The organism is Oscillibacter sp. ER4 (assembly GCF_000765235.1).
GTDB classification, from domain to species: Bacteria; Bacillota; Clostridia; order Oscillospirales; family Oscillospiraceae; genus Hominicoprocola; species Hominicoprocola fusiformis.
Genome location: NZ_JPJG01000061.1, coordinates 1 through 41,414, shown reverse-complemented (window position 1 = coordinate 41,414; position 41,414 = coordinate 1). Strand labels below are relative to the sequence as shown.

General features: G+C 58.5%; 34 protein-coding genes and 1 pseudogene. 7 read left to right on the top strand and 28 right to left on the bottom strand.

What is annotated here, in order from left to right; translation table 11 throughout:
* The 3 genes from NI20_RS0110260 to mnmA form a co-directional block, all read left to right on the top strand.
* Positions 1–549 (top strand): S-layer homology domain-containing protein (locus NI20_RS0110260; RefSeq protein WP_033121304.1); only part of this gene is annotated, 549 nt, incomplete at its 5' end.
* Positions 550–701: 152 nt separating this feature from the next.
* Complete coding sequence (locus NI20_RS0110255; RefSeq protein ID WP_033121303.1) at positions 702–1,892, top strand: cysteine desulfurase family protein; 1,191 nt, start codon at positions 702–704, stop codon at positions 1,890–1,892.
* A gap of 93 nt (positions 1,893–1,985) precedes the next feature.
* Positions 1,986–3,050 carry a tRNA 2-thiouridine(34) synthase MnmA gene (gene mnmA, locus NI20_RS0110250; protein ID WP_033121302.1) on the top strand — a complete coding sequence of 355 codons (1,065 nt, stop codon included), beginning with the start codon at positions 1,986–1,988 and terminating at the stop codon, positions 3,048–3,050.
* Between the two features lie 215 nt (positions 3,051–3,265).
* On the opposite strand, the gene NI20_RS0110245 is transcribed toward mnmA, so the two are convergent.
* The 25 genes from NI20_RS0110245 to NI20_RS15425 all read right to left on the bottom strand — a co-directional run bounded on the left by NI20_RS0110245 (position 3,266) and on the right by NI20_RS15425 (position 33,722).
* Positions 3,266–4,843 carry a recombinase family protein gene (locus NI20_RS0110245; RefSeq protein ID WP_033121301.1) on the bottom strand — a complete coding sequence of 526 codons (1,578 nt, stop codon included), beginning with the start codon at positions 4,841–4,843 and terminating at the stop codon, positions 3,266–3,268.
* A gap of 40 nt (positions 4,844–4,883) precedes the next feature.
* Positions 4,884–5,024: a hypothetical protein gene (locus NI20_RS15160; protein WP_156108624.1), complete on the bottom strand. Its 141-nt coding sequence runs from the start codon at positions 5,022–5,024 to the stop codon at positions 4,884–4,886.
* Positions 5,025–5,224: 200 nt separating this feature from the next.
* Positions 5,225–5,632 carry a hypothetical protein gene (locus tag NI20_RS0110240; RefSeq protein ID WP_033121300.1) on the bottom strand — a complete coding sequence of 136 codons (408 nt, stop codon included), beginning with the start codon at positions 5,630–5,632 and terminating at the stop codon, positions 5,225–5,227.
* A gap of 513 nt (positions 5,633–6,145) precedes the next feature.
* Positions 6,146–6,400, bottom strand: coding sequence for a helix-turn-helix domain-containing protein (locus tag NI20_RS0110235; protein WP_033121299.1), 255 nt, complete (start codon positions 6,398–6,400; stop codon positions 6,146–6,148).
* Positions 6,381–6,821 (bottom strand): sigma-70 family RNA polymerase sigma factor, encoded by a 441-nt coding sequence (locus NI20_RS14650; protein ID WP_033121298.1) that lies wholly within the window; start codon positions 6,819–6,821, stop codon positions 6,381–6,383. The genes NI20_RS0110235 and NI20_RS14650 overlap by 20 nt, the downstream gene beginning before the upstream one ends.
* Positions 6,822–6,838: 17 nt before the next feature.
* Positions 6,839–7,027 (bottom strand): hypothetical protein, encoded by a 189-nt coding sequence (locus NI20_RS14645; RefSeq protein WP_081958467.1) that lies wholly within the window; start codon positions 7,025–7,027, stop codon positions 6,839–6,841.
* 631 nt (positions 7,028–7,658) lie between these two features.
* A complete protein-coding gene (locus NI20_RS0110225) occupies positions 7,659–8,771 on the bottom strand; it encodes a hypothetical protein (protein ID WP_033121297.1) in 1,113 nt (370 codons plus the stop codon).
* Between the two features lie 14 nt (positions 8,772–8,785).
* Positions 8,786–10,099: a TPM domain-containing protein gene (locus tag NI20_RS0110220; protein ID WP_033121296.1), complete on the bottom strand. Its 1,314-nt coding sequence runs from the start codon at positions 10,097–10,099 to the stop codon at positions 8,786–8,788.
* A gap of 15 nt (positions 10,100–10,114) precedes the next feature.
* On the bottom strand, positions 10,115–11,254 hold the full coding sequence (locus tag NI20_RS0110215; RefSeq protein ID WP_033121295.1) for a zinc finger domain, LSD1 subclass: 1,140 nt from the start codon (positions 11,252–11,254) through the stop codon (positions 10,115–10,117).
* 103 nt (positions 11,255–11,357) lie between these two features.
* A complete protein-coding gene (locus NI20_RS0110210) occupies positions 11,358–13,103 on the bottom strand; it encodes a hypothetical protein (RefSeq protein WP_033121294.1) in 1,746 nt (581 codons plus the stop codon).
* A gap of 57 nt (positions 13,104–13,160) precedes the next feature.
* Positions 13,161–13,817 carry a TM2 domain-containing protein gene (locus NI20_RS0110205; RefSeq protein WP_033121293.1) on the bottom strand — a complete coding sequence of 219 codons (657 nt, stop codon included), beginning with the start codon at positions 13,815–13,817 and terminating at the stop codon, positions 13,161–13,163.
* Positions 13,818–13,931: 114 nt separating this feature from the next.
* A complete protein-coding gene (locus NI20_RS14280; RefSeq protein ID WP_052084590.1) occupies positions 13,932–14,780 on the bottom strand; it encodes a DUF4428 domain-containing protein in 849 nt (282 codons plus the stop codon).
* A gap of 3 nt (positions 14,781–14,783) precedes the next feature.
* A complete protein-coding gene (locus NI20_RS0110195) occupies positions 14,784–15,299 on the bottom strand; it encodes a hypothetical protein (protein ID WP_033121292.1) in 516 nt (171 codons plus the stop codon).
* Complete coding sequence (locus tag NI20_RS0110190; RefSeq protein WP_033121291.1) at positions 15,296–16,729, bottom strand: SPFH domain-containing protein; 1,434 nt, start codon at positions 16,727–16,729, stop codon at positions 15,296–15,298. The genes NI20_RS0110195 and NI20_RS0110190 overlap by 4 nt, the downstream gene beginning before the upstream one ends.
* 84 nt (positions 16,730–16,813) lie before the next feature.
* The gene (locus NI20_RS0110185) at positions 16,814–18,145 is read right to left on the bottom strand and encodes a hypothetical protein (RefSeq protein WP_156108623.1); all 1,332 of its coding nucleotides are present in this window, start codon (positions 18,143–18,145) and stop codon (positions 16,814–16,816) included.
* Between the two features lie 4 nt (positions 18,146–18,149).
* Positions 18,150–18,635, bottom strand: a complete 486-nt coding sequence (locus NI20_RS0110180; RefSeq protein ID WP_052084589.1) for a hypothetical protein — start codon at positions 18,633–18,635, stop codon at positions 18,150–18,152.
* Positions 18,636–18,722: 87 nt separating this feature from the next.
* Positions 18,723–20,807: an S-layer homology domain-containing protein gene (locus NI20_RS0110175; protein WP_033121288.1), complete on the bottom strand. Its 2,085-nt coding sequence runs from the start codon at positions 20,805–20,807 to the stop codon at positions 18,723–18,725.
* A complete protein-coding gene (locus NI20_RS0110170; RefSeq protein ID WP_197055383.1) occupies positions 20,804–21,229 on the bottom strand; it encodes a hypothetical protein in 426 nt (141 codons plus the stop codon). Before NI20_RS0110170 ends, NI20_RS0110175 begins: the two co-directional genes overlap by 4 nt.
* Positions 21,230–21,457: 228 nt before the next feature.
* Positions 21,458–26,932 carry an S-layer homology domain-containing protein gene (locus NI20_RS0110165; protein ID WP_081958465.1) on the bottom strand — a complete coding sequence of 1,825 codons (5,475 nt, stop codon included), beginning with the start codon at positions 26,930–26,932 and terminating at the stop codon, positions 21,458–21,460.
* A 386-nt stretch (positions 26,933–27,318) separates the two neighbouring features.
* Positions 27,319–28,902 carry a LuxR C-terminal-related transcriptional regulator gene (locus NI20_RS0110160; RefSeq protein WP_033121286.1) on the bottom strand — a complete coding sequence of 528 codons (1,584 nt, stop codon included), beginning with the start codon at positions 28,900–28,902 and terminating at the stop codon, positions 27,319–27,321.
* Between the two features lie 25 nt (positions 28,903–28,927).
* Positions 28,928–30,262: an extracellular solute-binding protein gene (locus NI20_RS0110155; protein WP_033121285.1), complete on the bottom strand. Its 1,335-nt coding sequence runs from the start codon at positions 30,260–30,262 to the stop codon at positions 28,928–28,930.
* 146 nt (positions 30,263–30,408) lie between these two features.
* Positions 30,409–32,496 carry an S-layer homology domain-containing protein gene (locus NI20_RS14275; RefSeq protein ID WP_052084588.1) on the bottom strand — a complete coding sequence of 696 codons (2,088 nt, stop codon included), beginning with the start codon at positions 32,494–32,496 and terminating at the stop codon, positions 30,409–30,411.
* A 76-nt stretch (positions 32,497–32,572) separates the two neighbouring features.
* A complete protein-coding gene (locus tag NI20_RS0110145) occupies positions 32,573–33,028 on the bottom strand; it encodes a hypothetical protein (RefSeq protein WP_033121284.1) in 456 nt (151 codons plus the stop codon).
* Positions 33,025–33,333: a zinc ribbon domain-containing protein gene (locus NI20_RS15430; protein ID WP_052084587.1), complete on the bottom strand. Its 309-nt coding sequence runs from the start codon at positions 33,331–33,333 to the stop codon at positions 33,025–33,027. The genes NI20_RS0110145 and NI20_RS15430 overlap by 4 nt, the downstream gene beginning before the upstream one ends.
* On the bottom strand, positions 33,330–33,722 hold the full coding sequence (locus NI20_RS15425; protein WP_033121283.1) for a hypothetical protein: 393 nt from the start codon (positions 33,720–33,722) through the stop codon (positions 33,330–33,332). The genes NI20_RS15430 and NI20_RS15425 overlap by 4 nt, the downstream gene beginning before the upstream one ends.
* A gap of 341 nt (positions 33,723–34,063) precedes the next feature.
* On the opposite strand from NI20_RS15425, the gene NI20_RS0110130 reads away from it, so the two are divergent.
* The 4 genes from NI20_RS0110130 to NI20_RS0110115 all read left to right on the top strand — a co-directional run bounded on the left by NI20_RS0110130 (position 34,064) and on the right by NI20_RS0110115 (position 38,014).
* A complete protein-coding gene (locus NI20_RS0110130) occupies positions 34,064–35,392 on the top strand; it encodes an ABC transporter substrate-binding protein (RefSeq protein WP_033121282.1) in 1,329 nt (442 codons plus the stop codon).
* Positions 35,393–35,432: 40 nt separating this feature from the next.
* Positions 35,433–37,091 carry a helix-turn-helix transcriptional regulator gene (locus NI20_RS0110125; protein WP_033121281.1) on the top strand — a complete coding sequence of 553 codons (1,659 nt, stop codon included), beginning with the start codon at positions 35,433–35,435 and terminating at the stop codon, positions 37,089–37,091.
* A 185-nt stretch (positions 37,092–37,276) separates the two neighbouring features.
* Positions 37,277–37,591: a helix-turn-helix domain-containing protein gene (locus NI20_RS0110120; RefSeq protein ID WP_052084586.1), complete on the top strand. Its 315-nt coding sequence runs from the start codon at positions 37,277–37,279 to the stop codon at positions 37,589–37,591.
* A gap of 171 nt (positions 37,592–37,762) precedes the next feature.
* Positions 37,763–38,014: a hypothetical protein gene (locus tag NI20_RS0110115; RefSeq protein ID WP_033121280.1), complete on the top strand. Its 252-nt coding sequence runs from the start codon at positions 37,763–37,765 to the stop codon at positions 38,012–38,014.
* Positions 38,015–38,022: 8 nt separating this feature from the next.
* Here NI20_RS0110115 and NI20_RS14265 read toward each other — a convergent pair whose 3' ends face one another.
* The 3 genes and pseudogenes from NI20_RS14265 to NI20_RS0110100 all read right to left on the bottom strand — a co-directional run.
* Complete coding sequence (locus NI20_RS14265) at positions 38,023–39,084, bottom strand: S-layer homology domain-containing protein (RefSeq protein WP_197055382.1); 1,062 nt, start codon at positions 39,082–39,084, stop codon at positions 38,023–38,025.
* 55 nt (positions 39,085–39,139) lie between these two features.
* Positions 39,140–40,348 carry a C40 family peptidase gene (locus NI20_RS14635; protein WP_242842980.1) on the bottom strand — a complete coding sequence of 403 codons (1,209 nt, stop codon included), beginning with the start codon at positions 40,346–40,348 and terminating at the stop codon, positions 39,140–39,142.
* Positions 40,349–41,066: 718 nt separating this feature from the next.
* Positions 41,067–41,360, bottom strand: a pseudogene (locus NI20_RS0110100) (VirB4-like conjugal transfer ATPase); the annotation flags it as partial.
* Positions 41,361–41,414: the final 54 nt, after the last annotated feature.

The window sequence follows — 41,414 nt, the reverse complement described above, 5'->3', positions numbered from 1 at the left end:
GACGAGAACCTGACCAAGACCAACCGCTACTCCGACGTGGCCGCCACCTCCTGGTACAACACCGCGGTCTCGACCCTCAGCTCCATGGGCATCATCACGGGTTACCCCGACGGCACGTTCCGCCCGAACGCCGCCATCACCCGCGCTGAGTTCGCCGACATCGCCGCCCGCTTCGATCACGACGGTGACAAGACCGCTGCGAAGTTCAGCGACATTGCGAACCACTGGGCCAAGGACGAGATCAGCATCGCCTACAACAACGGCTGGATCACCGGCTATCCCGACGGCACGTTTGGTCCCCAGCGCGACATCACCCGTGCCGAGACCGTGACGCTCGTCAACCGCGTCCTCAACCGCCAGCCCGAGACCGAGGACGATCTCCTCCCGAACATGACGGTCTGGACGGACAACGCGAACCCGAAGGCCTGGTACTACCTCGCCGTTCAGGAAGCGACGAACAGCCACTACTACAAGTTCAAGACGAACTCCAAGTATGAGAAGTGGACCGAGCTGCGCGAGACCCGCGACTGGACGCAGCTGGAAAAGTAAGTCAAAAATCCTCCACCCCCCTATTGTAAAAGGAAGAACCGCTCTTGCGAGCGGTTCTTCCTTTTTTGCCCCGCGCAGAGCGCAAAATCCATTGACAAAGCGGGCGTTCCTGTGTATCATATCAACATACTTATAAGATAGGATTTATCTCAATGACCACTATTTACGCGGACAACGCCGCGACGACCCAGACGAGCCGCGCCGCGATCGACGCCATGCTCCCCTATCTGGAGACGATCTATGGCAACCCCTCAAGCCTGCATTCCGTCGGCCAGCAGGCGGCCGAGGCGCTGCTCAGCGCGCGTGACCGCATCGCCAAGTGCCTGAACGCCTCCCCGCGCGAAATTTACTTCACCTCCGGGGGCAGCGAGGCCGACAATCAGGCCATCCTCTCCGCCGCGCGTCTCGGCGAACGCAAGGGCAAAAAGCACATCATTTCGACCGCATTCGAGCACCACGCCATGCTGCACACGCTCCAAAAGCTCGAAAAAGAGGGCTTCACCGTCGAGCTGCTCCCCGTCGGCCCCATCGGCACCGTGACGGCGCAGCAGGTCAAGCGCGCCATCCGCGAGGATACGTGCCTGGTTTCCGTCATGTACGCCAACAACGAGATCGGCTCCATCCTGCCGATCAGCGAGATCGGCGCAGTCTGCCGCGAGGCGGGCGTGCTGTTCCACACCGACGCCGTGCAGGCCGCGGGGCATCTGCCCATTGACGTCAAGGCGCAGGACATCGACCTGCTGACGCTCTCCGCGCACAAGTTCCACGGGCCGAAGGGCACCGGCGTGCTGTACGCCCGTCAGGGCGTCTTCCTGACGAACCTCATCGAGGGCGGCGCGCAGGAGCGCGGCAAGCGCGCGGGTACGGAGAACATCCCCGCCATCATGGGCATGGCCGCAGCCCTCGAAGACGCCTGCGCACACCTCGACGAGAACGCGAAAAGGGTCAGCGCCCTGCGCGACCGCCTGATCGATGGCCTGTCCAAGATCCCGCACAGCGCGCTCAACGGCGATCCCGTGAACCGCTTGCCCGGCAACGTGAGCTTCTGCTTCGAGGGCGTCGAGGGCGAGAGCCTGCTGCTTCTGCTCGACGCAAAGGGCATCTGCGCGTCGTCCGGCAGCGCCTGCACGTCCGGCTCGCTCGACCCAAGCCATGTGCTGCTGGCCATCGGCCGCCTGCATGACGTGGCACGCAGCTCGCTGCGCCTGAGCCTGTGCGAATGGAACACCGACGAGGAAATCGACCGCATCCTCGATGCCGTGCCAGAGGTCGTGGAATACTTACGCGGCATGTCCCCGCTGTGGAAGGACCTCGTCAGCGGCAAAAAGCCGTTCACTTTATAAGCACGCGGCAAAATAAGGCAAAACGATAAGCGCGGCATCGCTTCTCACAGGGACATTCCCTGCGCCAAAGCGTGCCGCATGATGTGAGGAAATATGGATAAGGTACTCATTGCGATGAGCGGCGGTGTGGACTCGAGCGTCGCCGCATTTTTGATGAAGGAGCAGGGCTGCGAGTGCATCGGCGCGACGATGAAGCTCTTCCACAACGAGGACATCGGTGTCAGCCGCACCAAAACCTGCCGCTCGCTCGAGGACGTCGAGGACGCGCGGCTTGCCGCGCTGCACCTCGGCATCCCCTACTATGCCTTCAACTTTTCAGACGACTTCAAGGGGCAGGTCATCGACCGCTTCATCTCGTCCTACGAGCGCGGCGCGACGCCAAACCCCTGCATCGACTGCAACCGCTACTTGAAGTTCGAGCGGCTCTACGAGCGCGCCCGCATTTTAGGCTGCGATGCCATTGTGGCCGGCCACTACGCGCGCATCGAGCAGGAAAACGGGCGGTGGCTGCTCAAAAAATCGCTCGATGAGAGCAAGGACCAGAGCTACGTGCTCTACTCGCTCACGCAGGATCAGCTGGCGCACACGCGCCTGCCGCTCGGCGCGATGCACAAGAGCGAGACGCGCCGCATCGCGGAGGAACAGGGCTTCTACAACGCCGACAAGCCGGACAGTCAGGACATCTGCTTCGTGCCGGACGGCGACTACGCTGGCTTTATCGCGCGCTACACGGGCCGCGACTGCCCCGCGGGCGACTTTGTCGATGAAAGCGGCCGTGTGCTCGGCCGGCACAAGGGCATCGTGCACTACACCGTCGGCCAGCGCAAGGGCCTCGGCATCGCCGCGGACGCGCCGCTCTACGTCAAGCGCATCGATGCGGCAGAAAACCGCGTGGTGCTAAGCAGCAACGACGCGCTTTTTTCTCGTGAGCTGATGGCAAATGACTTCAACTGGATCGCCTACGACGTCCCACCGCGCGAGCTGCGCGCGACCGCGCGCGTGCGCTACCACCAGCGCGAGCAGGCGGCGACAGTCACGGTGCTTGAGGACGGGCACGTGCACCTCGTCTTCGACGAGCCGCAGCGCGCTATCACACCGGGTCAGGCCGTCGTGCTGTACGACGGCGACACCGTGCTCGGTGGCGGCACGATTCTCTGATGATATTCTTCTCTTTCTCTCTTCCGCTCATCCCCTGAGCGGGCGCGGGGCGCTAATGCGCCCCGCGTTTTTTATTGCCGTTCACCGAGGGCTTCCTCCAGCTTTTGCAGCGCGCGCTTTTCGATGCGCGATACATAGCGCATCCGTAATTGTAAGTGATTTCGTCTTGAAAATCGCGCCGCTCATAACGGCGCAAACCATTGATATGACTAGATTTATCCCGTCTGCTGAAGTTCTGCAAATCGAAACTTGACAATGACCTCTCTGGCCGCTGTCAGCTCGATCCGCTCGATCAGGCTCACCAGCAATTCCCGGTTGGCGTATGCCGTATCAAGGTATCTTTGTACCAAATCTTTTGCTCGCTCTGTTTGGCTGATAGGGTTCTTTTGCTGCTGTTGAAGCTCCTTGATTCGTTCCTCCAGTTGCGCCCGTTCGTCCTTGATACGGGTGAAGATACGCTGAAAGTCCTCCTCCGGCAGCAAACCGGAAAGACGGTCGGTGTACATTCGGTCAAGGTGCTCTGTAAGGTTGGCACTCTTATTTTGCAGAGCGCTGATCTCCGCCGCCGTCTTGCTCTCCTGCGACGCCTCCTTCACCGCCTTTTCCGCAGCGGGAAGCAATGCTTCCGCGGTCAAATAGTCTTCGCAGGCCTCTCGAACCTTGGCAATCACTGCATCCGTTACCGTTTTTTCCTTGATATAGTGTGTGGTGCAGGCACTGTTCTTGGTAAAACGCTGATAGGTACGGCAGACGAAATACAGTGTTTCTTCTCCCTTGGCGTTGGGGCGATTCAGCACGCCCAAGGGATGACCGCATTCGTGGCAGAAAATCAAGCCCTTCAACAGAAAATCATAGGTACGGCTTCGGGTGCGTTTGCGGCTGTTCACCAGCATCCGCACCTTGCGGAAACTCTCGGCGTCAATCAGCGGCTCATGGGTATTTTCAACCACAACCCAATTATTACGATCTTGATGCAAACACTTCTTAGACTTGTAGCTGATCTTCACTTGCCGCCCCTGCACCATATTGCCGATGTAGGTCTCATTTTGCAGCATATCGGAAATACGCTCGCTACTCCACAGCCCCGCATAGGGTCCTTTGCGACCCATGTTCCAGCCGCAGTAGGTGGCCGGTGTAGGGACGCCCTCCTCGTTCAGCGTAGCGGCAATTTGGCGGCAGCTAACGCCGTCCAGCGCCATGGCAAAGATCCGCCGAACCATGGGAGCCACTTCCTCGTCAATGACGATTTTGTTTTTCTCGGTGGGGTGCATTTTGTAGCCGTAAACCGGCTTGCCACCGATGAACTGCCCCTTCCGCTGCTTATCCCGCTTGACGCTCTTGATCTTCTTGGAGATGTCCTTGGCGTACATGTCGTTCATAATGGCGCGGAAGGGCGTAATATCATTGGCGCTGGACTCCACGCCGGTGTCAATACCGTCCAAGAGGGAAATGTAGCGCACCCGATGCTCCGGGAAGTACCGCTCCATGTAGTGACCGGTCATGATGTAGTCACGCCCCAGACGGGAGAGGTCTTTGGTGATAACCATATTGACCTTCTTGGCCTCAATATCGCCGATCATTCGCTGAAAATCCGGGCGGTCAAAGTTGGTTCCGCTCCAGCCATCGTCAATGTAGGTGTCATAAACTTGTAAACGGTGCTTTTGGACAAATTCATCTAAAAGGGATTTCTGATTGGTCACGCTCTGCGATGGCCCTTCGCTCTCATCCTCCTTTGACAGTCTGATGTATAATGCCACATGATAATCCATAGGGTTGCTTATCTCTTGATACATACTCTAACCTCCTGAGATAAGCGGCCATTCATCCCGTCAATCATACAGGATGATCCTGTGCGGGCGCAAATTTTCCAAGCTCCCGCTTGAGGAAGGCAGCGAAGGATGAATATAGCAAGTCCCGTATGGACTCCCCATCATTATCGTAAAAACAGCTGATTACCAGTTCCTGTGTTTTCATGGCACACCTCCTTCATCAAAAACTATGTAATTGCCTGATGAAAAAGCACAGCCACCTCGTTGAGTTTACGAGGTGGCTGTGCTTTTTCATGTCAATTTCGCTCTGAGCTGATTTAATGCAGCAGCGTGTCGGTATCCTAACCCTGCCGTCTGAGAAAGGTTTTTCTCAATCTCTTTTGATATATCAAAACTCATCAAATTTCAACGAGTTTTCTCTTTGCTGTATAGATATGGCTTTCCGGATAAATTTCTCTTTTCAGCAGGCAGCGGGTGCTGCCTGCTACCTACCTTCATTTGTTGAATATGTTCCCTCAAAAAGCACGCTTGTGTCGGAGGAATAAACCTCATTTGACTCTCTGGGAAGTAATCTCGTGTTTCTGCGATAACAATTCTCGATCTGCTACTTTGCAACCCACGCAAAAATCGCAAAAGCACATCATCGGGATGTTCATAATCCAATTGCCCAACATGGAAAAAGACCTGCTCCAGCTCAAAATTATGCTCATTAGCATATTGGCATAACTGCGCATATTGCCTACCCAATTCCTTTCCGACTACTTTATTAAGTTCCTGCTCGTCACTGTGGCAAAATAGTACTGCGGCTTTCATTCCACTTCACATTCCTCTCTATAACCACAGCATCATGTTTCAAGCGGCATCGTAGCATGGCGCTGTAATTGATGCAAAAATGAATATAAGAAAAATGGCAAAACCGGACGGCGGCTGGCAGCCGCCCACGGGAATCTCACCCCGACCCATGCTGATGGGTGCGCCGCGCAATGCTTTGAGGGCGTTCAACGCGGGAGTATCGTTAGCTGAACAGAGGTCATGGCCAACTGCGCCGCCACACGCAGGTGCAAACTGGCTGAATCGCTCGCCCAAGTCCTCCTCTCTGTGCGGATCATGGCGCGCCATTTGCCGGGCTTTGCTCCGTTCAGGTTTGTTATCCGGTTGCCTATAAAATTTTCAAGGTGCAGCACATCCACGCCTTGAGACGCGTGTGAAATTTCAGCCGGGAAAGGCTCCCATCAGGCGATAAGAACCTTTCCTCGCGGATGCACGAATGGCCCGTTGCAGAAGCGCAGAAAGGGGAATACGCTCCTGCTCGGGCTGCTTTTGGTTTTAGGCTGTTTTGTTTACCTTGAAGTCAAGAATCTTGATAATTAGCTTAGTTCGCATCTTGCACACCTTTTCTTCATCGAGGCAAAGGTGCGGAACACCATTTTCGTCATACAGCGTTCTGGTTGCCAGAGCTGCAATATAACGTTCATAGTGCTTCAGCACAGCATTGATCGCGTCCACATTGCCGGATGTTGCCGCTTCGATGGTCGAGTAAGGCAGCAGAGATGCAGCGGCATTACTCAGATTGCGCGCCATCTTCCGTAACCCCCATTTCTTTTTTCAATTCCTTGAGCGACTGAGCGCGTTTGTATTGCACGGTGCGGCGTACCATGTCCAGCTTGTCCGCAATTTCCTGATCAGTCATATCAAGGAAATACGCAAGCAGAACAATGTCACGCTTATCATCCGGCAGCACCGTCAGGGTGTTGGCGAGATCTTCGTTTTCGATTGCCACATCATAGCCCCGCACATGAAAATGCGTCTGCTCGGACGGATACTCGTCCAGCACATACATTTGGCGCTCCTGCTCCTCTGACAGCTCCGAAAGGGATACCTCATGGTCGGAACGCCACGCGATATGACGCTTATAATCGCGGGCTTCTTCACGCAAAACCTTCCTGCAAAAGCTGTCGAACTGATGTCTAACGGTTTTCTTTTGGGATGGTGTCAGCTCCAAGAGTTGTTCACCTCCTCTCATGCACCGAGAGGCCGGCTTTCTTCCCCTTTCACTTCTATCCCGAATGGAAGGTGCGGTTTTGCAAAGTTTTCGGAAATATTTTTGAAATTTTTCAAAAATATTTCCTCGCTGGGGAATTCTGGCGGATTTTCCGCCCCTGTAGAGTTCGTTTCAATGCTTGAACGATGATCTTGGGTGTACGGCATTTTGCCGTTTCCTCCATTTCTGAAAAATTGGAAACCAGATTTCAGAAGCTGGAGGAGGTCCCCGGCAGCGAGGAAAGAAGTCCCTTACAAGGCAAAAAGGCAAAAACACACAGCGCAGCTGTGTGTTTTTGCCTTTTTGATTTCTGTTGCGACATTGACAGCGAAAAAGGCTCCAATGCCATTGTGTCTTATGTAGAAAATCAACTCCGATTGACAGAAAAGATTCCCTGCCTCTTCGCGTGAATTTCTTTGTATCAGCGAAAATGCACCATGGAAATAATCAACGACACCCGTCTTTCACTCTCCAGCGGATAACCCGCATTTCCCTATACTATGAAACAAGGCGGTGATGAGCATGATTTCCGACGCTCATCGCCGCCTTACTTCTCGTTGAACTTGTTGGGAGGTGGTGAGTAGGGACCACATTTCAGCAGCAGGCGGCCAAGCCCGCGTTCGGTTCCTAAATGTCCAGGCGGCACAGTTTTCCTGCCGCCGCGCCTTTCGGTGCTTTGGTTGTGCGTTATGCCCGGAGGATCACTTCACACTGCCTTACGAGCATTTTTTGTTTCAGCGTCTCTCGATAGAATAGATGTGGGGCAAACTGCGAGTGTTTGGAAAAATGAAAGGGGATTCAGCCATAGCTCCGTGTCAGATCAATGGAGTCCATATCGTCCGGCAGGAAGGGGACCCCTTCGCCGCTGCGCGAACGCTGGAAATGCATCTCCTCGCCGGAGGGGGAGATGAGGGTCGGGAAACTGCCGCTGAGGGAGCTGCCGACGCCGGCGGAGAGATCCAGCCGCAGGCAGTCATCCTCCATGCGCCACACGCCGGAAAAGACCCGTGTCAGCTCTGTATTGTCTTCAAAGCGGTGGTAGAGCTCGGCGATCCCGGCATAGTCAGGGTCGCAATCGCCGTAGTGCAGGCTCATCAGCCAGTCATCACAGACCCAGGTGGTGTCTGCCAGGCCCATATCCGTAGGCGGCAGCCACCAGTCGTCGCCCGCCGGCTCCCAATCCTCGGGATAGTCAAGGCCCGTGATAGCGCCAAAGATCCCAAAATCCATCAGCATGGGGGCGTAGTTCACGCCGGTGGGCACGACGGGGCAGCCGGACTCATCGGTCAGCGGATACCATTTCACCTCCAGGCCGTTGTTGGTCACAAGGTTGACCTCCGTGTCCGGCTCATCCGGCCACTCCTCATAATTTACGAATACCAGCACAGGCTGCGCGTATTCTTCCCGATAGAGGACCTCGTCCGCCACCGGCCACACTCCGTTGCCCTGTGACTCCCAGGTCACATGATTTACAGCGAGACTGGTGCTCTCGTCCCGGGGGACGATGCAGTAGAGCTTGCCGCTCTCTCCGCCGAGCACACGCTCCGCCGGGATCTCCAGCAGGAACGGCAGCTCGGAAACAAGATCGCCGCTGTTTTCGAGCAGCCACTCCGTCATCGACGATCTGTCGTTTGGCTCGCGCTGACCAAGGTAGGCCACCGCGCCGGCCAACTGGTCATCCTCTGCCATACACGCCCGCAGCAGGACAAGTCCCGCCTCCGCTTTCTCTGGATCGTCTGGATCGTCCTTTGGTTCAGACACATTGCCCTTGCCGCCGGAAAGCGCCCCTGTCATGCCGCTGCCGCCTTCTGTCTCGGGCCGCTCGGTCTCTCCGCCGCAGGCAGTCAGGCTCAGCGCCAGCACCAGACAGAGAAGTGCCGAAAGGGCTCGGCGCAGGATACACTGCTTCATCGTCCGCCTCCTTCTCAGAACTTTCCGCTGCGGCCGCTGCCGCCTCCACCGCTGCAGCTGCTGGTACTGCCGCTGTCAGAATCGGAACTGATCTTGGTGCGAGTTTCGGTGGTGTGGGTGTAGCGGTCGTACTGCTTTGTCAGCGTCAGGCCGCCCGCGGCGACATACTCGTCGGCCTCTACCTTCTTATGGACGGTCTGCATCTTCCACTTGAGCATGATGCAGATGAAGCCGGATATCATGCAGGAGGCCGCCACAACAATGAGGTACATCGGAAGAGTATTCTTCCGCACGGGATCTCCCTCTTCCGCAAGGGTCAGATACTCATCGCAGGTATCCAGATAATGGGAAGCACCGCCGTACCAGTCGTTGTCGCCGAAGTAACCGAGGAAGGCATCCTCCAGCTGCTCCTGACCGTACTTATTGAACGCATATTCCGCGTTTTTGCCGTAGACGAACATGGCATAGTCGCGCTCGTCCATGCTCAGCAGGATGATAATGCCGTCCCGGTTCTCGCCCATGCCCAGCTCATTGGCGTGATAGAGCTGATAGGTGGTTTTGTAAACATCGTTCCCGCCGCCGTACTCCGTGAAGTCATTCACAAAAGCAACATAAACACCGCACCCGTGGCGCTGGGAAATGTCCGAAGCCCGTGCTTCCAGTTCCGCCCACTCCTCGAAGGAAAGCTGGTCGCTGAGATCGAAGATATAGTTCATATCGGCGCCGGTCTGCTCCGGCGTCTGCGCCTCAGCATCATCGCCGGTGACTTCCGGCGAGGCGCCTGCCTGGAGGTAGTTCTCCACGCTCTCCGCCATGGCGCCCACCGCCTGCGAGAGCGCCGTGGCGCTCATGGTCATGTCCTCGCCGTTCCATGCGCGCTGGACCATGTAGGGCGACACCGCGTCGCGTACAACGTCGGACAGTTCCTGTGCGCTGCCTCGCGCCGTATCAAGAAGGGCATACACGCACCAATCCGTCTCCGAGAGCGTGTAAGCGCCGTTCTCCGTGCCGCGCAGCAGCAGCGTCAGCGAGACACCGTCCCTTTTCTCGCCGCAGCCGTAGCCGGAATTCTCATAGACATACACCGCGATATCCGAGACGCTGCTATTTTCCACGCCCTCGTCGGTAAATACATCCACCCGCAGGTCAATGCCGAGCGCTTCCGTAAGCTGCGGGAGCGTCTGCTCCCCCTGATAGGTCAATTCCACGGAGCCGAGCACCTCGGTCTCATCGTAAATCGCGCCGTACTCCACCGCCGCCATGGCGGGGACGCACAAAGCCAGCGCCAGCAAAAGCGTGGTCAGCAAAGCTGTCATTCTTTTTTTCATGTCCGTCCCCCCTTGTTACAGCATCAGCAGCGTGGCTCCGATAGAGCCGACGATTGAAAGGAGTGCCGCAATGCCGGCAAACATGCCCCAGAATTTTCCCCAGCTGACCGGCAGGTCGCCGACCAGCTTTCCGGTCTGCCCGTTCATGGCAAAGAGAAAGTCCTTTCCCTGCCACTTGGTATTGAGCATCCACACGGGCATGAGGGCGTAATGTACCTTGCCCCGCGCCAGATCCGTGCTGCCGGTCAGACGGGTGCAGGTATCGTAGCCCTTCACGCTGCCGCGCAGCGCGGCGTCCAGCGTGCCCTCGCAGCGCTGATCCGCACGCTCGCGGCTCTCCTCCACGCTCACATCGTACTTGTCGGCAAGAAAGCCGGGAAGGTAGGCTGTGGAAAAGCTTTTCAAGCCCTCATAATCGTAGGGTTCGATGGAATCCATGTGATCGTCCGGCATTTTGCTGGAGGCATCCACCGGCACCTTCTCAAAGGTGACGGAGCCGGCGCGGTAGATGTCGAAGTGCTCCGTTTTCGTGATCTCGTAATCGCCGGAGGTATAGCTGTGGGATCGGGTGGCCTCATAACGGGCGTCGCCCATCGCCTTGCCGTCAAACATCCAGAAGGGGACGTAAACGCCGCGGATCTCCTGCACGTGGTTTTCGTTGGTAAAGGTCTTAGGCAGAAGAATCTTCCCCTTGTAGTGCTCTCTGAGCGCCTTGATGGCATCTTCCCTGCTGAGCTTGAAGGGGAGGATGAAGTCCGGCTTCAGCTCTCCGGAAAACTGCCCCGGCACCACCGTGGGGTTGCCGCAATAGGGGCAGGACGTTGCCGCCGTGCTCTCATCGCAGATGAGCTCCGCACCGCAGCTGGGGCAGCTGTACGCTTTCATGTGCGCACCCTCCTCGCCCCAGTCGTCGCTGAAGCCGGAGGTATCCCAATCGCCGCCGTCGGCGGACGCTTTCTTCTGCTCCGCGGCCTTTTCTTCAGCCGCCTGCTGCGCCGCCGCGGCCTTCTCTTCTTTCTCCGCGTAGAGCGCCTCGATCTCTGCAACGTCGTAACTCGCGCCGCAGTATTCGCACTCCAGCTTACCGGAAGCGCCTACGAAGTGCAGCGGACCGGTGCAGCCGGGGCATTGATAGTTGGTTACCTGTGTTGGCATAGATGGTTCCACCTCTTTCTTTTTTCTCACAAGGAAGCGCCCGCCCGCGCTGCGGGCGGGCGCCGTTTGATACGCTGTGGTCAGGCAAAATATACCGATGAACTTACTTGATCGTCATGCCGCTGAGGATGACGTCGGGCATCGTACCCGGAACGCAGTCAATATCTGTCAGTCCGATGGACAGCGCACGCCCATCGTCGATCTGCGCGACGTACTCGATCCAGTCGTAGCCGATGCGCTTGTAGGTGCGGCCCTTGAAGGTGATACCGCCGATCACGCGATCATCGATATCCTGATAGTTTTCAAAGCTGTCCTTGTAGTAGTCGAAGTCCTCCACATTGGCTCTTACCTCGAATCTGATGGCGCCCGCGCCGAAGGCTGTGGGATCGTCGTTTTCCACAAGGCATTTCTTTCCCTCGTCATACGACCAGCCGGACTCGGGGATCTTCGTCGTGATCTTGACCGCGACATCATCGTGCGCGAACTGCGTGACGGTTACGGAGAAGTCCTTCATCTTGGCGTTTGCGGTGGCTGCCTTATCCGCCTCAGCCGCCTCAGCCTTCACGGTGTCAAGATACTTTTCGATGGCTTCCTTGCCGGAGAAGCCGCTGGTGTTGAAGGCGCTGACCTTATAAACGCCCGGTTCCTCCTCGGCGAAGTTGACGTAGACGTAGTGGCTGGGATCGTCCTTCGAGACCCACTTGTAGTAGCGCTGGTTCCTCTTCATGTGGTCGCTGTACTCTTCCTTGACGAACTCGCCCTCCACGCCGAAGTAGTCGACGAGGCCTTCGTAGGTGGTGTCAAAAATATTGTTATTGACCTCGTTCATCCACACGTAGCCCTTCTGCACCGCTTCCTCGCTCACAAGGCCGGTACCGCTGGGAGCATTTGAATCGGTACCCGGCGTTGTGGGCTTCGTATCGCCGCTGCTTGCCGGGGCGTCCGCGCCGATGGCGTCCGGCATGGACTTGCCCGCCTTGATGAGGGGCAGATACCAGTCGTCGTAGGACTTGGGGCGAGAATCCTCATCTGCGTCGTCCCAGTAGGTTCCCCACGGGCGCAGATAGATCTCGTAGTAGAACTCATCGTCGCCGTTTTCGTAGTAGCCGTCGATGCAGATGAGATCATCCCGATCCGCCAGGCCAGGGTCAACGATCCAGTCCGCGTGCTCGATAGCGATATCCGTGAACTGGCCGTCCTCAGAGGTCATCGTGCCGTGCTCACCGGTGCCGGCGGTGCTCAGGGTGACATTCACCTTCGCCATGAGGCTGTCTCTTGAGTAGTCCTCATCCCAGAGACGGACGACGCCGGTCTTGTCCGCGCCGATGTCAATATTGCCGCAGATATCCCACCAGTCGCCCTCCATGTCTTCGTAATAGCCCGAGCAGCCGGTCATCTTCCACCAGCCGTACCAGTCGCCGTTCCACCAGTCCAGCAGCGTATCACCGGTCTTTTCCGGCGAGGAGTCGGCATCTTCCTTCTCGTAGAGGGTGTAAACCTCGTTGCCCCAGAGATCGTCGAGCATGATGCAGCCGTCCTGTAAAAGGCCATTGCTTTCCAAACCGTCGCGCTTGAGCGTCAAAGCGCCGTCGCTTTCGAGCGACCACTTGATGTCGGTCGCCTCGCCGCCGAGGCAGAACACGCCCTTGCCGTCGCTCTTGAGCTCGATATAGCACTCGCCGTCATAGAGGTCGGCTAAGGAATACCAACTGTCGCCGTCGCTGGAGAACTCTGTGCCGATGTATTTGCCGAGGTTGGGGTCGGCGGATTTCCCGCCATCCTTACCGCCGCAGGCGGTAAGGGAGAGCACCAGCACCAATGCCAGTGCAAGAGAAACGATTTTTTTCATAGTGAACTCCTTATCATCGATCCTGTGGTTCCGCGATCTGCGCTTCAGGCGGCGGCATTATGCCTTTTGAACGACATTGCCGTTCTTATCCGTGAATTTCCCGGTGGCGATCTTGACGAGGTCGATGAGCCAGCCGATACCGAACAGGCCGCCGGTAAACAGGTAGAGAATACCCGTGCCGATCTTGCCCGCATAGAAGCGGTGGATGCCCGCGCCGCCGACAAAGATGCACAGCAGCAGGAGGGTCAGCCAGTTCAGGGGCTTATCCGCGCCGGGCATTACCGCGGGCGCCACATAGTCGGGAACCGTCTCGTCGGCAAGGATTTTCTTGATGGTGTCGGTCACACCGTCGATGTACTGGCCCTGCAGCAGTGGTCTGCTGGCAACGCCCTTGACGCCCTTGCGCATCACGCTGTTTTTGCCGACGTCGATGCCGTTGATCTTGGCGCTGCTATCCTGCGTGACAGGCGTGATCTTGATGTGCGTGCCATCCTTGACGTGGAGCCAGATGATAACATCAAGGTTTGGTTCCTTCTCAAAGACGACGCGCTCGCCGGGAATACCGCCCTTGACGGAAAACGGCATCTGGAATGCCGCAGCGCGGGCGTTCAGCTTGTCATAGATCTCCTGGATCGTCATTGCGTTGGGGATATCGAATTCGCGGGGGAAGGTTGCGGTCATAGAGTCCTTCAAATTTTCGGTCAGGTTAGCCATAATCGTTTCCTCCTAAAATTTTTGTATTTATATATTGTTAATCCCTCGAAGGGGTGTTCCCATGTGTTGTCTGTTTCCTGCCGCGGCAGTGTCCGTGCTGCGCGGCGCCGGGTGTCAGGGGCGGGGGGAGCCGCAGTATTCGCAGAATTTGCCCGTGTTGGCGCCGCCGCAGGCGGGACACGTCCAGGGGCCTGCCGCAGGAATGTCCTGCGCAGCTTCGCGCATGATGATGTTCTCTTCCGGTGCAGCGCCGGCAGGCTGCTTGCCGCCGCTGCGCGCCTGCTCAAGCGCTTGGCAGATCTCGTCGCCCATCTGACGATACTTGCGGTACTCCGCACAGTCCTCCGGATCGAAACGGCTCGCATTGATCATCTTGGGGCGTCCCGAGGGTCGATCCATCGGCGCGTGACTCATCGGAGCGCGCTGCGGCAGTTTCTGCGGTTCATAGTACACAGAGCTGCTGTTGAGCGAAAAGCGCATCTCGTCAAAGTAGGGGTGGCGGACGGAGATGACAAGGAAAAAGTCGTAGGAATACTCGTAGCGGGGCGGAACATAGCTCACTTCCTTGCCGTCTGCGTCCTCGCGCGTCAGCTCTGTGCGGCTCTCATCAATGTCCATTCGGCAGCCGGTGATGGCATCAAAGTCCAGAATATCGGGGTTGGCCTCCGCCAGATCCCGCGCGCGGGTGACGGTGAACCAGCGGTGATCCTCGTCCAGCAGCACCTTCCGATCCTCGCCGAATGAGCGGGTGGTGCGGAACTGCGCCGCCTTTTCCCGGTTTTCCTCGCGGTAGGCAAGCTGCCCTTTGATGTCCTCCACCGTGGAACGGCGGCGGTCGCTGAACCACGGCGAAAGCTTTTTCGCGCAGTCCTTGCAGAGATTGCCGTCCTCTAACTTGCGGTTGCCGAGAAGGCCGATCTTCTCGCCGCAGATGTCGCAGTACTTCTTATCAAATAAGCCCATGATCTATTGCTCCTGTTCCTGTATTTTTTGGAATGTCACCGTTTCTTCACTCTCGTCCGGCCGTTCCAGCGTCAGCTCCAGCGTTCCGCTGCCCTCGCCGTCCGATGCCTCATAGCCAAATTCCTTGATCCTGCCAAGTGAAGCACCGTCCGGCGTCACAAGCTCGCGCTCCTCTACTTCCAGCTCCGTCCAGACGACCTTGCCCGGCCGGAGATAGGCAAAATCGAGGGGGGACGCCAAGACGGTCTCGCCGTCCGCGCTGAGAACGATGCCGCTCTCTTCGCCGATGTCGGCCTGCCAGCGGCCGTCTTCACTTTCCCACGCTCCCTCCAGCACGGGCCAGAGGACGGAATTGTCCACATAGGTATGGTCGCCGTCCAGTGGGAACGCGGCATCCGGATTTTCCATGCCGTCGCCCCCGTCCATGATCCGGTCTGTGACAAAGTGCTTATAGAGCCCGGAAAGGGCTAAACCTACGAGTATCCCCGCCAGAAGGATCCAGACCATCCGGCGCTTCATCCAACGATGTCCCCATCGTCAAAGGGATCGCCGCACTCGGGGCAGAACTTGGGGGGATGCTTGGGGTCGGCAGGCTCCCAGCCGCACTTGTCACATTTATACTGGGGGACGCCGGCGGGCTTTTTCGCGCCGCACTCAGAGCAGAACTTGCCCTTGTTCACCGCGCCGCAGGAACACGTCCAGCCGTCCGCCGCCGCGGCGGGCTTAGGCTTGCCGCACTCCGGGCAGAACTTTCCGGTGGCGGTGGCGCCGCAGGCGCATTTCCAGCTATCGCCGGCGGGCTTGGGCTCAGGCTTCTTGCTGCCGCAGTTGGGGCAGAAGTTGCCGGTGATGCCGCTCTGGCCGCAGGAACAGGTCCAGCCCTGCACCGTCGGAGCGGGAGCGGGCTGCGCCGCCTGCTGCTGCATCTGCATCTGTTGCTGCTGACCCATCTGGAAGATGTTCTGTGCGTTCATGCCGCCTGCCTGACCGGCCATGCCCATGCCCATGAAGGCCATGGCGGGGCCTGCGCCTGTGTTGGCGGCTGCCGCCTTCATTGCGTCGCCCTGCGAGCCGACAAGGTGCGCCGCCGCGCGGGTGGGGTCCATGAAGGCCGCGTTGCGCTGCAGTTCCTTGATCATCTGCTCGTCTTCCTCGTTGGCCTTCACGCTGGAAACGCCGAAGGAGACGATCTCCATGCCGCGAAGATCCCGCCACTTGCCGGAAAGCTGCTCATTGAGGGCGTCCGCCAGCTCCAGCGTGTGGCCGGGCAGGGCGGAATAGCGGATGCCCATTTCGCTGATCTTTGCAAACGCGGGCTGAAGAGCGGTCAGCAGCTCAGTTTTCATCTGGCCCGCGATATTCTCGGTCTTATAGTCCTCGCTGACGTTGCCGCAGACGTTGGTGTAGAACAGCAGCGGGTTCTTGAGGCGGATGCTGTACTCGCCGAAGCAGCGGATGCCGATATCGAGATCGATGCCCGCGCGCTGGTCCACCACGCGGAAGGGAACGGGACTGGGCGTGCCGTACTTGTTGCCCGTCAGCTCCTTGGTGTTGAAGTAGTAGATGCGCTGATCCTTGGGGGCCTCGCCGCCGAAGGTGAAGCGCTTGCCGATGTTGGCGAACACGTCCTTGACGCCATCGCCCAGATCACCGGAGAAGATGCTCGGCTCGGTGGACATATCGTAGGTGTATTCGCCGGGCTCTGCACACACATCGACCACCTTGCCCTGCTCCACGATGAGCATGCACTGGCCGTCCGCAATGGCGATCACGCTGCCGTTGGTGATGATGTTGTCGTCGCCGTGCTTGTTGCTGGACCGGCCCGTGGCCTTTTTCCTGCCCTTTACCGCCAGCACATCCGAGGGGATGGCTTCGCAATAGAAGTATTCCTTCCACTGGTCGGCCAGCACGCCGCCAGTTGCGCCCAATGCCGCTTTGATGAGTCCCATAGTTCCTGTCTCCTTTTCTGTTTGATTTTGTTTGAAATGGTTTCCTTGCAATGACTGCCGCTTCGCCGTCAGGGCGGCGGAGCACTAATCTACCTCCGTCAGGAAGGTGTCTCCGCTGACAAAAAACGGAGCCTGATCCGTAATGGGCCAGGTAAACCAGCTCTCGTCCCAGGGCCGCTTCATGAACAGGCACAGCTTTGCCGTTTTCTCCGGAATCGTAAGAGAGAACCACTGGGGTTCGTTGATCCGGATCGTTCCCTCATACAGCACCGTATCCGTGATCCACTCCCGCATGGTGCCGTCCGCGTTCAGCTGGGGCGTTCCCGTGCAGAACCGGATATCCGACGCGTACCAGCGTCCCACCAGCAGCAGCTTGTTCTGCCCGCCCTTCTCCAGCGCGGTCATGGGGATCGCCGCCAGCGGCTGCGCCACCTCCACAGGCGGGTCGCGCCAGTAAAACATCAGCGACTTATCGGGTTCGTCCGCCAGGGCCAACGTCAGCGTCTCCGGCAGGAGGCTCTCTTCGCGGGTATAGATGGCGGTGCGGGCTGCCGGCGCGTTGTCCGGCTCATCGTATTGCCGGAGGTACAGGGTGTTCCGGTCCGTCAGGGTGACATAGTACTCCGCCTCAGAGTCTTCGGCGTAGAGCCGAGCGGACCAAAGCTCGTTGGGAAGGCCGTACATCAGCGGCTCATCCAGCTTTTCCGTCAGCAGATCCTCCTCCGTCTCGTATTCCGGAGCGTCCGTATCCAAAAGGTGGGCGCTGTAGTAGTCGGCACGCAGGGTATAGCCGCCCTCATCGTCGGACCACCAGCGCTCAATGTTCAGCAGAGAGGCCATGTGCATCTCCTCCGGGCTGAACTCGTCGCCCTCCACTTCACCGGCGCTCATTCGCCAGGTCCCCTCCAGATCCGCCATACAGAGCTCCCCGCCGGAAACCGGCCGTTCCGCCGGCTCAAAATAGAAGCGATTCCCGTAAGGGGTCTCCAGCATCACGGAGCCATCCTTCTCCTTGCGTCCGTCCATGGCAACGAAGTCTCCGTAAGTATCCTCTCCGGTCAGCCGCAGGGCATTGTCCGCCCCCAGCCACCATTCGGCGTTTATCAGGTAGGAGGCGTAGCCAAAGCCCAGCGCCTCCCGGAACAGCGCGGTTCCGTCCTCATTGAGATAGAGGTCCGCCCACCATTTCTCCGTGGGCATAGCGCTGACCTCCGTGCGGCCGAAGGAGGGATTGTAGGACTCGTACCGCACGGCAGTCCAATAGGTGGTGTCATGCGATGCAGGTGTGGGCGATGCGCTGTCGTTTTCTCCGCCGCTGCCGGTGGGGGGAGTGGTGCTATCCGGCCGGCTGCCGCAGGCGCTCAGGCTGAGTGCCAGCAGCAGCGTCAGCACCAGCGCCAAACATCTCTTTCCCATCGCGTCATGCCCACGGGTCCTGCGCGGCGGGGATGCGGATGCCGCTCAAGGGGCTGGAATACTCCCACAAAAACCATTCCCCGGTAGAGGGCTTCTGCCGCAGCTTGATGGGACGGGGAGAATCCGCGCCTGCCGTCCTGAGAAACAGCCGGAGATAGCCCGGCTCCATGTCCTGGGGGCGGGGATCCGGCAGGACGTTCAGCACATAGGGCTGCGCAGGGGTATAGCTGTTTTCCGGCGCTGCGCCCTCAAAGTAGGCCAGGGGCAGATACTCCTTGCCCCGCAGGCGGTCCCGCAGAAATTGAGCGTCATAAGGCGTCATGGGACGCGGCCCGCGCAGCAGGTCCATGGCGGCCACACCCGCGTCCTTGTCCTTTATGTATAGGTTCAATGCGCACAGGAAGCATGCGCAGACCTCCTCCGGCGTGCGGCGGGACAACGCCTCAAATTCCGCCGCCGTATCCGGCAGATGGGTGAGTGTTACTTGCATGATACGTTCCTTTCTCCCATAATTTGCGTTTGCTTTGCGGAAAGAGTATCCCCCGACCCGTTTGGGGCCGGGGGACCCGGTGATCCGTTACCGATAGGTGCGGTTCCAGTTCTCGCTGCCGCCGGACTTGGTGTAGTCATGGCCGTTGGCGGCTTCCATGGCGTACCAGTATGCCCAGTGGCTCTCAGTCACGTCCGAGAAAGTGCGAAGCTCTTTGAGATGGCTGCGGATATAGCTCTGATCCGCGCTGCGTTCCAGCAGGCGGCAGGTGACCGCCGCCACCTCGGCGCGGGTGATGGTGTTCTCCGGCTTGAAGGTCCCATCGGAATAACCGGTGACCCAGCCGCGGGTGGCCGCGAAGTTGATGTACCTGGCTGCCCAGTAGGTATCCGGCACATCGGTGAAGCTCTTGCTGCCCTCGGTCAGCTTTTCAAAGCGGCTGGCAATGGCGGCGAACTCGGCACGGGTCACAGGGGCGTCGGGGCGGAAGCTGCCGTCCGAATAGCCGGTGATGATGCCGAACTGCTGCATATAGCCGATGTAGTTGGCCGCCCAGCAGCCCTTCGGCACATCAGAAAAGGTGTTGGAATAGGTCTTATCCGCCTCGATCTGCTCGGTGAGCAGGCGGGCGAACATGGTGGTCACTTCGGCGCGGGTCATGTTGCGCTCCGGCCCGAAGGTGCCGTCGGTATAGCCCACCAGGAAGGCGAAGTGGTCGGTGCGGTTCAACTCCGCGGCCTTGCGGTTGACGAAGGTCACGGGAGAATAGGCCTTGCCGTTCATCGTGACGCGGGAACCGCTGACGGTGAGGGTGTAGGTTTCATTGGAGAGCACATAGCCCTCCGGGGCTTTCTTTTCCAGCAGAGTATAGGTACCGCTGGAAACATCCGTAAAGCGCACAGTGCCGCTGGTGTTGGAGGTGGCCTGATAGGCCTCCCGGCCCCGGCTGTCCTCCAGCACGAAGGTGGCCCCGGCAAGGGCCTTGCCCTGAGCGTCGGTCTTGTTGGCTGTGATGGCCGCGCCGGTGGATCCGCCACCGCCGCCGCTGGTGCTGCGGGTATAGGTGTTAGTGAAGGTCATCTTATCCGCCAGCGCCTCGGAATCCGCATAACGGCCACCGTTGTCGCTTTCCTCCCACGTCGTAGCGTGGATGACAAGGCGATGTTCGTTCGCTTCCGTCTCCGGCTGCGTATCAGCAGGCAGATTATTGACCAGCGGCGCATCTGTATCTACGATGATATAGTCGCCCTCCGCATCGGTTCGCTCCCGCAGGATGTGCCATACCGCGTCGTCATACGTCCAGTTGGCGGCTCCGGCGTTCTTTTCCCTGACATAGAAGCCCTCGCAGACCAGATCACGCACCTGATCCGCCGGGCCGGAGATGACCAGTGCGCCATCGTAATCGCCCGCGCCGTTGGTGGTGACAACAGCGGTGTAGAGGTCCTTCGCGTGTTCCTCCATGTATCTGACGCCGACACCGAAGATCTCCAGCTCGAAGGTCTCCCGGCCGGGAGCGGTGTTGCCGCCCAGCTTCACCGTCTTGGTGAAGGGGAGCTCATAGCGCGTGCCGTTGTAGGTGTTGGTAAACTCCGCTTTTGGGTAATACGCATCATTTCCGGGATCATGGATATTTAGTTGCATTGTGCGATCTTCAATGTCATACCAGAAGGTCAGCGCATATTCCTTATTAGAATAGTTCCATCCAGGCTTGCCGTCATTCTTCTCCCTGAGCAGGAAGGTCTTGCTGTACCAGGCGACCGTATTCGTGCCGGACTTGGGGACGGCATCCCAGTGATAGTCGGCATAATCATTTGTCCACGAGACTTTGAAAGAGAACGTTTTCTCCACATCGCCGACCCCATCGTTCGTGGACAGCTTCAATTCCTCTACACCAATACCGTAGTAGGAAAGGGGATGCTTCTCATCCCGAGCCGTGTCCTCCACTTCAAATTCAAAGGTCTCAGCGGGAGGTGTTTCCGTGCCGGTTTGCTGGACATGTTTCACGACCGAAATCTCCACTTTGATGTCTGCTTTTTCATACGTGTTTGTGTCGGAACTGCCCGGCACCTTGCCCAACTCCTCCGCCTGGGCTGTGATGGGGAGCGTTCCCAGCACCATCACAAGACAGAGCAGGATGCTCAGGAGCCTCCCAGTGTTTTTCCGTTTTCTCATGTCATTCCATCTCCTTCTGTTGAAATTCTTCCGGCTGATTCGGCAGGGAACTCCCGCGGGGAGGAGGCTTCTCCTGCCACAACATCGCCGCGCACCTGCAATGCTTCCGCGCAGGCAGTGCATAGATCCAGATCCTCGCAAATCAGGAAGCAGTGGTCGCACACCAGTTTGCCGCAGACAGGACATTGGCTGAAGATCTCTGAGGCCTCCGCCGCGGCCTTTTCCCGGGCAGCCGCCCGTTCCCGCTCGTAGAGCGTCCGGAACACCGCACGCATCCCCTCTGTCTCCGGCCTCGTGCCGGCCTTGGAAAAGCGGACGGGGCTGCTGTGCCATGTTCTGCCGCACTCCTGACAGCGAAGGAGAAAGCGAAAATCCCCTATGGTAGAGCAGTCTCCCATCGCCTCCTTTATGACCTGCTTCATGTGTAGTCCCTCCTCTCCGGCAGTTCTCCCGATTGCGGCTCTGTTGACTCTATCTCTACCAGTTTTCGCAGGAAAAAAATATAGGCCCAAGTCCTGTTTTGGGGCAAAACCCGCAAAAACAGGACTCAGTCATAGACGGAACGCACAAAAGAAAACGATACCTGTTGGATATTTTCAATAAGGAAAAGATGGAGGACGGTTTTTCCGTCCTCCATCTTTTGATGAAGCTTACTTCACGCTGCGATAGATAAAGGTGACGATCTGGGCTCTCGTGCAGTTGTTGTTGGAGCCGAACAGGCCGCCGCCGATACCGCCGGTGACGCCGTTCTTCTCCGCCCAGGTGACCGCCGCCGCATAGTAAGCGTCAGAGGCCACATCGGTGAAGGCAGAATTGCCGCTGGCAGTTGGGCTGCCGTTGGCACGCCACAGGAAGGTGACGATCTGCGCGCGGGAGCAGGTGGCGTCGGGGCTGAACATGGTGTCGCTGGTGCCCTTGGTGATGCCGGTCTCCACGGCCCACAGCACCGCGTCATAGTAGTAGCTGCCAGCCTTCACATCGGTAAAGGGCATGACTGCGGACTTGGTGGCGGGGCTCCCGGCAGCGCGCCACAGGAAGGTGACGGCCTGTGCGCGGGTGCAGATGCCGTTGGGATTGAAGGTGGTGGCGCAGGTACCGGTGGTGATGCCCTTGTCCACGGCCCAGATCACGGCGTCCTCATAGTAGGAGCCTGCGGGCACGTCGATGAAGGGATTCTTGCCGGTGGGGGCAGAAGCCTTGAACGCGGCCTCCACGGTAACCTTGCTGGCGGGCATGGTGAAGGTGAACTTGCCGTTCTTCTCAGTCAGCTTGATCTCCTTGTCCTTGCCGTCCAGAACGGTGAGGGTATCCAGCACATAGCCCTTGTCGGGATCGACCGTCAGGGTGACGGTGGTGCCCTTGGAGGCGGACTTGTGGCTCGCGGTCACATCGCCGTTCTTGCTGTCCATCACGGTGATGGGATAGGTGGTGGCGCTAACAGCGGTGCCGGTGCTGTGGATCTTCTTCCACTTTGCCGTGGCGGTGGCGTCACTGCCGAACACTGTGCTCGTTGTGACCTCTGTGCCGTCCTCCAGATACCAGCCGAGGAAGTGGTAGCCGCTCTTCGGCGGTGCTTTGGGTACATCGCTCAGCACGCCGCCTTCGACCGTTTGCTGCTCGTACCAGAGCTCCCCGTCGGAGAAGAACGTCACGAGATAGCGCACGATCTCGCCGCCCACTTTCTGGTAGCCGCATTGATAGCACTCCGGCTTAGACAACACGGTCGGCTGGCGGAAATCGTGGAGTTCCAATGCATACCAGAGGTCGCAGCCGGGGTTGGTGCACTGCTTGCCGTGATAGTGCTCCGGATCCTTCGTATACTCCTCATACTCCCCGCCAAACTGATGGCCGGCAGCATCGATGATCGTTCCGGGCTTAACCAACACACCGCAGTCCGTGCAGACCGTATCGCCGGTGTATCCCTTATCCAGGCAGGTGGGAGCCTTCACGTTGACCAGCTTCGTATGTTCATGTTCGCAGGCTTCTGCACCCGCTTCCGGCCGCTGGTAGCCGCAGGTGCAGGTGTTCGGTGTCTCGCTCTTAGGATCATAGTCATGCGCAGCATGCGCGCTCATTTCAGCGAAGCACCGCTGGCAGAGCTGCCAGTGATCGCTCTTGTCCATCAGCCACGCGCCGCCAAAATCGTGCCCCGGCGCGGGAGTCGTAAAGGTCTGGCTGTGATCGACCGCATAGCAGCCCGTGTGATAGCAGGAGAGATAGTAGACGCCCTTATCCGTACAGGTTGCGGGACGCAGCAGCGCGGCAGGATTCTCTGTATCCTTGCAGGCATTCTGTGTAGGAATAAACTCATGGTTCTCAGGGCCGACCTCGCGGTACTCTGCCGGCATGACCAGCGTTGCATCGGTCAGGCTGCGGGAATTGAGAATCAGCGTGGTATCGTCTGTATCGTCCACGCGCACCCAGCGGCAGAAGCCATCTTCCTGAAAGCTGCTGTCTGCCACCAGATGGACGGTCGCGCCGGCAGGAACATAGAAGTCCTCTTCCACGGATTCCACCTTGACATCGCCGTCCATGTACCATGCGCTGCAATGCCAGAGAACCAGCTGATACTTTTCTGCCTCTGCATCAGACAGGGCGGCAAAGGTGTACACTGCCGTCGCGGTGGTCTTATCGGTCGAATCAATCTTCAAGGCCGCATTCTCGCCGTTGATCTTGCAGGAATTTCCTGCGAAGGTATAGCCGTCCGCCGCTTTCAGCGCGACGCTGACGGTATACTTGACGTAAGGCGCAAAAGCAGTATCCGCAGGATTCCAGCTGACGCTCTGCACGGAGAAGTGGCTCTCTGTACCGTTGTCAGAAGTCACCTCTGTCTTCGGTTCTTCGCCCAGCGCTGGCGCGGTGACCGTCAGCTTGACGGCGCCGACATACTTGGGAAGTGTTGCGCCCTTGACGAACTTCGTCTCGCCGCAGCCGACGCGCCGGCAGGTGTAGAGAATGCCGTCGCTCTTGCCCTGCGTTGCGATTTTTCCGCTATCCCAGTCATGGCCGAGCTTATTGAGGACATGTCCGTAGCGGAAGATCTGTCCGCAGTCGCCCGTGCACTTATAGTCGCCGCTGTAACCCGCGGCGGTGCAGGTAGGCTTCACCGCATGGATCAGCTGGTAGTTGCCGGCAATTTCGTGGAGGGACGGGGTAGAGGCGCCCTTCTGCACGATCTTGTCGCACTTTACGCAATACTGGTTGCCGGAATAACCCTTCCCGGTGCAGGTTGCCGCTCTTTTATCGCGCCACTCAAAGGGGCCGCTATGACGGAACTCTCCCGTCTTGCCCTTTACGGTGCCGCTGCAGGCCGTGCAGCGGTAGTCGCCCTCATAGGCGCGGTGTTTGCAGTCGCCCGTGCTGGCGTTATAGCGCTTGCCCGACTGGGTCTTGTCCGTGGTGGCCGAGTTGGTCGTGCCGTAGTAGTACAGCGGCTGCAGCGGGCCGGTATGACCGGCGTTTGCGGGCGGGTAAATATCCGAACCGGCACTGATGATATGGCCGCAGTCCGCGCAGGCGGTGTCGCCGGTGTAGCCCTTGCGGTCGCAGACCTGCGGCTTTGCGTTGAGCACCGTGGTGCCGCCGCTGTGGTCACAGGCAGCATAGACCGGCTCAAAGAAGAATTGGCCGCCGCCGGGTGCGCCCATGGTTCTGAACGCCGGGATCGTGCAGCCCCACTCGAGCGCGGAGCCGTTGGTTACCAGCTTGAACAGGGACTTCGCCTCGTTGGCATTCCATTTTTTATGAACAGGCAATCCCATACCGCCGATGATGTCATACTCATTGTATTCGCGGAGATACTCCACCTTCCAGCCGATGGCCTTCTGACCGGTTCTCTCCTCGGGATATAGCCTGATCTTGTCGCCGGGCTTGACGATCATACGGGTTGCCCGGCCGTTTTTCACCGTCACAAGGGCGGTGTCCTTTGTCCAATCGCCGTCAGTTTTTTTCGTCTCTTTGTACTCGCAGACGCTGCATTCAGCCTCCATGCCGCCTTTGCCGCCCGCATTATCGGGGTTTTTGACCACATTCCAGCGGCCCCAGCTGTGGGGAACCATGATGAACTCCTCGCAGCCGGGAACCTTGCACTTTTCGGGGTGGGCATAGCCGGACTCAAGGATGAGCTGCTCCACCGTTTTGGTCGAGCCGCCGATGTTGAAGGTATACTCATAGATACTGCCGAAGCCGGTGCAGTCCCAGTTCCAGCCGTACTCATGGACATGGCTCTTCACAGGAACTTCATATTCGCAGACGGTGCAGACGAGCATGTCAACCCTGCCGCCGCCCACCGCGTCATAACTTCTGTCATACTTAAACTTATGCGGGAAGATGCGCTCCTTGGAGCCGGTGGTCATATAGTGCGCTCCGTATTCGCCTGCTTCAAACAGGCACGGGAGCTTGTGGCCGTCGCACTTTGGGTCGCCGCCCACGACACCGTTATGGGTAACCCCATTCTTATCGACCCAAGTGACATTGTATTTCGGCGTTCTCTCGCTGTCGTCGGTGGGCACAGGCACACCCGCCTGCTGATAGCTGTAGGCATGGGTGGCCGTCAGCTTTGCCTCCGCCGTTTTCACGGTGTCCGTGGGGTCGCCCTTTCTGCCGATGACGCAGAAGTAGGAGTAGTCATCCTGGCAGGACTCGGCGGGAACCGACAATTTCAGCGTGGGGGTTTTCACGCCCTCATAATAATACACATCATCCGGCAGCTTGTAGGGCGCCATCGCGGGATTCGCATTATACTTCTGATACCACTGATAGGTCAGCTCGTCGCCCTTCAGGCTCTTTGCCGAGACGGAGAAGGTGACCCAGTTATTTTCGCTGTACAGCAGGCCGTTTTCCGGCTCTTCGTCATAATCGACGTAGATAGAGGTCTTGCACTTGACGCTCTTGGGCTGGCGGGTGATGACGATGGCGCTGCCGCTGATGTAGCCGCAGACCTTGCACACGCCCTTGGCGTCAAACTCATGGCCGGCAGCAGCCAGCTTTTCACCGTCGTAATAGCGGCAGGGATGCCAGTGCTGCGTTCCGTCGGCTGACCAGGACGAGGAAGCGATGTGCGTATGCTCAGCGCCGGAATGCTTCTCTTTCAGATGATTCTCAAAATCAGAGTCGCTGAAGCACCATTCGTCATGATCGCAGCCCATAGCGCTCACGGCGTCCCGGCAGCAGTCCTTGCAGCGCTGATCGCAGCCGTCCTCGCAGGGATCGCTGTCGTGGAAGCACAGGCCGCAGTCCTCGCAGAAGTGATCCGCGTAGTCCGTATCCATTGCGCACATCCCCTCGGAGCAGTCGGAGTTGCCCTCGCAGCACTCCCTGCACAGCTCACAGATTTCGCAGAACTCGTCCTCGTCCTCCTTATCCGTGACCCAACCGTCGCAGCCCGGGCAGATGTGCTCGTCCCACTCGGCGCTTTCCACGCAGGTCTCGCCGTCCGGGCAGCCGCCGGCATCGGAGTTATCCCTGCAGCACTCTAGGCACAGGCCGCACTCCTCGCAGGACTCCTGGTTCAGCAGGCATTCCTCACACTGCTCGCAGGCCGTGTGGCAATCGACGCAGTGGATGACGCCGGTATCATCGTCGTCCACGCACTCGTCCACTGTGCCGAAGCAGTTGTTGCACAGCGAGCAGTGCATCGGGTCGCTGTCATCGTTTGCGCAGTCGTCACAGAAGCCGCAGGAGTCGCAGATGGTTATGGAGCAGCAGGGGCCCTTATAGCAGTTGCCGCACAGCTGGTCATCCTCGCCGATGTAGCACTTGGCGCAGGTGGAGCAGTGCTTTTCCTCCATGCACTCCTCGCACTTGAAGCACTCCTCGCACCAGTAGGGCGTGTCGCCCAGGCACAGACCGCAGTCGTTGCAATGGGTTTCAACCCAACACTCGTAGTTGCAGTCAATGGTGCAGAACAGGCAGTCGCACATATTCTCAGCCCAGTGGTAGTGGTCGCAGATAGGACATTGGAAGCCTTGGTCGTAGTCGTCCCAAAAGGCGTGGGCATGAAGCTCCATACCCGGCAGCAGCGAGAGCAGCATCACGATGCTCAGCAGCCACGACAGGAGCCTCTTTCCACGAGGAGTTCTCCTCGTGGAAGAAGCGTACGCTTCTTCGCGATTTCGTCTTTTCATTTGTCGTCTTCCTCCTTTTCCGGCTCCTGCGGAACCATGAAAAAAATTGCTTTTCCCGCCGACGGAATGGGGGACGGCCTGGTGGCGGGAATGCCGGTGTCTCAGCTTATTTCTACCATAGCTTTCCGTAAAATGATATAGGCCTACGTCCTGTTTTGGGGCAAAAACCGCAAAAACAGGACTCAGTCATAGACGGAACGCACAAAAGCAATCGGTGCCTATTGGATATTTTCAACAAGCAAAAGACGGAGGACAGTTTTTCCGTCCTCCGTCCAGAGATAGGGATGTTCGCCCTTTGGGCAGGTACTGCGGCACGGGAAAACACCCCTGTGTCCGTTATCGATATGAAAAAGGCTGCCAACCGGCAGCCTTTTTCATCGGTACGATCATTTACCGCCGCCCTGCAGCAGCTCCTCCAGCCGCTCACAGCGCCGGAGAACATCCAGATACGCTTTCAGGCTGTCGTAGGAATCCACTCCCAGCTTGCTGTAGATGTGGCTGTTGTGGCCCTTCACCGTCCCCACGCTGATGAACAGCAGGCCGGAGATGTCCTTGACAGCATAGCCCTCGGCATAGTAGCGCAGGATCACGCGCTCTGTACCGGTCAGCCCCTTTGCCCGGTCGATCAGCTCGGACACAAGGCTTTCCACCTGCCGGGGCAGGGCGGCCTCGGGCGGGCTCTCCCGTAGGCGGCTGTGGAAGTAGGCCGTCAGCTCGTCGATCTCCCGGATCCCCGTGGGCTGCCAGTCCTGCGCCTGACTTCTGGCCGCCGCAAGGCCCTGGGTAATGGGCGTGGCAAAGCGGCGGGAAAGGGCGGCGGCCAGCACCAGCATCCCCGCAAGGAAGCCCAGGGAGCCAAGGATCCAGCCGATGCGGGCGGTCTGGGCACGGTGGCGGTAGCCGCTCTCCGGTATCAGCGTCACCGCCGCCAGGGGATAGCCATCCGCCAGCCGTCCGGGGATGATCTGGTACTTTCCGAGATAGGTCGTATCGTTCCAGATAAAGGTATCGTAGTCCCGGCCGCTTCGGATCCTCATCTCACCGGAGGCCGACAGGTCCGTCCCCTCCGTGCTGCCCAGCATGGCCTTATCCAGAAGGAGAGTATCCCCGTTCATGGGGGCCAGCAGCATCAGAAAGCTGCCGTAGGAGCTGGGGACCGTGCTGTGGGACAGGCCGAAGTAGAGCTCGCTGAGCTCCATGCCGCAGACCCCCCGCACCGTTCCGTTCCCATCCCGCACGGGAACACACAGCAGCGTCACGCTCTCCCAGGTATCCAGCAGCGGTACCCGCCCCGTCCAGAGGCAGCCGCCGGAGAGCCGCTCACCCTCCCACGCCATGACCTGCCGGTAGCCGGGGACCAGGGACGTGTCCAGCTCCAGATTCCAGCGGTTATGAAGCTGCAGGCCGTTTTCCCGGGCGGCATCCACCGCTCCCCGGAAATAGGCTGTGGTGCCGCTGGGATGGGCGGAGCACAGACTGGAATATCGGAGATACACCCCCATGCGGGAGGTCTTGGATTCCGGCAGCGTTGTATTGGCCGTAGCATCCAGACAGAAATATACGCCGCTGCAGGTGCTGCCCGCCATGGCGGTTTCCAGAGTGGGGATCATCAGGGATTCCAGTTCTGCGATAAGCGCCGGATCGTCGTTCAACGCGTCAAAGGAGAGACCGCGGTGGGCAAGAAAGCGCTCCAGCTCTCCACCGACTGTTTCGGAAAGCTCAATGCCCTGCGCGGCGAGGGCATCCATCTGGGCAGTAAAAAGTGCGGCGGTGTTGCTCTGCTGCAAAGCCGCCGTTTCTCCGAATTGGCGTGCTGTGCGGGAGAGGACACCCGTCACGCTCAGCAGAAGCAGCGCGGCAGCCAGCATCGCCAGCACCATGCACAGCCAGTACAGCGCCAGACTGCCGCCGATGCTGCGGTTGCCCGCTGAACTGTCAGTTTTGGACAGACGCCTGCTCAAACGCAGCACGGAGATTCCTCCCTTCCCGTTTTTGTCACTTGCCATAGCTTTTTTGGAGCTCTTCCCGCACGGTACGAAGCAGCGGCTCCAGCGCGTCCGCGCCCTGCTCCAGGTACTGGGCCCGCCCGGCTGCCAGGCGCAGACGCACCGCCTTTTCAAAGTGGGTCTCAAGATTGAGATAATCCTCCCGCTGGGGCGGCACATAGAACGTGTAGTCCTGCCGTGTTTTCAAAAAGGCTTCATAGAGTGAAACATACATGGGATCGCTCAGCGTCTCGATAGCGGCAGGCAGGTAGCGGTCAAAGCCTTCCTTCGTCACCGGCATGTATCCAAGAGACGTAACGAAATCCACGTTCCGCTCCGGCTCGGTCAGCCACTTCAGGAAGGTCATGCAGGCCTTTTCCCGCTCCGGCGTGGACTTTACCGTGCAGACTCCCACACCCCGCTGCATGACCAGCTTTTCTCCGTCCTCAAAGATGGGACAGGGCAGCGAGACGATCTCCACCTGCTCGGTGCGGTTGTCCTCATAGGTCACCACGTCGGAATAGTACAGCACGCTGGCGGATGAGGCGACGGACGCGATCACATCGCCGGTGCGCAGCGGCTCGGTGGCATAGCCGCTGCCCAGCCAAAGCCCGCCGGTCAGCGCGGCTCTGGCGTAAGGCTCCCATGCGTAGGCGAATTTGGGGCCGAAGGCAATGCCGTTCTTGTCGAAAAAGTCCTCGCCCAGCGATTCCACCCCCACCTGGAAATAGTTGAAGTGGCAGTCGTGAACAAAGAAGCACTTGCCGCCCGACCAGTCCGCATACCGCTCCGCCATGGTGTACAGCCCCTCCCAGGTGGCCAGCTCGTCCAGGCTTGCGCCGGTTTCGGCGGCGAAACGGTCAAAGGCCGTTTTGTTCACAAAGAGGATCTCCGTGGATTTTGCCAGCGGCAGAATGACCAGCCGGTCATGGATTGTTCCTTCCTCAACAAATTCAGGGAGGTAGCCCTCCAGTTCTTCGTCGGTAAAATAGTCCCGGTAGTCCGCCAGAATGTTCTCATCCGGCAGCGCCAGCACGGTCTTTGGGTAAGACACGAACAGGTCCGGCAGCTCGGGCGCTCCGGGGTCCTTGTAGGCGGCGGCCAGCACGCTCTCGTGGATAATGCCGCTGTTGCTGACGCTGTCCACCCGCACCCGGATGCCCTGCTCCTGCCCAACGGTGCGGTTGAACTCATCCACCAGCGCGTTCATGGGTGAGTTCACCTCACCTCCGTAAACATGCCAGAGGGTGACGGTGACGGGGTCTCCGTTGGTTTCCCCGCAAGCGGCGAGGCACAGCACAAGACCGGCGGCCAGCGCCGCCAGCAGGAAGATTCGTTTTTTCATGGATATGCCTCCTCGCTCGGTGGGAAAGGGTTCATTCTTCACGCCCGTTTTTCTTCCTCTCATAATCGTCCTTTCAAGGGGGGGAAGGCGCGGCGGCGTGGCCGCCGCGCCTTTCGGTGATTTGCTTGCGCATTATGCCCGGAGGATCACTTCACACTGCGATAGAGGAAGGTGACGATCTGGGCTCTCGTGCAGTTGTTGTCGGAGCCGAACAGGCCGCCGCCGATACCGCCGGTGACGCCGTTCTTCTCCGCCCAGGTGACTGCCGCCGCGTAGTAAGCGTCAGAGGCCACATCGGTGAAGGCGGAATTGCCGCTCACGGCAGGGCTGCCGCCTGCGCGCCACAGGAAGGTGACGATCTGCGCGCGGGTGCAGGTTGCGTCGGGGCTGAACATGGTGTCGCTGGTGCCCTTGGTGATGCCCTTCTCCACGGCCCACAGCACTGCCGTCTCGTAGTAGCTGCCAGCCTTCACATCGGCAAAGGGCATGACCTTGCTCTTGGCTGCGGGGGAACCGGCAGCGCGCCACAAGAAGGTGACCGCCTGCGCGCGGGTGCAGTTGCCGCTCGGGTCGAAGGTCGTGGCGCTCGTGCCGCTGGTGATGCCCTTCTCAACCGCCCACAGCACCGCGTCATAATAGTAGTCGCTCGCGGAAACATCCACGAAGAAGTTCAGCATCGTGTTGTCATCCATGAACGTTGCCTTGACCGTAACGGCAGATGCGGGCATCGTAAAGCTATACTTGCCGTTCTGCCGGGTGAGCGGAAGCGCGCTGCCGTTCTGATCGAGGACGTTCAGCGTCTCCAGCACATAGCCCTTGTCGGGAGCGACCGTCAGGGTGACGAGCGCGCCCTTAGAAGCAGTCTTGTGGCTCGCGGTCACGCCGCCGTTCTTGCCGCTCATCACGGTGATGGGATAGGTGGTGACGCCGGTACCGGTCAGCACGGGGATCACCGTATTCTCATTGCGCTTAAAGCGGCAGACGGTGCACTCCTCGTGCTTCAATCCGGTCTGGGTCGTGGTGGCCGCCTGGTCTACCATCCACACGAAGGTATGGGACTCCAGATCCTTTGTGCTGCCGTACCGATCCGGGCAGCCCGTATCGGTACACTGATGCCAGTGGCTGTTCTCATCCGAATACCACGGGCTGCCAGCGTAGGTATGGGTGTGGGGCCCCTCATACGCGCCCACGGTGATCTTCTGGTAGGCCTTGATACCGCTATTGCCGCTGCCATCAATATATTGGATCGTCACATACGTCTGCCCCTGCGTAAGCTTGTCATCATTGTTACCACAGAAGATCGCGTACTTGTCTCTGGGGAGGTCATCCGTGGTGCCGTCGGTATAATGCGCGGTGACCACCATGCCCGTCGGGTTGAACTTGTCGCCGGCCATGTATGTGGTCTTGGTGGGCGGTGTTGTGATCTCGATGCTCTTCACCGTCTTGACGACCTGCAGCACCTCAAGCTCGTGGAATACCCGCATATTGCCGCCGGATTGAGTCGATGGATTCTCAAAGACGCTTGCTTTTTTCCCGTTTACGGTCACCTTATCCCCTGTAAGCCCGGTGTAGGTATACCCCGGTTTTGCGTTAACCAGGATTTCTACCCCATACTGGATATCTGCCTGAATCGTGGCATCAGGTGCCAGATTATCCCAGCCGCCGCTTGCATTACGCTGCTTGATGGTAACCTTATTGATAGTAACGCGCATCTGGTCTTCTGTTGAAGCCTTGATGTCGCCCACCTTTGCATTCAGCGCATATCCGTTGATCTTGATCGGCAGCTCTGTGATCTCATTTGTTACCGCTATTTCGTAAAAGTTATATACGGTAACCGACTTTGTCGTGCCTGCATACACTTCCTGAGCGTCGCTTCCAATTTGGTTGCCGGGTTGATAGGACGCATTCTCCCAATCATATTTGTCTATCGTAGCATGACTGATTTGCTTTACGACATACTTTCCCGCCTCGACTGGCACATACACTGTGCCCTCTGTTTTGCCCGGCGCAATAGTAATGGTCGCGGTGTCGCATGGATAATAACCAGCAGGATATCCGCGGAGAATCTCAAAGCTAAATGTCTTGCCTCCTGCATCGACCCCCCCATACAGTCCCTGCACATTCACGGTGATCTTCAGCGTACCCGTTTCACCCTCTGCTGCTCGCGCCGTTGTGGGCGCCATGCACAGCACCATACAGAGAACCAATACAATGCTGAGCCATTGCTTTTTCATGATTTCTTCCTCCTTCATCGAAAGAATTTGTTGTGTGCCGCGTTTGTGTTCCGGCTCGCGGCCGCCGGGTCGGTTTTTACCGGGCGCTCCCGCCCGGCATGGCCTCTGCCGTCTCGCGGAGCCACGCCCGTGCCTGCCGGTCTGTCAGGGCTCCCAGACAGTAGCCGTCGATGAGCTTCAGCTCCACGGCCTTTTCCAGTGCGGCCAGCTTTTCCGGGTAGCCGTCCTCACAGGCGAGATAGACCCGGCAGTCCGGCAGCTTCCGCCGCACCTCGATGGCGATGTCGCAGCGGGAGGAAACGTCCTTGGGTTCCTCTATCTCACTGGAAAAGTCCGTTTCCAGCAGCAGGAGATCCGCCTGCTCGGCAGCACACTGCCAGGCCACATCGCCGCAGTCATCGGAGAGGACGCCGATTGGCCGGCAGCCGCCCAGATTTCGCAGCCAGTCCGCCGCGCGGCGCGTTCTGATTGGCGAGCTGAAGCACACCGCCGCTTTCGGCAGGGGCGGCTCCCGCCTCCGGAAGAGGCTCATACCGCCGCCTCCCGTCTCGCCGCCCCCTTGGGCAGACGCACCCCGCACTCGGGGCAGTACCGCGCCACATTGGTGACGGCCACGCCGCAGCCGGGGCAGCAGCGGTGGCGGGAACGGTAGAAGTCGTAGAGGGTCATCTCCGGCAGACGTGCGCCGCAGTCGGCGCAGTCCGTCCGGTCGGCGCTGTTGGCCTTGCCGCAGCTGGGGCAGATTTTGCGTCCCCGCAATGTCTCCGGCCCGAAGCCATATTCCAGCAGCACCACCCGGCGCAGAGCTTTCCGGGTTCTCAGGTCGTAGTCTGTCATTTGGCTTCCTCCTTTCCGTCTGTGCCGCCCACCTGCAATCTTGCTCCACAGATAGGGCAGAAGCAGGCGTCCGGTTCCTGGAGGCGGACGCCGCAGTGATGACAGAACGAGGGGTACTCGTCCTCCCACGGCGCACAGTCCAGACACAATCCCGCGTTGACATTGAACATAGCGGAGGAAACATACTTCCCGCATTTGGGGCAGAGGTTGAACTCCCACTTGCCCTCCTGTTCCCACGCCAGCTCCAGCGCCGCTTCCTCCGTGTCCGCCCGGATGGGCTTGCTCACGCAGCACAGCTCGCCGGAGATGTCGCAGTAGAAGCGAAAGATCCTGCCGCCTCCGGAGTCGGTGACGACCCGGTAGGTCGCCGTTTTCCGTACCTGCGTCATCCGCATTCCTCCTTTCTTTTTTCATTTCGTCTTGTAAAGCTGTCGTGGAATATGCTACAATGCCTAACGAGGCGGTCGGCTCGACAGGATATAGAGCGTCGAGCGATCTTTCAGTTGGAGCTTCGCTCCAACCGAAAGGGGTACCTCTTTCACGATTCTCTGTTCATTGACGGGAGCCAAACGGCGATCTCGCCTCCCCGTCTGCCTGTTTTGTACCATAGATTTAAAATCTTGTCATACCCTAAAACCTCGATTTAGGGTAGACAGACGAAAAAAATTTTCAAAAATCGCCGGAAAGCGGCGTTTTTGCGGACAAGTGTTTGTATGTGGAGGACATAGCGGTGAAAAAGCAAGGTTACGCCATTCTCATGGCTTTCATCCTGATATTTGCCCTGACGGGCTGCGGAAACAAGTCCCTGCTCTCGCCCAAGGAGCCGGTGGAGCTGACGATGTGGCACGTATACGGCGAGCAGGCCGGTTCCCCGATGGACACGCTGGTGGAGGAATTCAACCGCACCGAGGGGAAGGAGCAGGGCGTCCGCGTCAAGGTGACGGAACTGAGCAGCGCCGCGAAGATCGGCGGCTTTTTGTTGGAGACACAGGGGGATTCCGCGCAGGAGATGCCGGACCTCTTCACCTGCCACATCGGAGACGCCATCGCCCTAGGCGAGGACAATCTGCTGGACTGGAATGACTATTTCACGGAGAAGGAACAGGGTGAATTTGTGTCCGGTTTCCTTGCCGACGGCGAAGCAGATGACGGCAAACTGCTGGTGTTCCCCCTGTCCAAATCCACGCAGCTGCTCATGCTCAACGGCACGGGCTTTACCCGCTTTTCCGAGGCCACCGGCGTGACCTATGACGATCTCTCCACCTGGGAGGGATTCTATGACGCTGCCGGGAAGTTCTATGACTGGACGAACGGTACGGAGCCCTTCTGCGCCATGGACTATCCCATCCGCGCCGTGGAGCTGAACGCACTGGAGCATGGCGCAGAGGATTTCTACACGGAAGACGGCTGGTATGACTTCGACAACGCCGTTTTCAAGGAGAGCTGGATGCAGTTTGCCCGTGCGCTGGCCCAGGGGCATATCGTGGTGTCCGATCTCTATTCCAATACCCAGGTGATGACCGGCGAGGTGCTCTCCGGCCTTGGCTCCTCGGCGGCGATCCTCTATTATAATGATACCGTCACCTATGAGGACGGCCATAGCGAGCCGATGGACCTGCAGGTGGTCCCCCTGCCCATGACAGAGGGGGCGGAGCCGTTGATGACGCAGGCGGGCGTGGGCCTGTGCGCCTACAAGACCACAGAACAGAAGGCGGAGGCCGCCAGCCTGTTTGCCCATTGGCTGACGGAGAAGCAGCGCAATCTGGACTTCGTGACCTCTACCGGCTATATGCCGGTGCGGAACGGGGCCTTTGATTCCATTGACGAAGTAGAATTTGCCGATCAGGGCTATGCCAATCTCTACGCCGCCCTCAAGACCATGCAGGAAACCTATACCCCGCTGGCCGAAGTGCGCTTCACGGATTACTATTCCAAGGTCCATACCCTGTATGACGGCCTGCGGCAGATGCAGCAGGAGCTGCCCCAGCGAGCCGTTGCCGGCGAGGATGTGGAGGCGCTGGCGGAGGAGACCTGGGCGCTGTTCCGCTCCATCCAGTAAATCACTTTTCCGTAACTTTCCATCAAGGTAGGTGAAGGCCATGCAGGTATCGTCCTATCTGAAAAACGCGCGGCGCTCCATGCGGCATAAGCTCATCGGCTACATGATCGTGCTGGCGGTGCTGCTGGTTGCGGCGCTTTATGCGGGACTCACCCTGTTTGGCCGCTTGAGCAGTCCCAAGGCCGAGATCAAAAAGGCGCTGGATCTCCAGATGGAGTTCTTTCAGAACGATATGGAATCCCTGTGGCACAATGTCTCCGTTATGAGCATCCTTCTATCCGAGGATATGACCGCGCTGCTGGAGGACACGTTGGTACAGCAGGGCATCTCCTTTGAGGATTTGGACGGGAATGTGGAGGCGACCAAAGCGGTGGAGGACGCCATGCTGGAGCCGCTGAGCCAGTATGTCCGACAGGCGGACTGCTCCGGCGCGTTCGTCGTTTTGGAGAGCTCCATGAGTGACGGGGATACAGCGGATGCCCGCAGCGGCCTCTATGTGCAACGGGCAAACGCGGGGCGCGTGACCAATAACCTGCTGCTGTTCCGGGGCATTGCCAGCGTGGGCAAAGCGCACAACGTCATGCCGCACCGGAAGTGGGCCCAGGAATTCCATATTGGGCAGTTCCCCAATTACGCGGAGCATACCGTACAGGCTGCCGCCCCGATTGCCGATTCCCGCCGCACCACTGACCTTGTTACGCTGCCGGGGACCTCGGAAAAGGCGGTTTTGCTGACGATCCCCATGATCGGGGCAGACGGCACGATCTATGGAATGTGCGGCTTCGCCATCAACCAGTCCTTCTTTTCCGCACGCTATGACCAGCCCTCCAACCTCAGCCACCTCGCCTGCCTGCTGACCACGGAGAGCGGCGACACCTTAGACGCGGGAGCTGCCCTGATGACCTATACGGAGGAAGGCTTCTGCTATGTTCCCCCCGAAGCTCTCACCGTTAAACCCATGAGCAGCGGTTTGGTGTCCCTGAACGGCGACGGTTTTTCTTTTGTCGGCATGGTGAAAAGCCTTACCGCGGCAAAGGGCGATGGAACGCCCCACACGCTGGCGGTGCTGATCCCGAAAGAGGATTACAATCTCGCTGTTGCCAAAAATATTATGCAGACGGTGTTGCTTTCGGCGCTGCTGCTGTTTTCTGCCATCGTTTGCTGTCTGTATCTGGCGCGCCGGTATCTTGCTCCGGTGCATCGGGATCTGGATCGGCTGCGGGACGAGGACCGCGGCGGCGAGCAGATGGCGTTTTCGGACTTTGAACCGATCTCCGCCACGCTGCAGGCGCAGGATCGGGAGAATGAGAAGATCATCACCACGCTGGAACAGGAAAAGCAGACTGTGCAGGAGCAGGCCGTGCAGCTTTTGGATAAGAATGAAGAGCTGCAAGGGCAGTTTGAAGCGGCGCAGGCCGACGCCCAGCGACTGGCCTACTTCCGGAAATCCGAGATCGATCCGGCGACCTATGAGATGTTCCTGGTGGGCTATGATATGCTGACGCCGACAGAGCGGGAGATTTTGGAGGCCCTGGCCGATGGCAGCAGCCCCCGTGAGCTTTCCGAACAACGGAACTGCTCGGAAAGCACCATCGCCACACACCGCAAGAACATTTACAGAAAGTTGGGTATCCACAAAGCCTATCAGCTCAAAATCTGCATCGCGCTTCTGCGTCAGGAGCGAGAAGCACAGAACTAAACAAGAAACAATCCGCCCCTGTCAAGCGTTGAGCCTGACAGGGGCGGATTTGTCTGTCCGTGGGGTTTTTACCTGTTTTCGTTGCCTTTGCCGTCTTATTAAATGATATATCGCATACAAGTAAACAATATTATATCATTCAATGAAACGATAAAATATATACAGGAAAGAAAGGTGACGAAACTATGGACACGCTTCAGCGGCTGCATCAACTACTGGACGAGCGCGGATGGTCAGAATACCGGCTGGCCAAAAATTGCGGTCTTTCCAACTCTACCATTGCGAATATCTATCACCGCAATACGATTCCCTCCATCAGTACGCTGGAAGCGATCTGTACATCTTTCGGCATCTCGCTTTCTCAGTTCTTCGCAGAGGGCGAAATGGTGGAGCTGACGCCGGAATTGAATGAGCTTTTTGATAACTGGGTGAATCTGACTCCCCAGCAGAAGGACGCGGTTTTGCAGACCATGCGCGCCATGAACCACGATCAGACCTGATACAGAGGAAGCCTTTGCAGGCTTCCTCTTTTTTCGTCCGCTATCGTTTTATTGAACGATAAAACTTCCTGCTTTCGACCGTGTTCGACGGTTTTCCCCTCATGTCTATGTTATATTATCGTTAAGTTAAGCGATAAATACCGCTAAGAGAAATATCAGGAGGGAAACCGTATGAAAACAAATGCCAAGCAGCTTGCCGCAGCGCGACGCGCCATGGAAGTCATCGCCGCGCGTGAAGGGATCAGCGTGGAAGAAGTCCGCAGGGAAATCAGCCTTGCCATCCTCATGGCGCAGCCAAGGGACACCGGTATCGTCTCCGAGATTCCGTACGCCGGTGCGGTCCCGATGCCGGAGGAAATGATCGCCTGCTGTGCGGCGCGGATACAGAGGGAACGGCGCAATTCACCACGGCCCCGGAAATAGTAGGGTTGTCAGCTTCTCCAGTTGTTTTTCTCCAGCGCCTCAAAGTAGGCCCAGGTCTGCGGCGCGGCATTCCGAAAGGTTTCCATGCGTTTTTCGCTGCCGCTGTACGCGATCCAGTAGTCAAAGCTGTCTGCGAAGTATTCCCTGGCGTTGGTTTTGGAATAATCCCGCAGCCCGGAGTTCTGCGCCTCCGCCAGATATAGCTGCTCATGCTCCGCAGGGATTCCCAGCGTCCAATCGAGGAAATGTCCGAATTCATGGAGCGTCGCGCTGGCTTCCGAGAGATAGATGGTTTTCTGGCTGTAGTTGGTGGCTCCAATGCAGCTAATGTTTAGCTGCTTGCTGAGGTCGCTGATGTAGTCGAAGTCGATACGGTATGTCCAGCCGGCGGCGTTAAAGGCGGCAAGCATCGGCTCCGGCATCTGCCGCAGCGCCACCAGGTAGTCATTGATGTTGACGCCTGCCGCGTTTACCAGAGCCACCGGCGCGGGCGGAGCCTCCAAGGTGAAGGCTCTGGTCAGGATGGCGTGAAGGAGCATGGCAGCGTCCCTGCGGGTGACGATCTCATTTGCAGTGTTCGCCTCGCCGCAGAGCTGAAGCTCCTTCCCGATGCGGATGCAGTTTTCATGATCGGGCAGCGACACGCCGCCCGCATAGAGTACGCTGTCGTAAACGGGGATCTTGGCTGCGGCAAAGGCGCTTTTGAGCAGCGCTCCCCGGCATAGCTGGATATTGGGCGCGGAAAGTGCGGTTTCGTTCAGCCAGTTCTTCCGGTAGGATTGCTCCACAGCGCTTTGGCTCAGTTCGCTCCATGAGCTGCCCTCGACCTTCATATCATAGGCCCGGCAGAGCATCATCGCCCACTGCCGCACCGTCACCGGTGCATTTGGGGAGAAGCATCCGTTCCCTGTGCCTTGCGTGATCTCATGGTCCGCAAGATATATCACACTCTCGTAGCAGTCCGCAGTTTCCGGCACGTCCTGAAATGCACTGGATGCCGCCAATGCAGGAACCGTCAGCAACAGCGCCAGCAAAAATGCGGTACAGCATACCGTCAATTTCTTTCTCATCGTTTTCCCCCATTTCACAATAAATAGGACCGGCGCATCGCGCCGGTCCTTCCTGTCAGTTTGTGTAGTAGTCGGGCCTTGCGATAGAGGTGAAGCCCTCCAGACCAGTAATAACCACATTGTTATAGCCGCTGGCGCAGTGAATGATTAGCAATTCGCCATTGGCATCTTTGCCGCCAATGATGCCCACATGGGAATTATCCGGGTAGAACACCAAGTCACCGGGCTGTGCGTCCGCCCACGAAATATCGGTGCAATGGCTGTGCTGCATGGTGGCTCCGCCGCCGTGGCCGATGACATAGCTGCCGCCAGACTGGTTGTAGAAAACCCAATCCACAAAGCCGCTGCAATCCAGTCCGTAGGGGCGGTAGGTCCCCGTGGTGGAGCTGCCTGCCGCCGTGACCAGCCGCAGCTCACCCCATCGGGCGTCCCAGCCGATCACGAGGCTCTTTCCGCCCCAAAAATAGTTCACCTTGCCGACAAGAGAACAGGCGGTGCGTACCACCGCCTCGCGCTCCGGCGATAGATCTTCCGTCAGATTGCGGATCAGCGCCGCCGTATCCCCGCTGACGGAGTACACATCCTCGATCAGCTCCCGCAGGAGATCCCGCTGCTCCAGCAGCTCGTCCAGTGCCGCGATTTGGTTACGGTTGAAATGATACGCGGTTTTCATCTCCTCTGCCGTTTTTGCGGTAATGGTGATATAGAGGTTTCGTTCCGTCCAGCCGTCACGATCACCGCTGCCGGGATGGTTGATCGTTTCCACCTCCGTTGTGATTGCGGTCATGTCCCAAAAGACCGCTTTCAGGCGAGCGATGCGGTCGGCATCCATGGTGGCCACGTCTGCGGCATCTACATCTGCTCCGGCAACCTTCACAGCGAATACCGCCAGCACCTCTATCCAATCGGCAGACCGCCCGGTCACGGAGATGGAGTCGTAGCTGTCCGCTGTTTGCAATTCCTCCAACCGCTCGTTGTACTCATAATTGACCTGCGCCACCGCGGCAGAGATCGGTACGACGCCCGCTTCCCGGCTCTCGTTGGAAAAGAGGATTCCAAAAGGTGAAGCAACAATGACAGCCACAAGAATCACCATCAGAAGCAGCACCAGTACCGCCGCGCCGCCGCCTGCTGTCAGGATCGAATTGCCGGCAGATGCTACCCCTCTGCCCACAGTCTTCACCGCCTGCACCGCTGTTCTGCTCAGCTTTTTTGCAGTATTGCCGTTATCCTTCGTGGCATCCCGAAGCATTGTCTGCTGCACTTTTCTCTGCGCCGCTGCCCGCGTTTGGCGTGCAATGATCGTTTCAGACTGTGTTGTATGTGTGGCTTGCCTAACACGCATGGTGCGTGGGGCCTTGGCCAAGGCCCGCCCATCCTTTGGGGCAGGGCCACTCTTAACCGACGCCCCCTGATTGCCTTTTTGCGGAGTGGCCATCGCACCGCCGCGGTTAGGCTGCGGTGGTGTAATGCGCCGATCTGTTGTTCTTTTTTCGGCAAGGTGCCGCCGATAAGTGGTCTTTGCGTCTTGCACAGCTTTTTGCCGCCCCCGCTCCCGCGGGGGCGTGGCCTCTGCATCTTGTGAACTCTCGAGAGGGTATGAGCCCGCTTCACTTCGTACAGAGGTTGACGGCGATAAATTATCATATTGTACTGTGGGACTGTGCAGATCACTCTCTACCGTCGCAGCATCGTCCGTTTTGTAGCTCTGTTGCACATTTTCTTTGCCTTGCCGTTGTTTCTCCCGATAGCGTTTTATCATACGCCAGGAGCTGTTGGCGGCTGCGGCTGCGCCGCGGCGCATACTTTCTTCCGCACGGTCAGTGGCATAACGTACAGGATCACGGTTTTCCGGTTCTTTCTCTTGCTGCCGCTTGTCCATGTGCTTTTTCAGAATGGAATCCGCGTCCTTGGGCGCGGGGTTCTTCAGCTTTGCCTTGGGCGTATCCATGCCGGGTCTGATCTTCAAGTCCCGCATGGCGTCAGTCCTCACCGGGGCGTGTTGACATTAAGCGGTACAGTTCTGTATTTTTGGGCAGCTCATTGGCGAAAGGCACGATGGCCCCGCCCACCTTGATGAGCCCGTGGCCAGCCGGGGCATTGTCCACATAGCTCATTTGCGTATCCGATGCACCCAGCAGTCGGGCAAGCTGCTCCCGGTCGGTGGTGGCCTGATTGAGCATCAGCAGGAACTCGGAGTTTGCGAACATCATCCGCGCCGTATTGGATAGCAGACATTCGTAGGGTAGGGTAAAGGCGCCTTGCCGCCGCTGGCGGTAGGTTTCCTACACCCTCCCTCGGAACCGGACTTACTCCTCTCGAAGTATCCG

Coding starts and splice junctions, on each gene's coding strand:
- NI20_RS0110255 (WP_033121303.1), top strand. CDS start 702: ATGACCACTATTTACGCGGACAACGCCGCGACGACCCAGACGAGCCGC.
- mnmA (WP_033121302.1), top strand. CDS start 1,986: ATGGATAAGGTACTCATTGCGATGAGCGGCGGTGTGGACTCGAGCGTC.
- NI20_RS0110245 (WP_033121301.1), bottom strand. CDS start 4,843: ATGTATCAAGAGATAAGCAACCCTATGGATTATCATGTGGCATTATAC.
- NI20_RS15160 (WP_156108624.1), bottom strand. CDS start 5,024: ATGAAAACACAGGAACTGGTAATCAGCTGTTTTTACGATAATGATGGG.
- NI20_RS0110240 (WP_033121300.1), bottom strand. CDS start 5,632: ATGAAAGCCGCAGTACTATTTTGCCACAGTGACGAGCAGGAACTTAAT.
- NI20_RS0110235 (WP_033121299.1), bottom strand. CDS start 6,400: ATGGCGCGCAATCTGAGTAATGCCGCTGCATCTCTGCTGCCTTACTCG.
- NI20_RS14645 (WP_081958467.1), bottom strand. CDS start 7,027: ATGCCGTACACCCAAGATCATCGTTCAAGCATTGAAACGAACTCTACA.
- NI20_RS0110225 (WP_033121297.1), bottom strand. CDS start 8,771: ATGAAGCAGTGTATCCTGCGCCGAGCCCTTTCGGCACTTCTCTGTCTG.
- NI20_RS0110220 (WP_033121296.1), bottom strand. CDS start 10,099: ATGAAAAAAAGAATGACAGCTTTGCTGACCACGCTTTTGCTGGCGCTG.
- NI20_RS0110215 (WP_033121295.1), bottom strand. CDS start 11,254: ATGCCAACACAGGTAACCAACTATCAATGCCCCGGCTGCACCGGTCCG.
- NI20_RS0110210 (WP_033121294.1), bottom strand. CDS start 13,103: ATGAAAAAAATCGTTTCTCTTGCACTGGCATTGGTGCTGGTGCTCTCC.
- NI20_RS0110205 (WP_033121293.1), bottom strand. CDS start 13,817: ATGGCTAACCTGACCGAAAATTTGAAGGACTCTATGACCGCAACCTTC.
- NI20_RS14280 (WP_052084590.1), bottom strand. CDS start 14,780: ATGGGCTTATTTGATAAGAAGTACTGCGACATCTGCGGCGAGAAGATC.
- NI20_RS0110195 (WP_033121292.1), bottom strand. CDS start 15,299: ATGAAGCGCCGGATGGTCTGGATCCTTCTGGCGGGGATACTCGTAGGT.
- NI20_RS0110190 (WP_033121291.1), bottom strand. CDS start 16,729: ATGGGACTCATCAAAGCGGCATTGGGCGCAACTGGCGGCGTGCTGGCC.
- NI20_RS0110185 (WP_156108623.1), bottom strand. CDS start 18,145: ATGGGAAAGAGATGTTTGGCGCTGGTGCTGACGCTGCTGCTGGCACTC.
- NI20_RS0110180 (WP_052084589.1), bottom strand. CDS start 18,635: ATGCAAGTAACACTCACCCATCTGCCGGATACGGCGGCGGAATTTGAG.
- NI20_RS0110175 (WP_033121288.1), bottom strand. CDS start 20,807: ATGAGAAAACGGAAAAACACTGGGAGGCTCCTGAGCATCCTGCTCTGT.
- NI20_RS0110170 (WP_197055383.1), bottom strand. CDS start 21,229: ATGAAGCAGGTCATAAAGGAGGCGATGGGAGACTGCTCTACCATAGGG.
- NI20_RS0110165 (WP_081958465.1), bottom strand. CDS start 26,932: ATGAAAAGACGAAATCGCGAAGAAGCGTACGCTTCTTCCACGAGGAGA.
- NI20_RS0110155 (WP_033121285.1), bottom strand. CDS start 30,262: ATGAAAAAACGAATCTTCCTGCTGGCGGCGCTGGCCGCCGGTCTTGTG.
- NI20_RS14275 (WP_052084588.1), bottom strand. CDS start 32,496: ATGAAAAAGCAATGGCTCAGCATTGTATTGGTTCTCTGTATGGTGCTG.
- NI20_RS0110145 (WP_033121284.1), bottom strand. CDS start 33,028: ATGAGCCTCTTCCGGAGGCGGGAGCCGCCCCTGCCGAAAGCGGCGGTG.
- NI20_RS15430 (WP_052084587.1), bottom strand. CDS start 33,333: ATGACAGACTACGACCTGAGAACCCGGAAAGCTCTGCGCCGGGTGGTG.
- NI20_RS15425 (WP_033121283.1), bottom strand. CDS start 33,722: ATGACGCAGGTACGGAAAACGGCGACCTACCGGGTCGTCACCGACTCC.
- NI20_RS0110125 (WP_033121281.1), top strand. CDS start 35,433: ATGCAGGTATCGTCCTATCTGAAAAACGCGCGGCGCTCCATGCGGCAT.
- NI20_RS0110120 (WP_052084586.1), top strand. CDS start 37,277: ATGGACACGCTTCAGCGGCTGCATCAACTACTGGACGAGCGCGGATGG.
- NI20_RS0110115 (WP_033121280.1), top strand. CDS start 37,763: ATGAAAACAAATGCCAAGCAGCTTGCCGCAGCGCGACGCGCCATGGAA.
- NI20_RS14265 (WP_197055382.1), bottom strand. CDS start 39,084: ATGAGAAAGAAATTGACGGTATGCTGTACCGCATTTTTGCTGGCGCTG.